52 protein-coding genes and 1 pseudogene (1 of these 53 cut by a window edge) are annotated in these 56805 nt (G+C 71.2%); 27 read left to right on the forward strand and 26 right to left on the reverse strand.

Annotation, left to right across the window (positions count from 1 at the left end):
- Positions 1–691 precede the first annotated feature (691 nt).
- Both AB0F72_RS24650 and AB0F72_RS24655 read left to right on the forward strand, forming a co-directional pair.
- A complete protein-coding gene (locus AB0F72_RS24650; protein ID WP_360435483.1) occupies positions 692–2569 on the forward strand; it encodes an ABC transporter ATP-binding protein in 1878 nt (625 codons plus the stop codon).
- A 502-nt stretch (positions 2570–3071) separates the two neighbouring features.
- Positions 3072–4340: a hypothetical protein gene (locus AB0F72_RS24655; RefSeq protein WP_360435485.1), complete on the forward strand. Its 1269-nt coding sequence runs from the start codon at positions 3072–3074 to the stop codon at positions 4338–4340.
- A 12-nt stretch (positions 4341–4352) separates the two neighbouring features.
- On the opposite strand, the gene AB0F72_RS24660 is transcribed toward AB0F72_RS24655, so the two are convergent.
- Entirely contained in the window at positions 4353–5357 is a 1005-nt protein-coding gene (locus AB0F72_RS24660; protein ID WP_360435587.1) for an alcohol dehydrogenase catalytic domain-containing protein, read from the reverse strand.
- A gap of 79 nt (positions 5358–5436) precedes the next feature.
- On the opposite strand from AB0F72_RS24660, the gene AB0F72_RS24665 reads away from it, so the two are divergent.
- From AB0F72_RS24665 to AB0F72_RS24685, 5 genes are read left to right on the forward strand one after another with little or no spacing between them, the layout of a single operon-like run.
- The gene (locus AB0F72_RS24665; RefSeq protein WP_360435487.1) at positions 5437–6564 is read left to right on the forward strand and encodes a hypothetical protein; all 1128 of its coding nucleotides are present in this window, start codon (positions 5437–5439) and stop codon (positions 6562–6564) included.
- A 4-nt stretch (positions 6565–6568) separates the two neighbouring features.
- Positions 6569–7333, forward strand: coding sequence for an SDR family oxidoreductase (locus tag AB0F72_RS24670; protein WP_360435489.1), 765 nt, complete (start codon positions 6569–6571; stop codon positions 7331–7333).
- Between the two features lie 29 nt (positions 7334–7362).
- On the forward strand, positions 7363–8475 hold the full coding sequence (locus AB0F72_RS24675; RefSeq protein WP_360435589.1) for a sulfotransferase: 1113 nt from the start codon (positions 7363–7365) through the stop codon (positions 8473–8475).
- A gap of 9 nt (positions 8476–8484) precedes the next feature.
- Positions 8485–9852 carry an AAA family ATPase gene (locus tag AB0F72_RS24680; protein WP_360435491.1) on the forward strand — a complete coding sequence of 456 codons (1368 nt, stop codon included), beginning with the start codon at positions 8485–8487 and terminating at the stop codon, positions 9850–9852.
- Entirely contained in the window at positions 9849–10613 is a 765-nt protein-coding gene (locus tag AB0F72_RS24685; protein ID WP_360435493.1) for a hypothetical protein, read from the forward strand. The genes AB0F72_RS24680 and AB0F72_RS24685 overlap by 4 nt, the downstream gene beginning before the upstream one ends.
- On the opposite strand, the gene AB0F72_RS24690 is transcribed toward AB0F72_RS24685, so the two are convergent.
- From AB0F72_RS24690 to AB0F72_RS24700, 3 genes and pseudogenes are all read right to left on the reverse strand, one after another.
- Positions 10600–11463: a TIGR03619 family F420-dependent LLM class oxidoreductase gene (locus AB0F72_RS24690; protein ID WP_360435495.1), complete on the reverse strand. Its 864-nt coding sequence runs from the start codon at positions 11461–11463 to the stop codon at positions 10600–10602. The genes AB0F72_RS24685 and AB0F72_RS24690 overlap by 14 nt on opposite strands.
- Positions 11460–11861: pseudogene (locus tag AB0F72_RS24695) on the reverse strand (acyl-CoA dehydrogenase family protein); the annotation flags it as partial. The pseudogene AB0F72_RS24695 and the gene AB0F72_RS24690, both read right to left, overlap by 4 nt.
- Positions 11862–12055: 194 nt before the next feature.
- Positions 12056–13171 carry an acyl-CoA dehydrogenase family protein gene (locus AB0F72_RS24700; RefSeq protein WP_360435496.1) on the reverse strand — a complete coding sequence of 372 codons (1116 nt, stop codon included), beginning with the start codon at positions 13169–13171 and terminating at the stop codon, positions 12056–12058.
- Between the two features lie 70 nt (positions 13172–13241).
- Between AB0F72_RS24700 and AB0F72_RS24705 the strand changes: the two genes are divergently transcribed.
- Positions 13242–14363 (forward strand): acetyl-CoA C-acyltransferase, encoded by a 1122-nt coding sequence (locus AB0F72_RS24705; protein WP_360435498.1) that lies wholly within the window; start codon positions 13242–13244, stop codon positions 14361–14363.
- Positions 14364–15098: 735 nt separating this feature from the next.
- Here the strand turns inward: AB0F72_RS24705 and AB0F72_RS24710 are convergent.
- Genes AB0F72_RS24710 through AB0F72_RS24725 form a run of 4 tightly spaced genes read right to left on the reverse strand, consistent with a single transcriptional unit; the run spans position 15099 to position 18374 of the window.
- The gene (locus AB0F72_RS24710; protein WP_360435500.1) at positions 15099–16139 is read right to left on the reverse strand and encodes a nitronate monooxygenase; all 1041 of its coding nucleotides are present in this window, start codon (positions 16137–16139) and stop codon (positions 15099–15101) included.
- Positions 16136–16822, reverse strand: a complete 687-nt coding sequence (locus tag AB0F72_RS24715; protein WP_360435502.1) for a CoA-transferase — start codon at positions 16820–16822, stop codon at positions 16136–16138. The genes AB0F72_RS24710 and AB0F72_RS24715 overlap by 4 nt, the downstream gene beginning before the upstream one ends.
- Positions 16819–17640, reverse strand: coding sequence for a CoA-transferase (locus tag AB0F72_RS24720; RefSeq protein WP_360435504.1), 822 nt, complete (start codon positions 17638–17640; stop codon positions 16819–16821). Before AB0F72_RS24720 ends, AB0F72_RS24715 begins: the two co-directional genes overlap by 4 nt.
- Positions 17637–18374 carry an enoyl-CoA hydratase family protein gene (locus AB0F72_RS24725; protein WP_360435506.1) on the reverse strand — a complete coding sequence of 246 codons (738 nt, stop codon included), beginning with the start codon at positions 18372–18374 and terminating at the stop codon, positions 17637–17639. Before AB0F72_RS24725 ends, AB0F72_RS24720 begins: the two co-directional genes overlap by 4 nt.
- Before the next feature lie 49 nt (positions 18375–18423).
- Here AB0F72_RS24725 and AB0F72_RS24730 point away from each other — a divergent pair, with 49 nt between their 5' ends.
- The 3 genes from AB0F72_RS24730 to AB0F72_RS24740 are packed head-to-tail and all read left to right on the forward strand — an operon-like array spanning position 18424 to position 21815.
- On the forward strand, positions 18424–19155 hold the full coding sequence (locus AB0F72_RS24730) for an SDR family oxidoreductase (protein ID WP_360435508.1): 732 nt from the start codon (positions 18424–18426) through the stop codon (positions 19153–19155).
- Between the two features lie 25 nt (positions 19156–19180).
- Entirely contained in the window at positions 19181–20689 is a 1509-nt protein-coding gene (locus AB0F72_RS24735) for an aldehyde dehydrogenase family protein (protein WP_360435510.1), read from the forward strand.
- A 43-nt stretch (positions 20690–20732) separates the two neighbouring features.
- A complete protein-coding gene (locus tag AB0F72_RS24740; protein ID WP_360435512.1) occupies positions 20733–21815 on the forward strand; it encodes an MBL fold metallo-hydrolase in 1083 nt (360 codons plus the stop codon).
- On the opposite strand, the gene AB0F72_RS24745 is transcribed toward AB0F72_RS24740, so the two are convergent.
- Genes AB0F72_RS24745 through AB0F72_RS24760 form a run of 4 tightly spaced genes read right to left on the reverse strand, consistent with a single transcriptional unit; the run spans position 21746 to position 24462 of the window.
- A complete protein-coding gene (locus AB0F72_RS24745; protein WP_360435514.1) occupies positions 21746–22339 on the reverse strand; it encodes a TetR/AcrR family transcriptional regulator in 594 nt (197 codons plus the stop codon). The two genes, AB0F72_RS24740 and AB0F72_RS24745, sit on opposite strands and share 70 nt — an antisense overlap.
- A gap of 11 nt (positions 22340–22350) precedes the next feature.
- Positions 22351–22782 (reverse strand): pyridoxamine 5'-phosphate oxidase family protein, encoded by a 432-nt coding sequence (locus AB0F72_RS24750; protein WP_360435591.1) that lies wholly within the window; start codon positions 22780–22782, stop codon positions 22351–22353.
- A 20-nt stretch (positions 22783–22802) separates the two neighbouring features.
- Positions 22803–23708 carry an SDR family NAD(P)-dependent oxidoreductase gene (locus AB0F72_RS24755; protein ID WP_360435516.1) on the reverse strand — a complete coding sequence of 302 codons (906 nt, stop codon included), beginning with the start codon at positions 23706–23708 and terminating at the stop codon, positions 22803–22805.
- A 1-nt stretch (position 23709) separates the two neighbouring features.
- Positions 23710–24462 (reverse strand): glucose 1-dehydrogenase, encoded by a 753-nt coding sequence (locus AB0F72_RS24760; protein WP_360435518.1) that lies wholly within the window; start codon positions 24460–24462, stop codon positions 23710–23712.
- A 153-nt stretch (positions 24463–24615) separates the two neighbouring features.
- On the opposite strand from AB0F72_RS24760, the gene AB0F72_RS24765 reads away from it, so the two are divergent.
- Both AB0F72_RS24765 and AB0F72_RS24770 read left to right on the forward strand, forming a co-directional pair.
- Positions 24616–24954 carry a type II toxin-antitoxin system RelE/ParE family toxin gene (locus AB0F72_RS24765; RefSeq protein WP_360435520.1) on the forward strand — a complete coding sequence of 113 codons (339 nt, stop codon included), beginning with the start codon at positions 24616–24618 and terminating at the stop codon, positions 24952–24954.
- Positions 24951–25265 (forward strand): helix-turn-helix transcriptional regulator, encoded by a 315-nt coding sequence (locus AB0F72_RS24770; RefSeq protein ID WP_360435522.1) that lies wholly within the window; start codon positions 24951–24953, stop codon positions 25263–25265. The genes AB0F72_RS24765 and AB0F72_RS24770 overlap by 4 nt, the downstream gene beginning before the upstream one ends.
- A gap of 18 nt (positions 25266–25283) precedes the next feature.
- On the opposite strand, the gene AB0F72_RS24775 is transcribed toward AB0F72_RS24770, so the two are convergent.
- Entirely contained in the window at positions 25284–25871 is a 588-nt protein-coding gene (locus tag AB0F72_RS24775; protein ID WP_360435524.1) for a TetR/AcrR family transcriptional regulator, read from the reverse strand.
- Between the two features lie 90 nt (positions 25872–25961).
- On the opposite strand from AB0F72_RS24775, the gene AB0F72_RS24780 reads away from it, so the two are divergent.
- The 4 genes from AB0F72_RS24780 to AB0F72_RS24795 all read left to right on the forward strand — a co-directional run bounded on the left by AB0F72_RS24780 (position 25962) and on the right by AB0F72_RS24795 (position 31360).
- On the forward strand, positions 25962–27044 hold the full coding sequence (locus AB0F72_RS24780) for an alcohol dehydrogenase catalytic domain-containing protein (protein ID WP_360435526.1): 1083 nt from the start codon (positions 25962–25964) through the stop codon (positions 27042–27044).
- 33 nt (positions 27045–27077) lie between these two features.
- Positions 27078–28109 (forward strand): LLM class F420-dependent oxidoreductase, encoded by a 1032-nt coding sequence (locus AB0F72_RS24785; RefSeq protein WP_360435528.1) that lies wholly within the window; start codon positions 27078–27080, stop codon positions 28107–28109.
- Positions 28110–28244: 135 nt separating this feature from the next.
- Positions 28245–29039 carry a hypothetical protein gene (locus AB0F72_RS24790; protein ID WP_360435529.1) on the forward strand — a complete coding sequence of 265 codons (795 nt, stop codon included), beginning with the start codon at positions 28245–28247 and terminating at the stop codon, positions 29037–29039.
- 164 nt (positions 29040–29203) lie between these two features.
- Positions 29204–31360 (forward strand): hypothetical protein, encoded by a 2157-nt coding sequence (locus tag AB0F72_RS24795; RefSeq protein WP_360435531.1) that lies wholly within the window; start codon positions 29204–29206, stop codon positions 31358–31360.
- Between the two features lie 1074 nt (positions 31361–32434).
- Here the strand turns inward: AB0F72_RS24795 and AB0F72_RS24800 are convergent.
- Positions 32435–32812 (reverse strand): hypothetical protein, encoded by a 378-nt coding sequence (locus tag AB0F72_RS24800; protein ID WP_360435533.1) that lies wholly within the window; start codon positions 32810–32812, stop codon positions 32435–32437.
- 206 nt (positions 32813–33018) lie between these two features.
- Between AB0F72_RS24800 and AB0F72_RS24805 the strand changes: the two genes are divergently transcribed.
- Both AB0F72_RS24805 and AB0F72_RS24810 read left to right on the forward strand, forming a co-directional pair.
- On the forward strand, positions 33019–34035 hold the full coding sequence (locus AB0F72_RS24805) for a 3,4-dioxygenase subunit beta (protein ID WP_360435535.1): 1017 nt from the start codon (positions 33019–33021) through the stop codon (positions 34033–34035).
- A 123-nt stretch (positions 34036–34158) separates the two neighbouring features.
- A complete protein-coding gene (locus tag AB0F72_RS24810; RefSeq protein ID WP_360435536.1) occupies positions 34159–35484 on the forward strand; it encodes an SGNH/GDSL hydrolase family protein in 1326 nt (441 codons plus the stop codon).
- On the opposite strand, the gene AB0F72_RS24815 is transcribed toward AB0F72_RS24810, so the two are convergent.
- Positions 35481–35978: a VOC family protein gene (locus AB0F72_RS24815; protein ID WP_360435538.1), complete on the reverse strand. Its 498-nt coding sequence runs from the start codon at positions 35976–35978 to the stop codon at positions 35481–35483. The two genes, AB0F72_RS24810 and AB0F72_RS24815, sit on opposite strands and share 4 nt — an antisense overlap.
- A gap of 159 nt (positions 35979–36137) precedes the next feature.
- Between AB0F72_RS24815 and AB0F72_RS24820 the strand changes: the two genes are divergently transcribed.
- Positions 36138–38573, forward strand: coding sequence for a glycosyl transferase (locus AB0F72_RS24820; RefSeq protein WP_360435540.1), 2436 nt, complete (start codon positions 36138–36140; stop codon positions 38571–38573).
- A gap of 1 nt (position 38574) precedes the next feature.
- Here AB0F72_RS24820 and AB0F72_RS24825 read toward each other — a convergent pair whose 3' ends face one another.
- The 6 genes from AB0F72_RS24825 to AB0F72_RS24850 form a co-directional block, all read right to left on the reverse strand.
- A complete protein-coding gene (locus tag AB0F72_RS24825) occupies positions 38575–39399 on the reverse strand; it encodes a fumarylacetoacetate hydrolase family protein (protein WP_360435542.1) in 825 nt (274 codons plus the stop codon).
- 11 nt (positions 39400–39410) lie between these two features.
- On the reverse strand, positions 39411–40409 hold the full coding sequence (locus AB0F72_RS24830) for an aldo/keto reductase (protein WP_360435544.1): 999 nt from the start codon (positions 40407–40409) through the stop codon (positions 39411–39413).
- Between the two features lie 154 nt (positions 40410–40563).
- Positions 40564–41520: a TIGR03885 family FMN-dependent LLM class oxidoreductase gene (locus AB0F72_RS24835; RefSeq protein ID WP_360435593.1), complete on the reverse strand. Its 957-nt coding sequence runs from the start codon at positions 41518–41520 to the stop codon at positions 40564–40566.
- Between the two features lie 31 nt (positions 41521–41551).
- The gene (locus AB0F72_RS24840) at positions 41552–42760 is read right to left on the reverse strand and encodes a monooxygenase (RefSeq protein WP_360435545.1); all 1209 of its coding nucleotides are present in this window, start codon (positions 42758–42760) and stop codon (positions 41552–41554) included.
- Positions 42761–42909: 149 nt separating this feature from the next.
- Positions 42910–43383, reverse strand: coding sequence for a hypothetical protein (locus tag AB0F72_RS24845; RefSeq protein ID WP_360435547.1), 474 nt, complete (start codon positions 43381–43383; stop codon positions 42910–42912).
- Positions 43380–43721, reverse strand: a complete 342-nt coding sequence (locus tag AB0F72_RS24850) for a PadR family transcriptional regulator (protein WP_360435549.1) — start codon at positions 43719–43721, stop codon at positions 43380–43382. The genes AB0F72_RS24845 and AB0F72_RS24850 overlap by 4 nt, the downstream gene beginning before the upstream one ends.
- A 149-nt stretch (positions 43722–43870) precedes the next feature.
- On the opposite strand from AB0F72_RS24850, the gene AB0F72_RS24855 reads away from it, so the two are divergent.
- Positions 43871–45295 carry a hypothetical protein gene (locus AB0F72_RS24855; protein WP_360435551.1) on the forward strand — a complete coding sequence of 475 codons (1425 nt, stop codon included), beginning with the start codon at positions 43871–43873 and terminating at the stop codon, positions 45293–45295.
- A gap of 73 nt (positions 45296–45368) precedes the next feature.
- On the opposite strand, the gene AB0F72_RS24860 is transcribed toward AB0F72_RS24855, so the two are convergent.
- A complete protein-coding gene (locus AB0F72_RS24860; protein ID WP_360435553.1) occupies positions 45369–46121 on the reverse strand; it encodes an SGNH/GDSL hydrolase family protein in 753 nt (250 codons plus the stop codon).
- Between the two features lie 95 nt (positions 46122–46216).
- On the opposite strand from AB0F72_RS24860, the gene AB0F72_RS24865 reads away from it, so the two are divergent.
- Together AB0F72_RS24865 and AB0F72_RS24870 are read left to right on the forward strand one after the other, a co-directional pair.
- A complete protein-coding gene (locus tag AB0F72_RS24865; RefSeq protein WP_014442313.1) occupies positions 46217–46564 on the forward strand; it encodes a hypothetical protein in 348 nt (115 codons plus the stop codon).
- A gap of 122 nt (positions 46565–46686) precedes the next feature.
- Positions 46687–47379: a DivIVA domain-containing protein gene (locus AB0F72_RS24870; protein ID WP_360435555.1), complete on the forward strand. Its 693-nt coding sequence runs from the start codon at positions 46687–46689 to the stop codon at positions 47377–47379.
- A 40-nt stretch (positions 47380–47419) separates the two neighbouring features.
- Here the strand turns inward: AB0F72_RS24870 and AB0F72_RS24875 are convergent, their stop codons facing one another.
- Positions 47420–49120, reverse strand: a complete 1701-nt coding sequence (locus tag AB0F72_RS24875; RefSeq protein WP_360435556.1) for an acyl-CoA dehydrogenase family protein — start codon at positions 49118–49120, stop codon at positions 47420–47422.
- A gap of 32 nt (positions 49121–49152) precedes the next feature.
- Entirely contained in the window at positions 49153–49698 is a 546-nt protein-coding gene (locus tag AB0F72_RS24880) for a PadR family transcriptional regulator (RefSeq protein ID WP_360435558.1), read from the reverse strand.
- A 91-nt stretch (positions 49699–49789) separates the two neighbouring features.
- On the opposite strand from AB0F72_RS24880, the gene AB0F72_RS24885 reads away from it, so the two are divergent.
- Entirely contained in the window at positions 49790–51316 is a 1527-nt protein-coding gene (locus AB0F72_RS24885) for an FAD-binding oxidoreductase (protein ID WP_360435560.1), read from the forward strand.
- A 19-nt stretch (positions 51317–51335) separates the two neighbouring features.
- A complete protein-coding gene (locus tag AB0F72_RS24890; RefSeq protein ID WP_360435562.1) occupies positions 51336–52157 on the forward strand; it encodes a PfkB family carbohydrate kinase in 822 nt (273 codons plus the stop codon).
- A 74-nt stretch (positions 52158–52231) separates the two neighbouring features.
- On the opposite strand, the gene AB0F72_RS24895 is transcribed toward AB0F72_RS24890, so the two are convergent.
- A complete protein-coding gene (locus tag AB0F72_RS24895) occupies positions 52232–52651 on the reverse strand; it encodes a nitroreductase family deazaflavin-dependent oxidoreductase (protein ID WP_360435564.1) in 420 nt (139 codons plus the stop codon).
- A gap of 158 nt (positions 52652–52809) precedes the next feature.
- Here AB0F72_RS24895 and AB0F72_RS24900 point away from each other — a divergent pair, with 158 nt between their 5' ends.
- Both AB0F72_RS24900 and AB0F72_RS24905 read left to right on the forward strand, forming a co-directional pair.
- Positions 52810–54390, forward strand: a complete 1581-nt coding sequence (locus AB0F72_RS24900) for an ABC transporter ATP-binding protein (protein ID WP_360435594.1) — start codon at positions 52810–52812, stop codon at positions 54388–54390.
- Positions 54387–56111, forward strand: coding sequence for an ABC transporter ATP-binding protein (locus AB0F72_RS24905; RefSeq protein ID WP_360435566.1), 1725 nt, complete (start codon positions 54387–54389; stop codon positions 56109–56111). Before AB0F72_RS24900 ends, AB0F72_RS24905 begins: the two co-directional genes overlap by 4 nt.
- 582 nt (positions 56112–56693) lie before the next feature.
- Here AB0F72_RS24905 and AB0F72_RS24910 read toward each other — a convergent pair.
- Positions 56694–56805 carry the final stretch of a permease prefix domain 1-containing protein gene (locus tag AB0F72_RS24910; protein WP_360435568.1) on the reverse strand. It continues 884 nt past the right edge of the window, so 112 of the gene's 996 nt are visible here — the last part of the coding sequence; its start codon lies beyond the right edge, outside the window — the gene reads right to left on this strand; it ends in the stop codon at positions 56694–56696.

Here is a 56805-nt window from a genome sequence, read left to right on the forward strand (position 1 = left end):
AAAATGCAACCGGACCAAAGTAGCACAGGATTCCGGTGGCCATCCAGGCCCCTGCACCCGCCTGCGACGACCCGCTGAACCAGTCGACCCGTCACAGGCGGGACTATCAGGGAGAGCGCGAGGCTCGAGGGAGATCAGAGAAATATCGGAGCCGCGCCCTGCACGATCACGAAAAAATATCGGGTTCGTCCGGTGACGGTAGCACGAATCTGATTTTCCGCCGGTGACGTGCGTCATTTGCACGCATGGATTCCGGTGTCCGTCCACACGTTTTCCCGAAATCGCACCGGCCCGATGCCGCACGGCCACCCGCCGCTCACCCGAGGCCCCGCCCCGCCTCCACGGCGTGCAGCCCCGCTCGCCGGCATGCGCGCTCCGGCGTGTGGAGTTCGGGTGCGCTCCGCACCTCAGTTCGCCACGCAAGCGGTGATGTGGCCGTGCGTGTGACATCCGGGTCAGCACTGGGGGCGGCGGGCGGTTCGGGGTGCCGGGCGGGTGGGTGCGCCGGGGCTGGCGGGCGGGTGCGCCGGGGCCGGCGGCGGGGTGCGCCGGCGGAAGGGGCGTCAGTGCCGGGTGTGTGGGGGACGGAGTGGTTTTTCGGGGACGGTTCTGCGCGTACCGAATCGCCGGTGGGAAATCGCTTGACCTGAACCCTGCGTTAAGTGGGAGGTTCTGTCCAAGGAGGACAGACATGAGCATGGAGATGGCGGCGTGGAACTCGATGTACCACGCCACGCACCGGCCGGACGACCGGCGACCGTTTTCGCGAGCGACACTGCGGCGGATCGCGGGATTCGCGCGACCGCACCGACGCGCGCTGGCCGGATTCCTTTTAGTGAGCGTGGTGACGGCGGTGCTCGCCGTTGCCACTCCGGTGCTTGCCGGGCGGGTGGTGAACGCGATCGTGGACGGCGAGAACGTCGATCTCGTCATCATTCTGGCGGTGGCGATCGGCGTGTGCGCGCTCACCGAATCGGGGCTGGGGCTGGTGCAGCGGTGGCTTTCCGCGGGCATCGGTGAGGGGCTGATCTTCGACCTGCGCACGGCGGTTTTCGATCACGTGCAGAAGATGCCGGTGGCGTTCTTCACCCGGACGCGCACGGGCGCGCTGGTGAGCCGGCTCAACAACGACGTGCTCGGGGCGCAGCGGGCGTTCAGTGACACGCTTTCCGGAGTGGTCGGCAATCTCGTCGGGCTGATTCTGACGCTGATCGTGATGCTCGGCATCTCCTGGCAGATCACGCTGCTGGCGCTGGCGCTGCTGCCGGTCTTCGTGTTGCCGGCCCGGCGGATGGGGCGGCGGCTCGCCGGATTGGAACGGGAGGCCGCCGAGCACAACGCGGCCATGAACACGCAGATGACCGAGCGTTTCTCGGCGCCCGGCGCGACGCTGGTGAAACTGTACGGGCGGCCGGGCGCCGAGTCCGCGGAATTCGCCGCGCGGGCGCACCGGGTTCGCGACATCGGGGTGCGCACGGCGATGGCGCAGTGGGTGTTCCTGACCGCGCTGGTCTCGGTGTCCGGGGTGGCGATCGCGCTGGTCTACGGCCTGGGCGGCTTCTACGCGCTGCGCGGCCAGCTGGAGCCCGGCGCGGTGGTGGCGCTGGCGATCCTGCTGACCAGGCTTTATGCGCCGCTCACCTCGCTCGCGAGCGCGCGGGTCGAGATGATGAGCGCGCTGGTCAGCTTCGAGCGGGTGTTCGAGGTGCTGGACCTGAAGCCGCTGATCGAGGAGAAGCCGGACGCCCGATCAGTTCCGGACGGGCCGGTGGCGGTGGAGTTCGACAACGTGCGGTTCGCGTACCCGTCCGCCGACAAGGTCTCGCTCGCCTCGCTGGAGGAGGTGGCGACGCTGGACACCCGCGGTGGGGTGGAGGTTCTGCACGAGGTGTCGTTCCGGGCCGAGCCGGGTCAGATGGTCGCGCTGGTCGGCTCGTCCGGCGCCGGGAAGTCCACGATGGCGTCGCTGCTGCCCCGCCTCTACGACGCCGGTTCCGGTGCGGTCCGGCTGGGCGGTGTGGACGTCAAGGATCTGACCGCGGCGTCGCTCCGCGAGACGCTCGGCATGGTCACCCAGGACGGTCACCTGTTCCACGAGTCGGTGCGGGCCAATCTGTTGCTGGCCCGCCCGGACGCGACCGAGGACGAACTGTGGGACTCGCTGCGCCGGGCCCGCATCGCCGACCTGGTGCGGTCGCTGCCGGACGGCCTGGACACGGTGATCGGCGAGCGCGGCTACCGGCTCTCCGGCGGCGAGCGTCAGCGTCTCACCATCGCGCGGCTGCTGCTGGCGAAACCCCGCGTGGTGGTGCTGGACGAGGCGACCGCGCACCTCGATTCGACGTCGGAGCTGGCGGTGCAGGAGGCGCTCGGCGAGGCCCTCGACGGCCGGACCGCGGTGGTGATCGCCCACCGGTTGTCCACGGTCCGCGCCGCCGACCAGATCCTGGTGATCGAAGACGGCCGGGTGCTCGAGCGAGGCACGCACACCGAGCTGCTGGCCGCCGGCGGTCGCTACGAGGAATTGCACCGGACCCAATTCAGCGAATCCCCGTCGGTACGGACCTGATCAACCGTCACGACAGGAGCTTTCTGATCACGGCGATCAGTTCGACGAGTGTCGTGAATGCTCGCCGCCACGGACGCCCTGAACAGTTGTCATCCTCGGATCGGGGCATATTCACCGTCCTTCTCCCTCGGAGGAGACAACAGCGGTGTCACGGGGGTGCGCTTGCGGTTAGTGTCCATGTCAGCTCCGGAATTCCAGGGATGGATCGAGGGGTCACGGGTGGTGGTCGCGTCGCGAGCGACCACCACCCTCTTTCTGCCGCGTCGCACGCCCGGCGGGCAGCGCCCAGTGTGAACGCGATCCTCATATTCACGGACCCGGTGCCGCCGGCGGCGGACTGGGAGTCCGTCCCCTTTCCTGCCTCGCCGGCGGCGCGAGACTTCGCGGCACGCGCCGCCGCCTGCGCTTTTCCCGATACCGCCCGCACACCGTGCCGAATAGCGTTCACCTATTCGAGCTACTGAATGGGACATCATGGCCGGGCATCGGCCAAGCTGGGCCGATGTCGACGATCGAAGCCGCGGAACTGCGTGAATCTCTCGACCCGTCCGGGGTGCGTACCGTCGCGGACCTCGCTCGCCAGCTGGTCCTCCTGCGGCTCACCACACCGCGTGCCAGCGTCGCGGACGACCCGCTGACGCTGCGCGAGCTGTCCGACATCACCGGCGTGCCGCGCAGCACCCTGGGCAACGCCGAGTCGGGCCGGATCCTGCCGCGCGCCCAGGTGGTCTACAAGTTCGCCGCGGGCTGCCAGGAGCGCCGCAGCCGGCTCGACCGGTGGGTCGACGCGCGGAACCGCGTGGCCCGGCAACGACGGCGGGAGCCGGACCATCCCGCCATCACCGCGATCGCGGAACGGATCGCCGAACCGGAGGACGCCGGCCCGGTGCAGGTCGCGGTCCGCTTCCTGCGGGCCCGGGGGATGCCGGTCACGGTGGCGGACTTCGACAAGGCCCTGGACGCGATGCCGGCCGATCGGTGCGCCGAGCACCTCACCGCGATGCCGCCGGAAGCGGCTGCCGAGTGCCTGCACGCGATGGCCGCGCCGCGCGCCACCGCCTGCCTGGAGCTGCTGGAGACGACTGTCGCCGCCGCGATGCTGTGCGACGAGGACCCGGCGATGGCAGCCGAGCATCTGCAGCTTCTGCCGGTGTCCGCCACGCGGCAGGTGTTGCCGGTGATGCCGATCCCGGCCGTCGCGCAACGGCTGCAGCTGATGCCCCGGCACGCGGCGGAGACCCTGGTGGCCACGATGCCGGCGGACTGGACGGTCGCCCTGATCGCCGACGACGCGGTGCCGGTCTTCCTGGCCGCCGATCTGTTCTTCACGGTCGGCCATCGGCGCAGTCTCGGTCTGGCCGGCACGCTGCGGACCACCCGGCTCGCGGGCCTGCTGGCGGCGATGAACCCGGACGGCGCGGCCGGCATCCTCGCGTCGCTCCCGGAGCCCCGGCGGTGGAGTGTCCTGGCCGCGATGTCCGAGGTCCGCGCCGCCCGGATCCTGCCGCACCTGTCCGACGAGCACTTCGCCCTGCTGCTGTCCGGCGTGTCCGCAGGCGAGGCCGCGGGGCTGCTCGCGGAGACGCCGCCGAGCTGGGCGGCCGGGGTGCTCGCCCGGCTCTCCCGGGACGAGCGGTCGGCGATCCTCGCCGCGGTGCCGGAGCAGCGCCGGAACTCCATCGAGGCGAACATCAACCCGGCGCTGCGGGAGCTGCCGCCGTACGGTCCGCTGACCCCGGCGTGGCGGCTGCGCAGCGCCCGCGCTGATTGACAGGGCGGCCGGTCAGGAGAGGGTGATCACGGCTCGGCCGGTGAGCGCGCCGGCGGCCAGGCGGTCGTACGCCGTGTCGATCTCCTCGAACCCGAACTCCTCGACCTCGTTACGGATCAGACCGGCCCGGGCCAGCGCGATCACCTCCCGGGCGTCGGCGATCGTGGAGCCCTGGAAGGTGAAGACCTCGCCGTCGCGGGGCAGGTTGCCGAACCACGGGCGGCGCAACGTGCCGCCGGCCGAGCCGATCAGGCCGTAGGCGCCGCCGGGACGGACGGCCGCCACGCCCGCGGCGATCGTCTCGTCGGTGCCGGCGAAGTCGAGGACGGCGTCCGCGGCGAGCCGGGGCGCCGACTCCTCGGCCGCGTGGGCGCCGACCGACGTCGCGTAGGCGCGCCGGGCCGGCAGCGGGTCGACAGCGATCACCGAGGCCGCGGTGAGCGCCCGCAGAAACTGCACGGCGAACGCGCCCAGGCCGCCGGCCCCGATCACCACGACGGTTCCGCCCGCGCTGATCCGGGGCAGCGCCCGGCGGACGGCGTGGTACGCGGTGGCGCCCGCGTCGGTCAGCGGCCCGGCCGTGCGCGGGTCGAGGTCGCCGAGCTTCAGGAGGTCACGGCGACCGGAGACGAGCACGAACGACGCCAGGCCGCCGTCGCGCCCGTATCCCCGGCCGGTCCGCCCGGACGCGCAGTCGCTGTCCCGGCCGCGCACGCAGAAGTCGCAGGTGCCGCACGATGTGGGGGAGACCAGCGCGACCGCCTCGCCGACCGCGACCCCCGTCGCGCCGGTGCCCAGCGCGGCGACCCACCCGGCCGTCTCGTGTCCGAGAGTGAACGGCATCTGCCAGCCCATCGTCGCGCCGGCGGCCTGCGGGATCTGGCGCATCGTCAGGTCGGAGCGGCACAGGCCGCAGCCGGCCACCCTGATCAGAATCTGCCCGGGACCGGGCGAGGGGGCCGGGACGGTGGTCGTTCGCGGGGGTTCGCCCCAGCCGGTCATCCGATAGGCGCGCATCGAGTCCACCTGGAACACGTTATCGCAAGATGAGCTGGGCACATTGCCATAAGTTAGAACGAGTTCTAGTGTCGGACTCGTGTTGACGAAGCCATTGGCGGACGCGATCCGCACCGCCGAGCAGATCATCACCAGCGCGCCGCACGTGAGCGGCGAGCGGGACCTCGCCGAGGGCTACGACTACCTGGCCGGCAGCATCCGGGGCGCGCTGCAGATGGCCTGGGCCTACGAGCGCGATCACCCCTATTTCGTCCGGTCGACGGGCCCCTACACGAAAATGGGCCTCGACAATCCGGACACCCTCTATTTCCACGCCTGGCTGCGGGACGACGCCGAATACGTCGTCACCGGCGTCCGCGGGACCACCGCCGACCTCAGTTTCCAGATCCTCGACGGCGACTATTCACCTGTCGACGTGCCGGGCAGCCTGGCCGCGTTCGACGACCGGGAGCTGGAGATCGGAGCCGACGGCGGGTACACGTTGCGGCTCCGCCCGGCGCCGGGAGCGGCGATGCTGGTGGTCCGCGAGGTGTTCAGCGACTGGGCCACCGAGCGGCCCGGCACGCTGCGCATCGCGCGCGCTGATCGGATCGGCTCGGCGCCGCCGCCGGTCACCCTCGACCGGGTCACCAAGAGGTACGGGGTAGCCGGCAAGATCCTGATCAGCCGGTTGCGGACGTTCCTCGCCTTCGCCGAGCGCTTCTACCTCGGGCTGCCGGTCAACACGCTCACCGCACCGCGGTCCACTCCGGGCGGGCTCTCCACGCAGTTCTCGTCGGTGGGCCATTACGACCTGGACGACTCGCAGGCCATGGTCGTCACCGTTCCCGCCTCGGACGCGCCCTATCAGGGAATCCAGCTGGGCAGCATGTGGTACGTGTCGCTGGACTACGTCAATCACCAGACCAGCCTCACCCGGGACCAGGCGCGGATCGACCCGGACGGCATGATGCGGTTCGTCATCAGCGAACGCGATCCGGGTGTCGCGAACTGGCTGGAACGGACCGGGCACCGGCGCGGATACGTGCAACTGCGATGGCAGCGGCTGTCCCGTCCGCTGACCGCCGCGGACGGGCCCCGCGTCGACGTCGTCGCCGTCGACGACCTCGCCGAACAGCTGCCCCACCACGAGCCGATCAGCGCCGAACAGTGGCGGGCGCGGATCGCCGCCCGGCAGGCCGCCACCGCCGAGCGCATGCTGGGGTGACGCCGTGCTCGCCGGGAAAGTCGTGGTGGTCGCCGGAGTCGGCCCGGGACTGGGCCAGGAGATCGCCGTCCGAGCCGCCCGGCACGGCGCTGATCTGGTGCTGGCCGCCCGGACCGCGTCGTTCCTGAGCGAGGTGGCCGCGAAGGCCGGCGGGAAGGCGCTCGTGGCCACGGTCGATCTCGCCGACGAGGCGGCCACGGAGCGGCTGGCCGCCGCGGCGCTCGACGAGTTCGGACGGGTCGACGTGCTGGTGCACAACGCGTTCTCGATGCCGCCGATGCGCGGCCTCACCACGGTGGACCTGCCGGACCTGTCCGCGTCGTTCGACGCCAACGTGGTGGCGGCGCTGCGCACGATCCGCGCGTTCACCCCGTCCCTCGTCGAGTCGGGCGGCTCGATCGTGGTCGTCAACTCGGCGGTGCTGCGACACTCCCGGAAGCCGTTCGGGCCGTACAAGATCGCGAAGGCGGCGCTGCTCGCCGCCACCCAGAATCTGGCGTCCGAGCTCGGGCCGTCGGGAGTGCGGGTCAACTCGGTGGCGCCCGGCTGGATCTGGGCGGACACGTTGCGGGCCTGGTTCTCCTACCTGGCCGCGCAGCGGGACGTGCCGGCCCAGCAGATCTACGACGAGACGGCAGCGACGATCGATCTGCGGCGGCTGCCGGAACCCGGCGAGGTCGCGGACGCCGTTCTCTTCCTCGCGTCGGATCTGGCCCGGGGCATCACCGGGCAGTGCCTCGATGTGAACTGCGGGGAGTTCCACCATTGACTGACACCGACCGGACCGACGTCGGCACCATGGCCGACCTGCATGCGTCAGCGACCCGGATGACCGGGCTCGACGACTTCGGCGAGCCGTCCTACCGGGAAGGCTTGGGGACGCTGCTCTCCGCGTACCGGGAAGAAGCGGCCCTGACCCCCGCCGGGAGCAAGCAGACCCGGCGGCTGTTGCGCGGCGCCCTGGTCTCCCGGCTGTTGAGTGAGGCGGCGTGGCGGCAATATCCGGCGCCGGCCCCGGTGCGGCGGCCGATCTTCGTGACCGGCCTGCCGCGCACCGGGACCACCGCGCTGCACCGGCTCCTCGCCGCGGATCCGGCGCACCAGGGCCTGGAACTGTGGCTCACCGAAGTGCCGCAGCCGCGTCCGCCCCGCGATTCCTGGGAGGCGCACCCGGTCTATGCGATGCTGCGCGACGCCTATCGCGACCATGCCGAATTCGACGGCGTGCACCATCTCGGGCCGGACCAGGTGGAGGAATGCTGGCGGCTGCTCTGCCAATCGATGAAATCGGTGTCGTTCGAGTGCACGGCGCACATTCCGTCGTATTCCTCCTGGCTGGCCGCCACCGACTGGACCGACGCCTATCGCCGCCATCGCCGCAATCTGGAACTGATCGGCGTGCACGACCCGGACCGGCGCTGGGTGCTGAAGAACCCGAGCCACCTGTTCGCGCTGGACGCGCTGCTCGCCGTCTATCCGGACGCGACGATCATCCAGACCCATCGCGACCCGCGCAGCGTGATCGCCTCGGTGTGCAGCCTGAACGCGGTCGCCTCCACCGGCTGGTCGACGGTCTTCTCCGGCCGCGTCCTCGGAACGGACCAGCTCGCCCTCTGGTCCCGCGGCCTGCACCGTTTCGCCGAGTCCCGGAAACGCCACGACCCGTCCCATTTCATCGACGTCCGCTACGAGGATTTCGTCAGCGCTCCTCTGGAAACCGTCGACGCGATCTACGCGCGCCTCGGCCTGGCCCCGGGCGCCGCGGCCCGGGCGGCCATGGCCGCCGTCAATGCGGAGAGCTTGCGGGGTACGCGCCGACCCGCGCACGTCTACGACCTGGAAACCTACGGCCTGACCCCGGCCGAGGTGGACCGTGCGTTCGACGGCGGCGCGGAGAGGCGGGCTGGATAGGCTGTCGGCGTGTACGTCAAACAGATCCGGCTGGAGAACGTGCGAGGGTTCCACGGCGCGCGGACGGTGTCGCTCGACCTCACCCGCCCGGACGGCTCGCTGGCGGGCTGGACCGTGCTGGCCGGCCGGAACGGTTCGGGCAAGACCACGCTGCTGCGGGCGGTCGCGCTCGCCATCGGCGGTCCCAACGTCGCTAGAACTCTGTCACCCGACTTCGCCGGCTGGATCTCGATAGGCGAACGCGAAGGCATCGTGGACCTGGCGCTGACTCCGGCTCCCGGAGCGGACCGCATGCGCGGCCCGGAGACCTGGGATTTCCGGGTCGGACTAGGCTGGCGCCACTTTCCGGCGGAAGCGACGGATCTCGGACCGGTATCACGACAGCCGATGCTGTTCAGCCACACCACGATGGCCGAGTCACCGGTGCCGGATCCCGAGTACGGGCCGTGGAACGAGAACCCGGACGGCTGGCTCTGCGCGGCCTACGGTCCTTTCCGGCGGCTGGCCGGACGGGCCGGGGACGCGCAGCACTCCGGGCTGGTCCATGGCCCCGCGGCTCGGATGGCGAACCTGTTCCACGAGGACGCGGCGCTCACCGAAGGCGTGACCTGGCTGATCGGCCAGCATCTGCGGGCACTGGAGAACCGGCCCGGCGCCCGGAAGCTCAAGGACATCGCGTTGTCCGTCCTCGGCGATGGTCTTCTTCCGGACGGATACCGTGTTCAGGACGTCGATTCGGAAGGACTCTGGGTCGAACGGGGTGCCCATCGGTTCCCGCTGCGGGAGATGAGCGACGGTTATCGAACCATCGCCGCACTCGTCGTGGATCTCCTGAAGCAGTTTCACGACGCCTACGGCAGGCTGGACGCCGCGGTGACTGACGGTGTCGCGGTCATCAACGCCCCGGGTGTCGTCATCATCGACGAGGTGGATGCCCATCTGCATGTGTCGTGGCAGAAACGGATCGGTGGGTGGCTCAAGCGGCATTTCCCGCGGACTCAGTTCATCGTGACGACGCACAGTCCGTACATCTGCCAGGCCGCCGATCCCAACGGGCTGATTCGTCTGCCCGGCCCCGACGAGGACGCCCCGCCCCGGATCGTCGAGCAGGACCTCTACGAGCGGATCGTCTACGGCAGCGGCGACGACGCGGTGATGTCCGAGTTGTTCGGGCTGGACACGCCCTACTCGGAACAGGCGGTCCGGCTGCGGCGTGAACTGGTCGGCCTGGAGACGGACGTCATCACGGGTCGCGCGGACGAACAAGCCGTCCATCGATACGAGGAGCTGCGCGATCTGCTCACCAGCTCACCCGCCGCGCGCGTCGACGAGCTCGCGGCCCGGCTGGTGGCGGATGCGGAGCAGCCCCGGCCGTGATCCCGATCAGCCGGCTGCCGCTCCCCGCGGAACTCGACCAGCGCATGACGCCTCTGACCGAGCAGATCAGGGTTACCGAAGAGGGCGATCGCGCGAAGAAGGCGCGTGCCCTGTGGCGCCGGCCAGCCACCCGAGCCACGGTCGGCGAGCCGCTGCGGGGCCTGCTGCGGCGGATGGCGCCCGGCGTTGAGCGTTGCATGTACTGCGGTGACAACCTCGGCACCGACATCGACCATTACGAGCCGCTGGCGCGTGATCCGCTGCGCACCTTCGACTGGCTCAACCATCTCCTGGCCTGCTCGCACTGCAACAGTCACCACAAGCGTGACCTTTTCCCGGTGGATGAGCGGGGCCTCCCGATGCTGATCGATCCGACGGCGGAGGATCCGTTCGACCACCTGTTGCTGTCGCTCTCGGTGGGCGAGTACGCGGCGCTGTCCGAGAAGGGCCGCCTGACCATCGAGGTGTGCGGCCTGAACCGCGCCGACCTGGCGAGAGGGCGGCAGCAGGCGTACCGGGTCGTGACACTGTGTCTGCGCGAGTGGGGGCGGGAACTGCGCGATCGCGGCCCGTGCCGCCCGGAAGCGCTGGTGCGCACCATCCGGGAGCAGCCGTTCGCGGACGTCTGCCAGGCGATGCTGCGGCAGGTCGAGATGCCCGGCGCGGAGACCGTCTTCGCCGATCTGCCGGACGTCGCTGCGGTTCTCCGGGATCCGCAGGTGCGGGACACCCTGACGCTGAAGGTGGTCACACCTTACTGATCACCTCGTCGGCGAAGCGGCGCAGCGCGTCCTGCTTCACGGCGAGCGGCGCGTCGAAGCCGGCCCGCACCCATGGCACCACTATCGCGTCGGTGACGCCGGCCGCGGCCTGCCGGCGGTAACCCTCCAGCCCGAACTGGTCGACACAGACGGCCTGGATCTCGAACGGCCTCTCCGCGACGCCGAACTCGGCCCGCAGCTCGGCGAGCCGGGCGATCACCGGGCTCAGCTCGGACAGGCGCATCATCGCCGACGACCAGCCGTCGCCGACCCGGGCGGCACGGCGCAGCGCCGGCTCGGTGTGCCCACCCACGTAGATCGGCACCGGCGCGCTCGGCGCCGGGCTCATCCGCAGCTTCTCGAACGAGAAGTGCTTTCCGTGGTACGAGACCATGCCGCCGCCGAGGATGAGTTTCAGCACGTCGATCGCCTCGTCGGCACGGGCGCCCCGATTCCGGAACGGCGCGCCGCACCAGTGCGATTCCTCCGGCGACCAGCCGAGCCCGACGCCCAGCCCGAAACGGTTGCCGGTCAGGTTCGCCACCGATCCGACCTGCCGGGCCAGCAGCACCGGGTTGCGCGGGTCGAGTTTCAGCACCTGGGTGTAGAAGCGGATCCGGCTCGTCACGGCACCCATCGCCGCGGCGGCGATCAGCGGGTCGGCCCACGGCGTGTCGGCGTCCCAGAACCGGCGGCCGTCCGGCGTGTACGGATACGACCCCTCGGTGTGCTCGGAGAAGAAAATCGAGTCGGGCAGCGCGATCGACGAGAACCCGCACTCCTCGGCGGTGACGGCCAGCGCGGTCAGCTGGTCGAGCGGGCTCAGGGCGACGCCGAGCGTGAACTTCATGTCAGAACCGTCCCCAGGGTGAGCAGGTGCGCGGTCGCTCCGCCGAACCGGAACTCGTGCTGCTCGGCGGCGAGGAAGTACCGGTGCAGCGGGTAGTCGAGGTCGAGGCCGGTGCCGCCGTGCACGTGCACCGCGGTGTGCAGCACGCGGTGCCCGGCCTCGGCCGCCCAGAACGCGGCGGTGGCGATCTCGGCGGTCGCCGGCGGGTCGTTCGCCGAGCACCAGACGGCCTGCCAGAGCGCCACCCGGAGGGCTTCGACGTCGATGTACGCGTCGGCCAGCCGCTGCGAGACGGCCTGGAACGAGCCGATCGGCCGGCCGAACTGCACCCGCTCGCGGGCGTGCGCGGCGGTCATCTCGAGGGCCTTCTCGACGACGCCGAGCTGGTAGGCGGCCGAGCTGAGGGGGTCGCCGGGAATCGGGACGTCGGCGGCCTGACGACCGAGTTCGATCAGAATGGCGGTGCGCTCGATCACCCCGTATCCGGCCTCGTGGGCCTCCTTGAGAAGATCGCGGCCGGAGGTCGCGAGATCGTGGGCGAGTGCCGCGGCCTCGCGTGCCGAGTCGGGCAGCGTGAAGTCCATCGATGCTCCTATCGCCGGACCGGCAGGCCGAGGGCGGCCGCCGCGATGATGTCGCGCTGCACCTCGTTGGCGCCGCCGCCGAAAGTCAGGATCAAGGACGAGCGGTACATGCGCTCGACGCGCCCGGTCACCGCCTCATCGGGTACGGTCCCGGCCGCGCTCACCACCTCCAGGAGCAGGCGGTACGCCTCGATGGCGAGCTCGGTGCCGTAGACCTTGCCGGCCGACGCGTCGACCGGCGAGACCGTCCCGGACGCCACGCGCCAGTTGAAGAGCTTCAACACCTCGACCTTGGCGTGCACCCGGGCGAGGTGCAGCCGGACCCACTCTCTTTCGGTCACGCCGTTGGCCGTCGCCCAGGCCAGAACCTCCGACAGGGACCGTTGCAGCGGCGCCGCCGAGGTCAGCGCGACCCGCTCGTGGTTGAGCTGGTCGGTGATCAGCCGCCAGCCCTGGTTCTCGTCGCCGACCAGCGCCGATGCCGGCACCCGCACGTCCGAGTAGTAGGTCGCGCTGGTGGTCGGCCCGGCCACCGTCCGGACCGGCGTCCAGGAGAATCCGGGCGCGTCGGTTGGCACGATCAGAATCGACAGTCCTCGGTGGCGGGGCGCGTCCGGGTCGGTGCGGCAGGCGAGCCAGACGTAGTCGGCGTAACGGATCAGGCTGGTCCACATCTTCTGCCCGTTGATCACATAGGAGTCGCCGTCCCGGACCGCCCGGGTGCGCAGCGACGCCAGGTCGGTGCCAGCCTCGGGCTCGGAGTACCCGATCGAGAAGTGCACCTCACCGGCCGCGATCCGGGGCAGAAGATCCTCCTTCTGTACGGCCGTGCCGTGCCGCGCGATCGTCGGCGCGACCGTGTAGAGCGTCAGGAACGGCACCGGGACCCCGGCCAGCGCTGCCTCGTCCGTGAAGATCAGCTGCTCCATCCGGGACCGCCCGTCCAGCGCGAGCCAGCCGTCCCGGCCGAGCTGCCGGACCACTTCCCGATACGCGGCGCCGTCGCCGTACTCGCCCTCAGGGGCGTCGAGCGCCTGCCGCAGTGACTGCGTCATGAGATCGGCGAAGTAGGACCGCAACCGCAGGCGGAGCTTCTCCTGCTCCGGTGTGTATCCGACGTGCACGAGCCACCCCGCAACCGCTAGATTAGAACGCGTTCTACCAGTAGACCCAGCGAGTGGGGAGGCGTCAACAGTGGACGCGTTTCTGGTCGGGGCGGTGCGCAGCCCGGTCGGCCGGCGTGGCGGCATCCTCGCCTCCGTGCACCCCGCTGACCTGGCAGGATCAGTCATCACAGCGCTGCTGGAGCGGGCCGGCGCGGATCCGGCAGCGGTCGACGACGTGATCCTCGGGTGTGTCGACACGCTGGGCCCGCAGTCCGGGGACATCGCGCGGACGGCGTGGCTCGCGGCCGGGCTACCGGAACACGTTCCCGGTGTCACGGTGGACCGGCAGTGCGGGTCCGGGCAGCAGGCGGTGCACTTCGCGGCGCAGGCCGTCGCGAGCGGGAGCGCGGATCTGGTGGTGGCCGGCGGGGTACAGAGCATGAGCCGGGTGCCGATCGGCAGCGCGATGGGCGCGGAGGGTCCCTACCGGGGGTCGGCGGGCTGGGCGCAGCGTTACGGGCCGGGGGAGATCTCCCAGTTCCGCAGCGCGGACGAGATCGCCGCGAAGTGGGGTCTGAGCCGGGCGGAGCTGGAGGAGTTCGCGCTGGAAAGTCATCGGCGGGCGATCACGGCGATCGACAGCGGCCGGTTCACAGACGAAATCTCGGACATGCGGGAGGATGAGTGCCCTCGCCGGGACACGGATCGTGCACGGATGGCCGCGCTGGCGCCACTGCGCGAGGGTGGCGCCACCACGGCTGCCACGTCCAGTCAGATCGCTGATGGGGCGGCGGCGCTGCTCGTCGCCAGTGGGCGGGCGGTTCGTGAGCTCGGCCTGCGACCACGGGCCCGGATCAAGCATCTTTCCGCGCGGGGCGACGATCCGGTGCTGATGCTGACGGCGCCGATCGCGGCGACCGCGCACGCGCTCCGGCGGGCCGATTTGAACATATCGGACATATCACGATTTGAGGTTAACGAGGCGTTCGCCAGCGTCGCGCTCGCCTGGCTGCGGGAGACCGGCGCGGACCCGGGCACCGTCAACGCCAACGGCGGGGCGATCGCTCTCGGACACCCGCTCGGCGCGACAGGCGCTCGGCTGCTGGTCAGCATGCTGCACGAACTGGAGCGCTGCGAGGGCCGCTACGGCCTGGTCACGATGTGCGAGGGCGGCGGCCAGGCCAACGTGACGATCATCGAGCGTCTCTAACTCCCCACTCCCGACGCCGCGGCCTTCCGCGATCTTGGCGATCTGCGCATCCGACGGCGGCACGGGCGGTGCGCAACTCGCCAAGATCGGGTCGACTGGCGCTGCATTGCCGGCCGAGCCGTAGTCAGGACAGGTCAACGAGCCGTATTCCCTGCGCTGGCTACGGCTCGGGTAGGCGAGCCGTAGGGCGCGCATGCCTCCGGGCTTGGATTTCATGCGCTGGCTACGGCTCGCGGGTCCGAGCCGTAGGGCGCGCATGCCTCCGGGCTCGGATTTCATGCGCTGGCTACGGCTCGCGGGTCCGAGCCGTAGTGGGGACAGGTTATCGGGGCGTCATTTGCTGCCGGAGCTACGGCTCGGCTCCGCCGTGCGCGGATCTTGGTAAGTCAGGGGCCGCCGAGGGCTGCGACCGGTGCACCACCCGTGGGAAAGCCGCCCACCACGTGAAACGGTGCAGTCAACTATCAAGGTCACGTCCTGCGCGCGCCTCCGCGCCTCCGCGCCTCCGCGCCTCCGCGCCTCCGCGCCTCCGCGCCTCCGCGCCTCCGCGCCTCCGCGATCTTGGCCAATTGCGTATGGGGTGGGCATATGGGGTGGGCATCGCCAACTCGCCAAGATCGCAGAAGGCCGCGGCGTCGCAGAAGGCCGCGGCGTCGCGGAAGGGGAAAGGGCGCGGGGAGAGTGGGCGCGGGAAGAGAGGGCCTGGGCGCGGAGAGAGGGCGGGGAGACGGGTGGCTAGGGGAGACGGTTCAGTGTGGCCGCCGCCTCGGTCATGATCCGGGCGATCAGGGCGGCGCAGGACGGCAGGTCGTCGATCACTCCGGTCACCTGGCCGGCGGACATCACCCCGTACTCGGGGCGGCCTTCGACCATCGCCGTGCGCAACAGGACCGGCGTGCTCGCCGCCCGCAGGGTTTGCGCCCACCCCATCTCGCGCCCGTGCCGAGCGCTGCGTCCCGCTCTGATCAGTTCCGGCCAGCTGAGCCCGGCGAGGCGGCGGAACGCGACAGCGTGCCGGGTCGCGCGCAGCAGCGCGCTCACCCGCCCGGATTTTTCCAGCCCCCGGATGTACGGGGTGAGCAGCACCCGATGCGGCACCCCGTCCACCTCGGTGGTGACGACCGTGCCGGTCACGCCGGCGTCCAGGTAGAGCTGTTTCACCCGCAGGTCGACCGGGCTGTCCGTGGTGAGCAGGAACCGGGTGCCCATCGCGATGCCGGCCGCGCCGTAGGCGAGCGCCGCGACCAGCCCCCGACCGTCGAAGAAGCCGCCGGCCGCCACGACCGGGATGTCCACCGCGTCCACGACTTGCGGCAACAGCAGTGTGGTGGGCACCGGGCCGGTGTGGCCGCCGCCCTCGCCGCCCTGCACGAGCACCGCGTCGGCGCCCCACGCGGCCACCTTCTCGGCGTGGCGGCGGGCGCCGACCGAGGGCATGGTCAGCACCCCGTTGTCGGCGCAGCGCCGGATCAGCTCGCGGTCGGGGGCCAGCGCGAACGAGGCGAGCCGCACCTTTTCGCTGATCAGCACGTCGATCCGGTCTCTCGCGTCGGGGGCGTCCGACCGTACGTTGACCCCGAAGGGCGCATCGGTGCGTGACCGGATCTCCCGGATGGTGTCCCGCAGGGTCTCCAGGGTCATCGTCGCGGAAGCGACGATGCCGAAGCCGCCGGCGTTGCCGACCGCGGAGACCAGCCCGGCCCCGGCGACGTAACCCATCCCGGTCTGCACGATCGGGTGCCGGCAGCCGAGCAGGTCGGTGAGCGCGGTCCTCATCGGTCACGCAGGCCGTCGGCGTCGAGCCGGTCGCGGATCAGGGCGAGCTCCTCGGCCGTCGGCGACCGGGTCTCCGGCACCTGACCGGGAACGACAAGCGGAAAGCCGGTCGCGGCGACGACCTGATCGACCACGACGCCGGGGTGGACGGAGCGCAGCCGCATCGTGTGATCCGGCGTGGCGAAGTCGAGGACGGCCAGGTCGGTGACGACGACGCGGATCTCGTGCGCGCCGCGGTCCCAGCCGATGCCGGAGACCATGTCGACCTGCTCGACGAAGACCCGGGGGCTGTGCCGGGGCACCCAGTAGCTGGTGGTGTGACCGATCGTGTTGCCCGGTGCGCCGCGCACCCCGAGCAGCTGGCGTTTCGGCCGCTCCCAGTCGCCGATGCAGGAGATGTTGGAGTTGCCGTGCCGGTCCAGCTGGCCGGCGCCCATCATGACGTGCCGGGTGCCGGCCGCGACCATGGCGAAGACCTGCCGGTACGGCAGCCAGCCCTCGGCCGCGCCGTCCCGGATCAGGGTCGCCTCCCCGTCGGTGACCAGCAGGTCGGGGGCGAACGTGAGCTGGGCCAGGCGGGCGCCGAGCCGGGGGATGGTGCCGGCGAAGCTGGCCAGGATCGCGCCGTCGCCCCGCCAGGCCTCCGCGCAGGCTGTCACGCAGATCTCCGCACGGGTGATCATCGGCGGATCGCCTTCTGGTAGTCGCTCTCGTCCCCGTCGAGGTAGCGGGCCCGGAACGTGTCCCAGTCGGTCGTCGCGTACTCGCGCTGGAACTCCTCGTCCCGCCCGTAGTCGGGGACGCAGCTGGTGAAGTGCGCGCCGTGCGGGGTCTCGGCGACGGCGTCGATCATGGAACGGTTGGTGAGGAGGGTCTGCGGTGGCCCGGCGTCGATGAGATCGGTGGTGGTGACGATGCGCTCGCAGGTCAGGAAGCGGCGTTTCGCGGCCAGGCAGAAGAGGTCGTCGAAGTAGGGGTCGGGGCCGAGGTAACGCCCGTTGCCGTGGCTGTCCGCGAGATTGAGATGAATCACCGCGATATCGAGCGTCAAAGCGGGCATGGCGACAAGTGACTCGTCGCTGTAGGGTGACCGGATCGTCGTGAGCTGGGGGTTCACTCGCATCACGTCAGAGCCCAGCCCGGCGCGGATGGGCAGGAACGGCAGCCGATGGGCGGCCGCCAGCAAGCCCCAGTAGAGCATCCCTTCGTCGTATTCGACCAAGGCGACGGTTCCGTTCTGCCGGGCGTGGGCGAAGTGTGGTTCGAGCGGGATGCTGTCCAGCGAGACGAACCCGGTGACGATCCGGCGCGCACACCCGGCGGCCGTCAGCAGCCCGGCGTCCGGCCCGCCGTAGGTGACGATCGTCAGGTCCCGCCGGCCGGCCCGGACCAGCGCCCGCACCAGCGCCATCGGCTTGCGCCGGGACCCCCACCCGCCGATCCCGACGGTCATCCCGTCCCGGATCTCGGCCACGATCTCGGTCAGCGTCGCGACGCTCATCGGCCCTCCACGAACCGCTGCCGCGCCCGGTCACCGGCGCCGCCCAGGTTCAGCTCGAAGGTGAAGCCCTGCTCGAACCGGTAGGACCGCCGCACGTCCACCGGATCGATCCCGTTGAGCGAGGCCTTGGCCGCCCGGATGACGACCGGATCCTTCGCCGCGATCTCGGCGGCCACCCGCCGCGCCGCCGCGCGCAGCCCCACGCCCGGCACGACCTCCAGAACCGTCCCGAATCGCAGCAGGTCCCGCGCCGGAACCGTCCGGCAGGTGTAGACCATGGTCCGCATCAGCTGGTGCGGGACGAGCCGGGACAGATGGGTGGCCGCGCCGAGCGCGCCCCGATCGACCTCCGGCAGGCCGAACACCGCGTCGTCGGCGGCGATCACCAGATCGGCATTGCCGGCCAGACCGACCCCGCCGCCGAGGCAGAACCCGTGCACCGCCGCGATGACCGGAACCGGGCAGTCGTAGACGGCGGCGAACGCGGCAGCGCATCCCCGGTTCGCCGCCAGCAGCGCGTCGTGACCCTCGGTGCGCTGCATCTCCTTGATGTCGACGCCCGCGCAGAAGCCGCGTCCCTCGGCCGCCAGCACCACGACCCGGGTGTCCGAATCGGCGGCTGCCGCAGTGAGCGCGCCGGCGAGCGCCAGCCACCCGTCGGCCGGGACAGCATTGACCGGCGGGAAGTCGATGACCACCTCGGCCACCGCGCCGCGATCCAGCCGTACGCCCATGGCGGCGACTGTAACCTAGCGCTTGCTTGGGTGACTAGGATCGAAGCCCATGGACGCCTTGGACTTCACCGGCCGCTCGGTGGTCGTCACCGGCGGCACCCGCGGCCTCGGCGCCGCCATCGCCCGCGCCTTCCGTGCCGCCGGCGCGCGGGTCCTGGTCTGCGGCCGCAACCAGCCGGACGCGCCAGAGGACTTCTTCCGGGCCGACGTGCGCGACCCCTACCAGGCGGCCGCGTTCATCGCCGAGGCGGTGCGCCGGCACGGTCGGCTCGACGTGGTCGTCAACAACGCCGGCGGCGGCCCGCAGGTCTTCGCCGACGCGGCCTCGCCCCGGCTGCACGCCGCGGTCATCGATCTGAACCTGGTCGCGCCGCTGCACGTGGCGCAGGCGGCGAACGCGGCGATGCGCGGCCAGCCGGGCGGCGGGGTGATCCTGATGATCAGCAGTGTGAGCGGGATCCGTCCCTCGCCGGGGACCGCCGCCTACGGCGCCGCCAAAGCCGGTCTGCTCCATCTGGCCGCCTCGCTCGCGGTGGAGTGGGGCCCGAGGGTACGGGTGAACAGCCTCATCGTGGGTCCGGTCGGTGACGACGCCGCGGCCGCCGGCACGGTTCCCCTGGGCCGGGCCGCCACACCCGAGGACGTGGCCGGCGCCTGCCTGCTGCTGGCGTCGCCGCTGGCCGGTTACGTGAGCGGGGCCGCGCTCGCGGTGCACGGCGGCGGCGAGTGGCCGGCGTACCTGGCGGAGCTGCGGCCCGGGGCGTACATTCCCGAGAAGTAGAACGGGTTCTAGTTGGAGGTGCGCGGTGGTCCTCTCGATCAAGTCCAAGCGCGACGAGCTCGGCATCTCCACGGGTGAGTTGCTCATCGGCGGCGCCTGGCGCCCGGCCGCCGACGGGCGCACCTGGGTGCACCCGCATCCGGCCACCGGTGAGGAGGTCGGCGCGTTCGCGGTCGCCACCGCGGGCGACGTGGACGCCGCGGTGCGGGCGGCGCGCCGGGCTTTCGACGAGGGGCCGTGGCCGCGTACCCGGGCGAAGGAGCGCATCCGGGTGCTCCGCCGGATCGCCGACGCGATCCGCGCCGACGCCACCGCCCTGCAGGCGACGCAGTCCCTCGACAACGGAGTGCCGATCAGCTTCGGCGAGACCTACGCCATGTCGATCGAGTGTGTGGCCGACGTCTTCGAGCACCACGCCGGCTGGGTCGACAAGCTCGGCGGCGAGACGCTCCCCGGCTATCAGGGCGGCGACCACCTGGTGCTCACCCTGCGGGAGCCGGTCGGGGTGGTCGCCGCGATCATCCCGTGGAACGGCCCGCTGCTGCTGGCCGCGCAGAAACTCGCCCCGGCCCTGGCGACCGGCTGCACCGTGGTGCTCAAGCCGAGTGAGTACGCGACGTTCGCCGCCCTGCGCCTGGCCCGGATCGTCGAGGCGGCCGGGCTGCCGGAGGGTGTGCTCAACGTGGTGACCGGGCCCGGCGAGCCGACCGGCGACGCGCTGATCAACCACCCGCTCGTCGACAAGATCACGTTCACCGGCAGCCGGGCCGTCGGGCAGCGGGTGCTCGCCGCCGCGGCGACCGGGGTGAAACGGACCAGCCTGGAGCTCGGCGGCAAGAGCCCGTCGCTGGTCTTCGCGGACGCCGACGTCTACGCGGCCGCCGCCACCACGATGGGCACGGTGACATTGGGCCTCTCCGGTCAGGCGTGCGTGGCGCACACCCGCGCGCTGGTCCACCGCGATGTCTACGACGACTTCCTGGCGGTCGCCGAGGGGATGGCCGCGCTCGTCAACTACGGCGACCCGTTCCACCCGGAGACCACGGCCTCTCCACTGATCAACGAGCGGCAGATGAACCGGGTCCTCGGCTACATCGAGCGGGGAAAGGCCGAGGGCGCCCGGCTCGTGGTCGGCGGCGGGCGGCCGGACGGCGAGCTGGCGGCCGGCAACTTCGTGATGCCGACGGTCTTCGCCGACGTCAGCAACGACGCCACGATCGCCCGGGAGGAGATCTTCGGTCCGGTGCTGGCGGTGGTGCCGTTCACCGACGAGGAGGAGGCGGTGCGCCTGGCGAACGACACGACGTACGGGCTGGCCGCCACGGTCTGGACCAGTGACGTGAAGCGGGCGATGCGGCTGGTCAAGGCAGTGCGCGCCGGAACCGTCGGGGTCAACGGGTACCAGCTGGAGCCGCACGTGGCCTTCGGCGGCTTCGGGCAGTCCGGGCTGGGCCGGGAGGGTGGCCGCACGTCGATCGAGGCGTACACCGAGCTCAAGACCGTGCTGATCCCGACGACCGACGAGATGATGTAACCTCACGTTCCTAGACGACAGTCGTCTAGGAAGGTGGGTTGACGTGGAGAAGCTGCCCGGTGGGCTCGTGTCGGTGGCCGTCCCGATCCCGGACAACCCGCTGCGCTACACGCTGTCGTACCTGATCCCCGGCGACCACGGCCTGGTCGTCGTCGACCCGGGCTGGGACAGCGACGCGGGCTGGGACGCCCTCGTCGCCGGGCTGGAATTCGCCGGCGCCACCCCCGCCGATGTGACAGGTGTGGTGCTCACCCACGTCCACCCGGACCATCACGGGCTGACCGCCCGGCTGCGGGACGCGTCCGGCGCCTGGGTGGCCATGCACCCCGCCGAGCAGGCGTCGATGCTGCGCAACCGGGAGACCGCGCCGAGCCGCGCCCTCGGCGGCTGGATGCGCGCCCTGAACGTGCCGGAGGCCGAGGCCGGCGTGCTGCTCAGCACGTTCGGCAGCGAGGCGGACAGGCACTTCGCCGGGTTCGCCGACGCCGACGTGCTGCTCGAGGACGGCGACACGGTCCCGCTGCCCGGCCGCACCCTCCGGGCGATCTGGACGCCCGGCCACACCCCGGGCCACCTCTGCCTGCTGGAGCCGGACGCGCAGCTGCTGCTCACCGGCGACCACGTGCTGCCGCGGATCAGTCCCAACATCGGTCTGACGCTCAGCGGGTCCGACCCGCTGGGGCAGTACCTGGACTCGCTCGCCAAGGTGTCGGCCTACGACGACTGCGAGGCGCTGCCCGGCCACGAGCACCGGTTCCGGGGGATCGCTGACCGCTGTGCCGCGCTGACCGCGCACCACCACGAGCGGTGCGAGGAGATCGTGGCGACGGTGCGGCGGCTCGGCGCGCCGACGATCTGGGCGGTGGCCGCGGCGCTGACCTGGTCCCGGCCGTGGGAGCGGATCGGGCCGATGAAGGTCGGCGCGGTGGCGGAGACCGCGGCGCACGTGGAGCTGCTGGTGTCCGCCGGGCGGCTGAGCCGGTCAGCGGACGGTCACGTCACCGAGCTGAGCCCTCAGACCACCGATGTCAGCCCTCAGGTCACCGATGTCAGCCCTCAGGTCACTGATCTCAGCACGAAGTCGACGAGCTCCTCGGCGTACCTGTCGGCGCCGGCCGCCACCTGATCGCGCAGCCGGGCCGGCGCGACGAGGGCGTGGTTGAGCGCGCCCCCGCTGATCGTGTCGAGCAGCAGGGTCACGCTGGTGTCCGGGCCGAGCTGGCCGCGCTCGATGCCGCGCCGCACGATCGCGCGCGCCGCCGTGGCCTGCGACTGCAGGAAGCGGTCCAGGTGCTCCTGACCGGCCGGGACGCTCGCCGCCTCGACGGTCAGCCGCAGCAGCGCGCCCCCGTCCTCGCCGAGGAACGCGTTCAGCACCTGGCGGGCCAGCGCCACCAGGTCGTCGCGGACCGACCCGGTGTCGATGTCCTTCACCCCGGACAGCCGGCCGGCCAGGGCCGCGACCAGCAGCGCCTCCTTGTTCGGCCAACGCAGATAGATCGACGCCTTGCCGACGCCGGCGCGCCGGGCCACCGCGTCCACCGAGAAGCCCGACCAGCCGTGCGCGCCGAACAGCTCGGCGGCGGCCCGGGTGATCCGCTCGTCGACCTCGGGGTCGCGCGGCCGCCCGGCCTGGGTTCCAGCAGACATCGGAGATCAGATTAGTCGAGCAGCTTGCGGTGGTCCCAGCTGACGACCCGGCGCGGCTCCACGACGTAGGCGGCACGCTTGCGGGCCGCGTGCGCGACGTACGCGTCGAGCGCGTCCCGCGGCACATCCGGCATCCGGGCCGCGATCAGCTTGCCCACCTCGGTCACCCCGGCCAGGTCGTCGATCCGGCGCACCACCCCGGCCACCTGCACGCCGCGCAGCTCGAAGTAGTCCTCGCCGTCCTCCACCAGATATGTCACCCGCTGATCGCGGGCCAGGTTCAGCGCTTTCTGCGACGACCGGTAGGTCCAGAAGGCGATCTCGCCGCCGCCGGCCAGCCCGAAGAACATCGTCACGAGGTGCGGGGTTCCGTCCGGATTGATCGTGGCGAGCTGCATCTTCCGCGCGGACGACAGAAGCCCGGTCACCTCGTCGTCGCTCATCGTCACCGTCTCGCGCTGCTTCACCGGGACTCCTCACCGAAGGTCGTATCGGCCAACGGTAATGTCTCAGCGCACACGAAGCCCGGTTCCGGCGGGTCCGCCGTGAAGACCGTGCTGAGCGCGGCGTCCAGCTCGTGCGCCGTCCAGTCGCCGGTCGCGGCGTGAAAACTGGCCCGCACGGTCGGCGGCCCGAGCACCGCGACCACGTCGCCGTGCACCACGAACACCTCGCCGGTGATCCGCTCACCGGCCGGACCGGCCAGGTGCAGCACCAGCGGGGTCACGTGCTGCGGGTCGAGCGGGTCGGGACCGCCCGGCGGCGGGCCCATCAGGTCGCTCGTCATCGCGGTGCGTGCGCGGGGGCAGATGACGTTCGCCCGCACGCCGTAGCGGGCGCACCCCCGCGCGGTGGCCAGCGTGAGAGCGACGATCCCGCCCTTGGCAGCCGCGTAGTTGGCCTGCCCCGCCGAGCCGAGAAGAAAGGCTTCCGATGCGGTGTTGACGATTCGAGCGTACGCGGGAAGCCCGTCCTTCTTGGATTTGTCCCTCCAGTACGCGGTGGCGAGCCGGGTCGTCACGAAGTGCCCGCGCAGGTGCACCCGGATCACCGTGTCCCACTCCTGCTCGCTCATCGCGAAGACCATCCGGTCGCGGAGCACTCCGGCGTTGTTGACCAGCACGTCCAGCCCGCCGAACCGCTCGACGGCGGTCGTCACGAGGGCCTCGGCGGTCGACCACTCGGCGACGTCGCCGGGACAGGCCACCGCCTCGCCCGCGGCGTCCCGGATCCGCTGCACGGTCTCGTCCAGCGCCGCTCCCGGCAGGTCGTTGAGCACGACCCGGTAGCCCGCGGCCGCCAGCGCTGTCGCCTCGGCCGCACCGAGCCCCTGGCCGGCGCCCGTCACGATGGCTGTCCTGGTGGTCATCTCAGTAACCCGGCCCGCTCAGCAACCCGCCGTCCGCCAGGAACTCGGCGCCGGTCGTGTAGGAGGAGTCGTCCGACGCGAGGAACGCGACCAGCCGGGAGATCTCCACCGGCTCGGCGAAGCGGGCGATCGGCAGCGCCTTGAGGAACCCGCTGCCGTCCACACCGGCCATGGTCTGCGCGGCAGCCAGCGCCATCGACGTCATCACGCCGCCCGGGTGCACCGAGTTGACCCGGATGCCGAACGGCCCGAGCTCCTGCGCGGCCGACCGGGTCAGCCCGCGCACACCGAACTTGCTGGCGCTGTACGCGGCCAGCCCGGCCGCCCCGGCGATCCCCTCGATCGACGAGATGTTGACGATCGAGCCGCCACCGGCGGCACGCATCACCGGGACGACCTGCCGGATGCCGAGCCAGGAGCCGACCAGGTTCACGTCGAGGACGTGCCGGAACTCCTCCGGGTCCATCTCGGCGACCGGCGCGTGCCGCAGGATCCCGGCGTTGTTCACCAGCACGTCGACCCCGCCGTACGCGCTGGTCGCGGCGTCGACCGCAGCCGCCCAGTCATCGGCGCTCGTCACGTCGTGCCGCACGAACACGCCACCGACCTCCTCGGCGACCCGCCGCCCCTTCTCCTCCAGCACGTCACCGATCACGACGCGCGCGCCCTCGGCGGTGAAGTGCCGGGCATGCGCCTTCCCCATGCCCCGGGCCCCACCGGTGATCAGCGCGACCTTGCCGTCGAGCCGCCCCATCGCGCCTCCCGCGGGTGAGAACCAAACGCTTGCTTGGTTCCTCACCCTAGCCCGGCAGTCAAGGCGCGATTGTTTAGTCCGAGCTATAGTCGTGTCCATGCCGGAAGGTTCGCCGCGCCGCTGGTCGATCAAGACCACCGGGGACGTCCGCGAGTGGTGCGAGCGCTGCGCCAGTCGGATCCCGAGGCCTACCGATCAGTGAACGTCGCCCTCGACATGCTCGCTGAGACGGGGCCCGGTCTTGGGCGTCCGTTGGTCGACACCTTGCAGCGGTCGAGTATCGGCAACCTCAAGGAGTTGCGGCCTCGATCCGGCCGCGACGTCGCGATTCGCATATTGTTCGTGTTCGACCCATGGTCACAAGCGGTGTTGCTGGTGGCCGGGAACAAGGCCGGTGCCTGGGCCCGGTGGTATAAGACAGCGATTCCGCTCGCCGAAGCGGCATATGGCGGTTGGCTTGCTGTGGAGACGAAACGGAGGGAGAACTCATGAGCGAGTTCCATGACTGGGATGACCTCCGTGCGGAGCTGCACGACGGGAACGACGATGCTCTGGCGGTCGAACGGGCTCGGACCGAGGCGTGGGTCAGCGCGTTTCACCTGGCCGAGGAGCGTAAGCGGCTCGGCTTGACGCAGCGCCAGGTCGCCGAACTTATGGGTGTCTCCCCGGGGCGGGTCAGTCAGATCGAGAACGGCGACCTCGACGTCAACGAGGTGGCCACGCTGAGCCGATACGCGCGGGCGCTGGGCGCCCGGATGCGGATCATCTTCGACTACGGCAACGACCTGCGGCAGATCGCCTGAGGCGGCGCCGGCCGGCGGTCAGCGGGCGGTGATGCCGTCGAACAACAGGCGGAGCAGGCCGTCGACGATCTGCTCGTCGGTCCAGGCGTTCTTGGACTGGGCCCACGACGTGGGGATCCAGAGGATGTCGCGGAGCAGCCGGTAGGTGAGGCGGGTGTCCAGGTCGGCTCGGAAGAGGCCGGTCTGCCTGCCGCGGTCCAGCTGGTCGATCCAGGTCTGCTCGATCTCCTTCATGGCGGTTCGCAGGTAGGCGAAGCGGGGCTGGGCGCTGAAGTACGTCCAGTCGTTCTGCAGCATGGTCAGCGCCGCCCGGTGCCGGCTCAGCGTGGCGGTGCTGGACCGCACGATCTGTTCGATTGCGGTGCGCGGGTCCGGCTCGGTGGCCGCCGCGCGGTAGCCGGCCAGGACGTCGTCGAGGAATGCGCTGAGCAGCTCGTCGCCGATCGACTCCTTGGAGTCGAAGTGGTGGTAGAGGCTGCCGGAGAGGATGCCCGCCGCGTCCGCGATCTCCCGGACGGTGGTGGCCCGGAAGCCCTTCTCGGCGAACAGGTCACCGGCGAGCTGGACCAGGTGCGTCCGCCGCTCGGAATTTCTCGGAGTCGTCACCGGGCCATTATGCGTGCCACCCAAACGCTTGCTTGGTGCACCTCGCATGACTAGCGTAGAACGCGTTCTAATTTTCGAGGGGGTGCCGGGATGCGCGCGGCGGTTCTGCACACGATCGGGGACGAGAAACTCGACATCCGGGACGACGTGGCGGTCCTCGGGCCCGGCCCCGGCGAGGTGCGCCTGCGGGTGCGCGCCTCCGGCGTCTGCCACTCCGACCTGTCCGCGCTGAACGGCGCGCTGCCACAACCGGTGCCGGCGGTGCTCGGCCACGAGGCGGCCGGCGACGTCATCGAGGTGGGCGACGGGGTGGACGACCTGACGCCCGGCGACCGGGTGGCGGTGAACTGGCTGCCCGCCTGCGGCACGTGTGCGCACTGCCGGCGTGGCGAGACCTATCTGTGCATGACGCACGTGATGGCCGGCTACGTGATGCCCCGCTTCACCGCCGGCGACCTGCCGATCTTCGGGATGGCCGGCTGCGGCGCGTTCGCCGAGGAGATGGTGGTGCCCCGGGCCGGCGCCGTGCGGATCGGCGACGACGTGCCCTACGAGGTGGCCGCCCTGATCGGCTGCGGTGTCACGACCGGCGTGGGCGCGGTGATCAACACGGCGCGGGTGCGGCCCGGCGACACGGTCGTGGTGATCGGGTGCGGGGGTGTCGGCATCGCCGCGGTGCAGGGCGCCCGGGTGGCCGGCGCGGCCGTGATCGTCGCGGTGGACACGGTGGCGGCCCGGCACGAGACGGCCCGGCGGTTCGGCGCCACCCACAGCTGCGATCCGGACCAGCTCGGCGACCTGTCCACCGAGGTCACCGGCGGCGAGGGGTTCGACTACGCGTTCGACGTGGTGGCCGTGCCGCAAACCCTGCGCACCGCGTGGACGGCCTGCCGCCGGGGCGGATCCGTGGTCGTGGTCGGTGCCGGGCGGGCCGACCAGTTCATCGAGTTCAGCCCGTTCGAGCTGCTCTTCGAGGGAAAGACGATCATTCCTTCGCTGTACGGGTCGGCGGACCCGCCCCGTGACTTCGGGCGGCTGCTGGCGCTGTGGCGAGCCGGCCGGCTCGACATCGAGGGCATGATCAGCCGGCGGATCCGGCTCGATCAGGTCGGTGACGCGCTGGCGTCGCTCGGCAGCGGCGAACTGATCCGCCAAGTGATCGTGCACGACTGATGCGCCGGGCTCACTGATGCGCCGGGATTCCTGATGCGACTGGGCATCCAGATCGGCTACAGCGGTCAGGGATTCGCCGACGCGGTCGACGAGGTCTGCGACTGCGAGGAGGCCGGGGCCGAGCTGGTCGTGGTTCCCGAGGCGTACAGCTTCGACGCGGTCAGTCAGCTGGGCTTCCTCGCGGCCCGGACACGGCGGATGGGGCTCGCCTCCGGGGTGATGCAGCTCTTCACGCGCACCCCGACGCTCACGGCGATGACCGCGGCCGGCATCGACTATGTCTCCGGCGGCCGGTTCGCGCTCGGACTCGGCGCGTCAGGTCCACAGGTGATCGAGGGGTTCCACGGGGTGCGGTATAACGCTCCGATAGCCCGTACCAGGGAGGCTGTGGAAATCTGTCGCAGGGTGTGGCGGCGCGAGACGCTGGTCTTCGAGGGCGACCACTACCGGGTGCCGCTGCCGGGGGAGTACGGGAAGCCGCTCAAGCTGATCAACCGGCCGGTGCGGTCACGGATCCCGGTGCTGCTGGCCGCGATGGGACCGCGCAACGTGGCGCTGGCCGCGGAGATCGCCGAGGGGTGGCAGGCGCTCTTCTTCGATCCGCGCGCCGCCCGCCGGGTGTTCGGCGACGCGCTCGCCGACGGACTCGCGAGGCGTGATCCCGCGCTGGGTCCGCTGGACGTCTCGGTGCCCGTACCCTTTGCTCTCGCGGAAGCGACACCCGCGCTGCTCAGCGCGCATCGGGCGCAGCTCGCGCTCTACCTCGGCGGGATGGGCGCCCGGGGGCGCAACTTCTCCAACGATCTGATCAAACGGTACGGGTACCCGCGCGAGGCCTCGCTGATCCAGGATTTGTTCCTGAGCGGACGGAAGGCGGAGGCCGCGGCCGCGGTGCCGGACGATCTCGTCGCGGCCACGTCGCTGGTGGGGTGCCCGGACGACGTGCGGCGCCGCCTCGACGAGCTGGAAGCCGCCGGGGTGACGACGCTGCTGGTGTCGCCACTGGCCGCCACCCGGGCCGAGCGGGTGAAGGACGTCGCGGCGCTGCGCTCCCTCCTGGCTTAGAAGAAACCCCCGTCGATCATGTCCGACGCCGTCTTCCACCAGGGCGTCGAGCCGATCGTGTCGGTTCCCTGTGCGCCCGCCATGAGCCTGCGGATTCTCCGGAATGCCGGGAAACGCCCGCTTAGGGTGAGCCCCATGAGAATTCCGAAGAACCTGACGAAACGGGTTGCCGTGGCCGCGTCGCTCGCCGCCGGTCTCGCCGCGCCGGTGGCCGTGCCGATGGTGAGCCCCGCGGCTGCCGCGCCGGCGCCGTCCGTCGCGGTGCCGCCACCGCCGGAGCCGGTGGTGGCGCAACTCGCCGAGGCGCTGCTGACCGAGAAGGATCTGGGAAAGGGGTGGGCGGCCTTCGACGGGGAGCTGATGGACGACGCGCTGCCGGGGATGCTGGAGCCGGGCATGAAGGGTGGGGATCCGTGCACGGTTCCGGAGTCGCCGCCGCTCAAGGACGTGGTCGAGCCGCCGAAGGGCAAGCCCGATCCGGCCGGCCCGTCGCCGGTGAAGGGGAAGCCGCCGGTCGGCGGCCGGTCCGGGGACGAGGTGAGCCTTGAGTACGCGGCCTTCCTCAAGGACGCCGAAGGATCGATGCTCCTCGAGACCATCGCGGGCACCGGCAGCAAGCGGGCTCGCACACTCGTCGAGGACACCCGGGAGATGCTGAAGCGCTGTCCCACGATCCGGACCACGTCGCTGACGATGACGATGTCGCCGCTGACGAAGTTCCCGAAGCTGGGTGACGACTCGCAGGCGATCGACTTCGTGGCCACGGTGAAGGACGGTGCGGTGGAGATCGCCGTACCCGGCAAGATGTCCGTCGTCGCGGTCGACGAGGTCTATCTGACCGTGACACTGGTCGGCGCGGAGGAGCCCGAGCGCGGCGACCTGAAGAAGTTCACGAAGCGCGCCCTGCACAAGATCGACAAGGTCCTCTGAAATATTGAGATGCTCCGTGGTGATCGCTTCCGTAGGCTCTGGAGCAGAGGCCTAGCCCGGGCATACTTCGCCACTCACTTTTAATGAAAAAGCCCGGGCACTCTCCTCATTGTCGGCGTCGCATCGCGGCGCCGATTTCAATTCTGTGGCGAGCGGGGGTGCACATGGATGCGCTGGAACGTATCGGATTCGACCGCCTGGGACTGGTCGTGACGCCGAGGTGTGTCGCCACGCCCGCCGTGTCCGCGCCGCTGCTCGCCGAGTTCGCGCACGCCGGCGTGCGGTTCGCCAACCCGGAGGAGATCACCGACGGCCTGGCCGGGCCGCACCGCGAGCTGATCGCGCACATCCGGGCCAAGCGCGGCGACAAGGGTACGTACGCGCCGCTGTTCCGTGGTTTCCCGGAGCGGCTGCCGCAGTACGACGACGCGGCGTTCCGGTTCGTGATGGCGCGGGTCCGCCTTCTCACCGGCGACGACGACTGGGAGCGGGCTCTGGACTTCAGCCGTTTCGACTGGTGGCCGGCCTCCTCGATCCCGCAGGACGAGGCCCGTTCCGCCGCCGACCGGCGCGCGCAGGCGATGCTGCCCCGCGACAGCCGGATCGAGTGGATCACCGTGCGCCTGGTCGGCCGGCCGGAGCTGGAGGAGCGGCTGACCGCCTGGATGCGGGACTGCTTCACCAGCGCGGCGTCGCTGCGCGAGGACGTGCGCAGCGACCTCGGCGTGCTGGTGAACCTGCTCGGGGTGGACGGCATCGAGATCGCCGACGTCCGGTTCCGGGAGAACCGCACGCTGCTGTTCGAGCTGCTCTGGACGCTTGACCGCCGGCGCCTGCCGTACACCGGCGCCACGCCGGACGACCTGCTGCGCCTGTTCGCGGCGCTGACCGGTGGCGACATCAGCCTCGCCGGGCCGATCAGGTTCCCGCGCCTGTCCCGCGCCGACCGCCGCATCGTGATCAACATGCTTGAGGCGAGCGACCGGCTCGGCGACGTCTTCCGCCGGCGCGGCCTGTGGCTGGCGATCGACCGGGGCCTGCACGTCGGCGAGTTCCGCGCGCCTCGGGTGCGTGACACGTTCGCGCTGCTGCGGGAGACCCGCCACGACTACACGGCGTTCCCGTCCCGGTTCGAGCGGACGCTCGCCCGCGACCACACCGCCGCGGTGCGCCTCGCCGCTGCCGAGGCGCCCGGCCTGCTCGGCCGGGGCCTGCGCCGGCTGGCCGCCCTCGCGGGCGGCGACGACGAGCGGGCCGCGCTGGTCGGCGCGATCGCCGAGGCCGGCGAGCGGATCCCGCTGCGGGTGCTGCTGGCTGCCCGGGCACAGCTCGCTGACAACGGCCGCACGTACCCCCGCGTGGTCTTCGGCAAGGACGGCTCGTCGCTGCCGATCGTGCGGGAGCCGGGCCACCTCGCCGTGCCGAAGGACTTCCGCGCGGCGCTGCTGGCCGCGATCGACAGCGCGGTGGACGCGCGGATCGCGGCGAAGGGTGACTGGTCCGCCGAGACCGTCTGGATCGAGCCGGGCCTGGACCGCCTGCTGCTGCCGGACCAGCTGCGTGCCACCGCGCAGGGCCTGATCCAGGTGGAACGCGGCAGCCGGCTGCCGGTCGGTGACGCCGCGGTGGTGCGGCTGTTCGTGCACTGGCGTGAGGCCGGCGAGCGCAGCGACCTCGACCTGTCGTGCGTGGCGCTGGACGAGCGGTTCCGGATCGTCGACCAGGTCTCCTGGACGAACCTCGGCAACGGGGTGATGACGCACTCCGGCGACCTCACGTCGGCGGAGAACGGCGCCGAGGAGTTCCTCGACATCGACCTGGCCAAGGCGATCAAAATAGGTCGCAAGCGGGGATGGCGCTACCTGGTGCCGGTGATCTTCCGCTATGCCGGGCCGACGTTCGAGGCGCTCGCCGAGGCGTACACCGGATGGATGCTGCGCACCGACGCGACGAGCCGCAACCGGGTGTTCGACCCGGCCACGGTGGCGAACGCGTTCCCGCTGACCGGGCGTAAGCGGTATGCCGTGCCGATGCTGCTCGACCTGGAGAGCGGCGAGGTCCTCTATGTCGACGTCTACCTGAACGCGCCGCCGCGCGCCCGGGTGGAGAAGGACAGCCAGGACGTGGCGCTGCTGGTGGCGGCGGTCGCGGCCCGCCGCCGGACGAAGGTGAACATCGCGGCGCTGGCGCTGACCCATGTGTTCTCCCGCGGCGCGACGCTTGTCGACGACCCGGCAAAGGCGACGATCACTTTCGGTACGGGGGAGGGCCGCACCTATGACGTGCTGCGCCCCGAGAAGCTGCTCGCCGACCTCCTCTGAGCCACGGCGGTTTCCGGGCATTCAACCTAGATTCCTAGGACGCCGGGAGCTGCGGAGGCCGCGGTCATGCCCGGCGCACCGGAGCGGCGGTCCCGCCCTGAGCGGGGTCCCACCTTTGAGCCGGGAACGGCAGCCACGCGGGTGAGCCGGTGCGCGTAGTCAGGGCCCGTCATCGGGCAATGCCACTCAACTTAAGTTGGTCACCCGGATCGCCCCGTCGCCCGCTGGGTGAAGGAGTCGCCGGGTCTACGTCCGGGCGGCTCATCGAACCCAGCCCGCGTCACGATGGGTGACTGTCTACGGGGAGCGCTACGGGGTGTGCGGCATTCTGCGGGGCCTCCCACGTCTGCGGCTTTCCGCGAAGTGCCGTCTCTATCCCGGATGCCGCTCGCTGAGTGGCGGCCACCGCGCCGAACGGTGCCGCGTGCCCGAATTCCACACGCTCCGTGCGGACGTCGGCCCATCGTGGGGAGTTTCGGCGCTTCGCGGGCCTCGCTTGGTGGTAGATCGTGGAGCGCCGAAGGTCGGCTGGCGCTCAGCGTTGCCCTGCCAGCGTGTGAGAGCACTGCTAGCCAGCTGGCCGGGATGAGCTGGCTCCCGGTGCTGTCCAGAGGGTGCTTCAGCAGCACTGACCACCAGCCGGACCAGCCGGCTCCCCGTGCTGTCGGGCGTGTTGAGTTCGGGTCCGCTCCGCGCCCGAACTTCACACGCTGCGCGGGGCGCCGGCTGCGTGGGGAGTTGTGGTGCGGATTGGACCCGAACTTCACACGCTGCGCGGGGAGCCGGCTGCGTGGGGAGTTGTGGTGCGGATTGGACCCGAACTTCACACGCTGCGCGGGGCGCCGGCTGCGTGGGGAGTTGTGGTGCGGAGCGGGCCCGAACTTCACACGCTGCGCGGGGCGCCGGCTGCGTGGGGAGTTGTGGTGCGGAGCGGACCCGAACTTCACACGGTGTGGGGTTGCCTGGAGGAAAAGCGGTACCACGCCGGGGTGTACGGGATTCCACGGTGCTCTACGCGCACCTCGTGGGCAGCCGGCGCTCAACGCGTACGCAGGCCTGCTCTTCTGATCGTCGCTATTCGATCCAGACGACTTCGATGTGCGTGGGGTCGTCGTGGTCGGTGACGCAGCGGAACGTGGCGCCGGGGCGGACCACCGCGGCCTGCGCCGAGGTGAGCGCCTTGCGCACTGTCGCGTCGTAACCGGGTGAGCCGTCGTCGGGCTGCACGTGCAGGTCGACCTGGTAGACGTTGTCGTTGTCGAACGTCACGTTGGTGACCGTGACTGATCGGACCGTCGCGGTGCAGGGGCGGCCGGCCGTGATGTGCCCGTCGCCGATCTCGTCGGCGTCGATGAGGCGGCTCGTCAGCCAGGCGATGCCGCCGACGACGCCGAGGGTCAGGGCGAGGATGCTCATGGGCAGCAGCCAGCTCAGGTAACGCTGTCGCCTCATCCGGTCTCTCCCCGTTCGTGCCAGGTTCTTCGCAGCCTTTCACCCGCCGTCGCAGGCGTGTCCGGGGCTCGCAGGTCGGAGCGTAATGGGGTTTCCTGGAGGAAAGCTGCGCCCGCGCTCATGCCGGTCGGACACGGGCGGCACAGGACATTCATAGGCTCCGCTGTTTGCATGGTGCCAAGCAATCGGCACATTGCGGAGGAAACGTGAGTTCAACGTATCAGGGGCGCCGCCTTCCGAATCCGGACGAGGAGGTGTTCGACCAGGGGCTCGGCTTCGACCTCGGCACTCTGCTGGGCCGCCGGCAGGTCCTGCGCGCGTTCGGCGTCGGCGCGGCCGCCCTCGGGCTCGCGGCGTGCGGCACCGAGTCGTCGGATTCCGCCTCGCCGGCGTCGTCGTCGAGCGCCTCGGCCGGGGAGATCCCGGACGAGACCGCCGGTCCGTATCCCGGCGACGGGTCGAACGGGCCGGACGTGCTGGAGCAGAGCGGGGTCGTCCGCAGCGACATCCGCTCCAGCTTCGGTGATTCCACGACTACGGCGGAGGGCGTACCGATGACCCTCGAACTGCAGGTCAAGGACCTGGCCAACGGCGGTGCGGCGTTCGCCGGGGCGGCCGTCTACGTGTGGCACTGTGACCGGGCCGGCGGGTACTCGATGTACTCCGACGGCCTCACCGAGGAGAACTACCTGCGCGGCGTGCAGATCGCCGACGACTCCGGGAAGGTCACGTTCACCAGCATCTTCCCGGCCTGCTACACCGGCCGGTGGCCGCACGTCCACTTCGAGGTCTACCCGAGCCAGGCGGACATCACCGACTCGGCGAAGGCGATCGCGACCTCGCAGGTGGCGCTGCCGAAGGACACCTGCGAGACGGTCTACCAGCAGGCCGGGTACGAGGCGTCGGTCACGAACCTGGCGCAGGTCACGCTGGACAGCGACAACGTGTTCGGCGACGACAGCGGCGCGAGCCAGCTGGGTACCGTGACCGGCGACGTGAGCAGCGGTTACGCGGTGTTCCTGTCGGTGGGCGTGGACACCCGGACGACGCCTGTCGCGGGCGCGGCTCCGGCCGGTGGCGGCGGGCCGGACGGTGGCGGGCCGGATGGTGGCGGGACTCCGCCGTCGGGGGCTCCGGGTGGTGGCGGCCCGGGTGGCACGCCGCCGTCCGGGGCTCCGGGCGGTGCGGGGACGCCGCCGAGCGGTGCGCCGCCGGCGGTCTGACCGTCCGTTTCCGACCATCGCAGCGCCGCGCGGAGCCGACTCCGCGCGGCGCTGACGTATTGACAATTGTCGCTGAAAACGATCCTCTGACGAGTGGTCATCCACGTCTTGGAGGTGGGTTCGATGCGGCGGCTCAGCACCCTGCTCGTTGCGGCGGTGGTCACGACGGCGGCCTTCACCGGCCCGGCGGACGCCGGCGGTGGCGGTGGCGGGGCGGGCGGTGGCGGCTCAGCCTGGGTGGGCACCTGGAGCACAGCGGTGACCGGTGCCGCGCTGCCGCCGCAGCCCGCGACGGTCTTCCAGGATCAGACGCTGCGGCAGATCGTGCACGTCAGCACCGCCGGCAGCGAGCTGCGGGTCCGGCTGTCGAACGAGTACGGCACCGAGCCGCTCGTGGTCGGCGAGGCCCGGGTGGCCCGTCGTCCGGCCGGGGCCACCGGCTCGGAGATCGTGCCCGGCTCCGACCGCCCGCTGCGGTTCGGCGGCCGGGGATCGATCTCGATCCCGCCCGGCGCGCCGGCGCTCAGCGACACGGTGCGGCTCTCCGTTCCGGCGCTCTCCGACCTGGTGATCAGCATCTATCTGCCCGGCCGCACACCCGCGTCGACGGTGCACGGCTCGGCGTTCCAGCGCAACTTCGTCGCGGCCGGCAACGTCACCCGGGCGGCCGCGCTCAGCGGGGCGACCGAGACGACGTCCTGGCACTTCCTGTCCGGGGTGAGCGTGACAGGTCCGGCCCGGTCCGGCGCCGTGGTGGCGTTCGGCGACTCGATCACCGACGGCGCGATCACCACCGTCGACGCCAATCACCGCTGGCCGGACTTCCTGGCGCGCCGGCTGCAGGCCGACCGGTCGTCGCGACACCTCGGCGTGCTGAACAAGGGCATCGGCGGCAACCGGATCCTGCACGACGGCAACACGCTGCCGGACACGCCGTTCGCCGGGATCGGCCCGCTTTTCGGTGACAGCGCGCTGAGCCGGTTCGATCGAGACGTGGCCGCGCAGCCGGGCGTCCGGTACGTGGTGGTGCTGCTCGGGATCAACGACATCGGCCAGCCCGGCTCGACGTCGCCGGTCTCCGAGACGGTGAGCGTCGAGGAGTTGATCGGCGGGTACCGGCAGATGATCGCCCGGGCGCACGAGCGCGGCCTGCTGATCTACGGCGCGACGCTGACGCCGTTCGCGGACACCACGATTCCCGGGTACTACAGCGCCGCCAACGAGGCGAAGCGCCAGGCGGTGAACGCGTGGATCCGGTCCAGCGGGGAGTGGGACGCGGTGATCGACTTCGACCGGGCGGTGCGGGATCCGGCTCAGCCGCTGCGCATGCTGCCGGCGTACGACAGCGGCGATCACCTGCACCCGAACGACGCCGGGATGCAGGCGATGGCCGAGGCGATCCCGCTGCGGCTCTTCACCCGCAGCGCCGCCGCCGTGCCCGCCTTCTAGAGGACCTTCGTGCCGTACATCTCGCCGAGGGGGTCCGCGATCAGCTCGATGCGGGCCCCGTCGGGGTCCTGGAAGTAGACCGAGACGCCGCTGTGGACGGCGTGCTCCACCCCGGCCTCGGCGAGCCGGGCGACGAGGGTGTCCCAGCGGGCCGGGTCGACCGAGATGGCCATGTGGTGCAGGCCGCCGAGGACCTCCGCGTACGGGCCGAGGCCGAGCCCGGGCAGGTCGAAGAAGGCCAGCAGGTTGCCGTTGCCGATGTCGAAGAAGAAGTGTGACGAGCCGGGGTAGTCGCGGTTCTCGATCAGCTCGGTGAGCGGGAAGCCGAGCAGATCCTGGTAGAACCGGACGGTGCGCTCGACGTCACCGCTGATCAGCGCGGTGTGGTGCAGCCCGCGGGCGGTGGAGGCGGGCCGGTCGGCCGCCGGGCGCAGGTAGGCGTCGCGGATGCGGTGGCGATCCGCTTCGAGCTTCGCGAGGTCGGTGTCGCTCATGGGTACGAGCTTGCCCTGCCCGGGCCGGTGGGCGGAAGGTTTCCCGCGGGTCCGTGACCGTTATCGATGCGACGCGTTCTCCGGAGGGTTACAGCACGGTAAAATGACCCGGCTGGGAGCGCTCCCACAGCTCCCATCCTGACTCCGCAGGAGGACCTGTTGCGTTACGGGCACTTCGACGACGACCAGCGCGAATACGTGATCGACCGGCCGGACACCCCATTGCCGTGGATCAATTACCTCGGCACCGATGCCTACTTCGGCATCATTTCCAACACCGCCGGTGGGTACTCGTTCTATCGCGACGCCAAACTGCGCCGGCTCACCCGGTACCGGTACAACAACGCTCCACTGGACGTCGGCGGACGCTACGTCTACGTCCGTGACGACGAGACCGGCGACTACTGGTCACCCTCCTGGCAGCCCACCCCGGAGCGGGAACTGACCGGGTACGAGTGCCGGCACGGCCTGTCCTACACGAAGATCGCCTCAAGCCGGGGCGGGATCCGCGCCGAGACCCTCTACTTCGCGCCGCTGGGGGAGACCCTCGAGGTGTGGCGGGTCCGGGTGACGAACGACCGGGACACCACGGCCGAGCTGTCCCTCTTCTCGTCGGTGGAGTTCTGCCTCTGGGACGCCCAGGACGACGCCACGAACTTCCAGCGCAACTACTCGATCGGCCAGGTCGAGGTGGCCGGCGGCGTGATCTATCACAAGACCGAGTACCGGGAGCGGCGCGACCACTTCGCCTACTTCGCCTGTTCCGAGGAGATCGCCGGATTCGACACGTCGCGGGACTCGTTCCTCGGCGCCTACCGGGGATACGACCGTCCGGCGGCCGTCGAGAACGGCGCGGCCGGCGACTCGATCGCGCACGGCTGGCAGCCGATCGGCAGCCACCATGTCCGGCTCACCCTCGCGCCCGGCGAGACCCGCGAAGTGAACTTCGTGCTGGGCTACGCGGAGAACCCGAAGGACGCCAAGTTCGACCCGCCCGGCTCGCAGACACTGAACAAGACCTCGGTCACGCCGGTGATCGAGCGGTGGCTGCGGCCGGAGACGGTCGATCGGGGATTCGCCGATCTGCGCGCGTACTGGGACGACCTGCTGGAGAAGATTCAGGTGCGGACCCCGGACGGCGACACCGACCGGATGGTGAACATCTGGAACGCGTACCAATGTCTGGTCACCTTCAACATGAGCCGGTCCGCCTCGCTCTACGAGTCCGGCATCGGCCGCGGCATGGGGTTCCGCGACTCCAACCAGGACCTGCTCGGTTTCGTGCACATGGTCCCGGAGCGCGCCCGGCAGCGGATCCTGGACATCGCGGCGACCCAGAAGGAGACCGGCGGGGCCTACCACCAGTACCAGCCGCTCACCAAGCGCGGCAACAACGACATCGGCGAGGGCTTCAACGACGACCCGCTGTGGCTGGTCCTCGGCGTCGGCGCGTACCTGAAGGAGACCGGCGACACGGCTTTCCTCGATCAGCCGGTGCCGTTCGACAACGCGCCGGGCAGCGAGGTGCCGCTCTTCGAGCACCTGCGCCGGTCGTTGCAGTACACCCTGGACCGGCTCGGCCCGCACGGGCTGCCGCTGATCGGCCGGGCCGACTGGAACGACTGCCTCAACCTGAACTGCTTCTCCGACACCCCGGGCGAGCCGTTCCAGACCACCGAGAACGCACACGGCGGGGTCGCCGAGTCGGTGTTCATCGGCGGGCTGTTCGTGCTCGCCGCGAAGGAGATGGCCGGGATCGCGGCCCTGCACGGCACGGACGGCGAGAAGTACCGGGCGGCCGCCGAGAAGATGGCCGGCACTGTCGCCGAGCACGGCTGGGACGGCGCCTGGTTCCGCCGGGCGTACGACTTCCACGGCAACGTGATCGGCTCGGGCGAGAACGACGAGGGGCAGATCTTCATCGAGCCGCAGGGCATCTGTGTGCTCGGCGGGGTCGGCCTGGACGACGGCCTGGCGGTGAAGGCCCTGGACAGCGTGGCGGAACGGCTCGCCACGCCGCACGGGATCGTGCTGCAGCAGCCCGCGTACTCGGGCTATCGCATCGAGCTCGGTGAGATCTCGTCGTATCCGCCCGGATACAAGGAGAACGCCGGCATCTTCTGCCACACCAACCCGTGGATCATGATCGCCGAGGCGATGACCGGCAACGGCGACCGCGCGTTCGACTACTACCGGCGGCTCAACCCGTCGGCGCGCGAGGCGATCAGCGAGGTACACCGCTGCGAGCCGTACGTCTACGCCCAGATGATCGCCGGAAAGGACGCGCCGACGCACGGCGAGGCCAAGAACTCCTGGCTCTCCGGCACCGCCGCCTGGAACTTCGTGGCGATCACCCAGTGGATCCTCGGCATCCGGCCCGAGTTCACCGGTCTGCGGGTCGACCCCGTGCTGCCCACCGGCTGGACGGGTTTCGAGGTGAGCCGCAGGTTCCGCGGGGCGACGTACCAGATCGCGGTCCCGGAGAACGGCCGCGTCACCCACCTGGAGATCGACGGCGCCCGCGTCGAGGGGAACCTCATCCCGCTGGCCGAGCCGGGCGCCGTCGTCCGGGTGACCGCCCGCACCGGCGGCTAGCTCACCCCTTCACCACGCTGCGCTGCCTGCCGAGGCCGGCGATCTCGATCTCCACGACGTCGCCGGCCTTCAGGTAGGGGAACCGCCCGGAGAGCGCCACCCCCTCCGGCGTGCCGGTGTTGATCAGATCGCCGGGTTCCAGCACGGTGAAATGCGACAGGTGCCAGATCAGGAACGCCACGTCGAAGATCATGTCGGCGGTGCTGGAGTCCTGCCGCGGCTCGTTGTTCACCCACGAGCGCAGGCGCAGCGGGAAGGTGAGCTCGTCCGGGGTGACCAGCCACGGCCCGAGCGGGTTGAACGTCTCGCAGGACTTGCCCTTCGACCACTGGCCGCCGGAGCGCTGCAGCTGGTAATCCCGCTCGGAGATGTCGTTGGACACCACGTACCCGGCGATGTGCTCCAGCGCCTGCTCGGGCGAGTCCAGGTACCGGGCGGTACGGCCGATCACGATGCCGAGCTCGGCCTCCCAGTCGGTGCGGGCCGAGCCGGGCGGCAGCAGGACGTCGTCCTCCGGCCCGATCACGGTGTTCGGCGCCTTGTAGAAGACGATCGGCTCGGCCGGCGGCGTCCCGCCGGACTCCGTGACGTGCGCGGCGTAGTTCTGGCCGATGCCGAGGACCGCACCGGGACGGGCGATGGGGGCGCCGATCCGGCTGCTGTCCACGAACGCCGGCGGCAGGTCCGCCGGGTCGCCGCGGAACCCGCCGGAGGCGAGGAACGCGGCGTCGATGTCGGGGGTCACTCCGGAGAGGTCGAACAGGGTTCCGCCGGCGCTGAGCACCGGCCGTTCGTGGCCGGGTGGGCCGACCCGTAGATATCGCAAGGCAGCTCCGATCAGGGGACGGGGATTTCCGGGTCCAACAGCCAGGCATCGGACAGATCGCGCCACAGGGCGGCGGGGATCGGCAGCCGCGCCATCGCCACCGCATCCGAGGCCTCCGCCGCCGAACGCATCCCGACCAGCACCGCGGCGACCGCCGGATGCGCGAGCGGGAACTGCAGGGCGGCCGCGCGCAGCGGCACGCCGTGCCGGTTGCAGAGCCGGGCCATCGCCCGGGCGCGGGCCACCACCCGCGACGACGCGGGCCGGTAGTCGTATGTCGTCGTCTGCCAGGGATCCGCGAGCACCCCGGAGTTGTAGACACCGCCGACGATCACCGAGATGCCGCGGCGCCGGCACTCCGGCAGCAGATCGGCGAGACCGGACTGGTCGAGCAGCGAATAGCGGCCCGCCAGCAGGACGCTGTCGAGAAGCCCGGTGCGGGCGAGATCGGTCAGCATCGCGGACTGGTTCATGCCTGCCGAGATCGCTCCGACGGCGCCCTCCCGGCGCAGCTCGGCGAGCTCCGGAAGCGCGCTCGTCACCGCCTCGGCATAGTGGTCATCCGGATCGTGCAGGTGAAGAACATCGGTCCGGTCCAGGCCGAGCCTTTCCAGGCTTTCCCGGTACGAGGAACGGATCCCCTCGCGAGAGAAGTCGAACGCGACGCCCGGCCCGGCCGTCTCGGCCCACATGCCGGTGACCTCACGGGGCTCCGGGACGGACGATCCTGCGGTGATCCGCCGTCCCGCCTTGGTCGCGATGGTGTACTTGGCCCGCTCCCGTTTGCGCAGGGCGGCGCCGGCCCGCCGTTCGGAGAGACCGGCGCCGTACAGCGGCGCGGTGTCGAAGAATCGCACACCGAGCCGCCACGCTTCGTCGATTGCCGCGACCGCCGCCTCGTCGCCGACCGGGGCGAAGAGCCCGCCGATCGGGGCCAGACCCATGCCGAGCCGGGTGACCGTGACGCCGGTGCCGCCGAGTTCCACATTCTCGAACGGGTCCACCCGCATTGTTTAACGGTGATCGATGTCCGGGTCAACCATTTCGGGCCGTTTTCCCGACGCAGAGTGCGCGCTCCATTGCTCAGGGTCGCCAGAAATCGGGTCGCCGGGAGCAGGATCGCCGGGTTCAGCGCAGCCGGCTTCTTCAGCGCAGCCGGGTTGGTCAGCGCAGCCGGGGGAGCACCTTCGCGCCGAAGGCCTCCACGAACGGACCGAGATCCTGCCCGACGTGGTGCAGGTAGATGCGCTCGAAGCCGAGCTTCGCGTACCCGCGGAGCCACTCGACGTGCCGCTCCAGATCCGCCGAGATGTTCACGACCTGGCGCACCTGGTCGACCGTCACCCCGGCCGACACCACGTCGAACTCCTCGGCGGTGGCCATGTCCCAGCAGACCGGCGGCGTGAAGATGTTGCTGCGCCACTGGTCGTGGGCGATCTCCTCGGCCTCCGCCTCGGACGGCGCCCAGGACAGGTGCACCTGCAGGCAGATCGGGCCGCGGCCGCCCGCATCCCGGTACGCGGAGATCATCTCCCGGAGCCGCTCCTCCGGGGCGTTGACAGTGACCAGGCCGTCTGCCCACTCGGCGGACCGCCGGGCCGTCTCCACGCTCACCGCCGCGCCGATCAGCGGCGGCGGCGTCTCCGGGCGGGTCCACACCCGGGCCCGGTCGACGGTGATCAGGCCGTCCCGGGACACCTCCTCCCCGGCCAGCAGGTCCCGGATGACGTCCACGCACTCCCGCAGCCGGGCGTCGCGGACCTCCTTGCGCGGCCAGGCGTCACCGGTGATGTGCTCGTTGCTGAACTCGCCGCTGCCGAGCGCGGCCCAGAACCGCCCCGGATACATCGAGCCGAGCGTGCCGATCGCCTGCGCGATCATCGCCGGATGGTAGCGCTGCCCCGGCGCGTTCACCACGCCGAACGACAGGTTGGTGGCCTGCAACGCGGCGCCAAGCCAGGACCAGGCGAAACCGGACTGCCCCTGGCGGGCGCTCCATGGGGAGAAATGGTCGGAGCACATCGCCGCGTCGAAGCCGGCGCGCTCAGCGGCGATCACCGCCTGCAGGAGGTCACCGGGCGGAATCTGCTCGTGGGAGGCGTGGATGCCGTACTCGGTCATGGTTTTCATGTACCCACTCCGGCGGCGGATCCTAACCCGGCGCCATCACCATGATGCCGAGGCACATCTCGTCGCTCGTCCCCTCGCCCCACACCACGTAGCGCGGCGGCAGCGTCGTGAGCTGCGGCAGCCGCGTGCGCAGCCGCGCGTCGTGGGTGCAGGTCACCCGGGCCACGTCACCCCGGGCGACCGTCATCGGCTGCTTCAGGGGTACGAGGGCCTGGTTGTCGAAGTCGTAGGCGGGAACGTCGAGGACGGTCCGCGCCCTCGGGGTGCCCGGATTCAACTCGATCTTGATCGACCGGCCGAGCAGGTGCATGTGTCCCGCCGCCAGGTAGATCGTGCCGGCCTGCCCGATCGGCTGGTCGCAGTGCTGGGTGTTGCCGGCCTTGGGCGCCGCCCCGCCGTTGCACCACTGGTTGAGCATCCGGACCGTCTCGGCCGATTCCGCGCCGAACCGTTTCGCCACGTCGGCGATCGCGGTCTCCCGGTCACAGAGCGGGCCGCCGGCGCCGGGCTCGCACGGCAGCTCGATCGGCGCCTGCGCCAGCGCCGTCTCCAGCGGCGTGAGCCCCGCGTCACCGCCGGCCAGCCGCATCCGCATGCCGGACTGATCGCTGCCGGTCGTGTTCAGCAGGTTGTAGTGCACCTGCATGATCAATTTGCTGCCCGGCGGCATCGCGAATCCGAACCCGTCCGGCATCAGCGTCTCCCCGGCGCCGGGCGCCCAGTGCGCCACCCACGCGGTCTGTCCCCGCACCCCGGAGTCGCCGAAGCAGGTCCAGCCCTCGCGGCCGTCCGCCGCGTCCACCTCCGCCGCCTCCCCGGCCTGCTTCGGGTCGACCCGGTAGAAGATCGCGTGGTGCACGATCGCCGCGTTCTGCGGCAGGAAGCGGCTACCGGTCAGATAGGCGGTCTCGGTCAGCTGCGGGTCGACCAGGAAGCACCGGTACTCGTCGGTGCCGCCGTTCGGCGCGGCCGGGGTGTACGGCGTGGCCAGCCCGACGTCGACGAACCGCTCACCCTGCCGCAGCGGCGCCGGCGGCGGCGCGGCTGCGCCGGCGCTGTGCCCCGCGTGCGATCCGGGGCCGGACGCGGCGCCCGGCTCGGTCGCCGGTGTGGCGGCGGATTCCGCCGGTGGCGCGGCGGCGGGCTCCGTGGCCGGGCCGGAGCCGCACGCCGCCGTGGCGAGCAGCAGGGCGGCCGCTGCGGCGGCGAGCGCGGGACGGATGGATCTCATGACGGGCCTCCCCGGGCCGAGTGCGAGACCCGTCAATTCTCCCGATCGCGGCGGCGCCGGCGTGTCCGTTCCCCGGGCGCTGCGGCGTATCCGTTTCCCCGGGCGCTGCGGCGGATCCGTGACAAGTCCGGAGACGGGCCGCCGAACGATCATCTCACGGAGGCGGTCTCGACCGGCCTGGGCGCTTCGGCCGGCGGTGGCGGCCCGCTGTCGCCGCGGCCCAGGAAGAGGGCGACCACGGCGCAGAGCAGCAGGACGAGCAGGGCCAGCGACCCGGCCAGCACCCAGACCCAGGTGTTCCCCTTCCGGGTCGCCGCCGGCCGGGCAGCGGCATGGCCCGGGGCTGGATAGCCGGTGGCCGGGCTGCCGTGAGCGGCGAAGCCGGGGGCCGGGATGCTGCCGGTGGGTGTGTCGGCGGCCGCGGCGATGGCCTCCGGGTCGCCGAGGCGCTCCAGGACCGTACGCAAATGGGTCTCGGAATCGTCGGAGCTCTCGGCGCGCTCGATGGCGATGTGCTCCCGCAGGTCGCGCAGCAGCTCCTCCCGGCGGTCCGGCCGCAGGCCGGCGGCGGCACGCTCCACCCGTGCGAGATAGTCGGCGACGAGGTTGTCGGTCTGGGTCATGGCTGCTCCGTTCCGAGGATGCGATCGACGCCGGTGCGGAAGCTGACCCACTCGGTGCGGAAGTGGGCGAGGGCGGCCTCGCCGTCGGGGGTGAGGGTGTAGTAGCGCCGCGGCGGGCCGGCCGGAGCCTCACGCCAGGTGGTGGCGATCCGGCCGGCCCGCCGCAGGCGGGAGAGCAACGGGTACATCGTGCCCTCGCTCGTGGTCATGCCCAGCCCGGCGCTGAGCTGCCGCACCAGCTCGACGCCGTAGAGCTCGCGCTGGTCGAGCAGGGCGAGCACACAGAACTCGATGGTGCCCCGGCGCAGGGCGGTGGTCAGTGCCGCATCGTCACTCACGTCCACAAGGTACCTTGCGCTGCAAGGGTTCGTCGAGCCGTTTTCTTTTCGGCGGCGTGATCGGTAAGGTCTGCGTGCGCATTTACGGCCATTACCGAAGCGCAATTTAAGCCGCCCATAATCAAAAATTAAAACGACGAGGAAAAGACATGCGAACGTACGGTCGCGGCCGCCGGCTGATCGCGGGGGCGATCGCCCTGCTGGCGTTGGGAGCGTGCTCGACGAGTGGCCCGCAGGCGTCCGGCGCGGTCTCCCCGGACACCTCGGCCGACCCGGCTACGGCCGCTGTGAGCAGCGCGAACGCGTCGCCAGGCGGCTCCGTCGCGCCGGGCGCGAGTGCCGCCGCGAGCGCCGCCGCCGGCGCGCCAGCCGGCACCGGCCCGTCGGCGCGTCCCGGCGCCTCCGCCGCCGCGACGTCCGGGAAATGCGCACGCCCGGCCGGGCGCGCGCCGAAAGCGAAGGTGACCGAGGTGAAACTGCCGAAAGCGGTCGTCGGATACGGTGCCGAAGGTGACACCGACAAATTGCCGATGGCGTTGGCGGCCCGCCCGGACGGCACCTCGTGGATCGCCTGGACGGGCACCAACGGCAAGGTCAACCTCGGCCGGCTCGGCTGCGACGACAAGCTGACCGGCACACCCACCAGCTTCACCGGCATCGACCTGCAGGACGTGGCCGCCGACGCCACCGGCGGCGTCCTGCTGCTGACCCGCAAGGGCGCCTGCGGTGACGGGCCGCTCTGCGGTGGCGAGTCCAGCCCGTGCAACACCATGCACATGGTCCGGTTCGACAACTCCGGCAAACTGGTCTGGGAGCGGCAGGTCACCAACCTGACCGGCGGACGGCAGGGGTACGACGACGGCGCCCGCTTCATCTGGTGGTACCAGCACCACGGCCGGCTCGCGACCGACGGCAAGAACTGGGCGGCCTACTTCGGCGTCGCGATCACCGTGCGCAACGGCGACTGCGTCGACGTGCACCAGGGCGACCGGATGCAGGTGGTGAACGCGAACGGCAAGCTGGTCAGCGGGCACACTGACGCGTTCGAGGTCGGGTGCAGCCACGCGTGGACGTCACGGATCGTCTGGGATCCACGGGCGAAGAAGTTCGTGACGGTCTGCGCCACCGACAACGAGTGCCGGATCGCACAGCCGGACCCGTACCGGACCGTCGCGGCCGGGACGTGCGACGGCAGCCTGTTCAACGGTGACGTGGTGCTCGCGGCGACCAAGGGGTACTGGGCGGCGTGGAGCCAGGGCGGCTCGGTGCGGCTGGAGAAGTTCACCACCGGCACGTCGACGAGCACGATCCGGCCGGGGGTGTCGGCGGCGCACCCGCATCTGGTCGCCTACGGCAGCGGGCGGATGCTGCTGGCCTGGCAGTCGGGGTCGTCGACGGCGGTGCGGGCGTTCGACTCCGGTAGCGGCAAGGCGCTCGGCGGCACGGTGCGTGTCGCGGTCAAGGATCACGCTTACCAGGCCTTCAAGGGGTACGCCGACGGCAGCGTCGCGTACCCGGCCGCCGGCAGCTCGAGCACCACTGTGAAGATCGCCCGAATCCTCCCCATGACATGACACCCCGCGGCCCGCAGCCGCCGCGCCGCGCCGCGCCGCGCCGCGCCGCGCGGCGCGGCGGGCTGGGCCGGGGCTAGGCGGGGAAAGGGGTCCAGTTGACGTATTTGCCGGTTCGGTTGTCGCCTGAGGACTGGCCGCGCAGGCGGCGGTTGATCCAGGGGAGAACGTGCTCGCGGTAGTACCGCATCTCGGCCGCGAGGCTCTTCGTGCCGGCCGGGTCCGGCGCCACCACGTGGGCCTCGGTCGGGAAGCCCAGCGCGTCGAGCACCACGCTTGCCACCCGCCGGTGGCCGTTGGCGTTGAGGTGGAGGCGGTCCACCGACCAGTAGTGCGGCTTCTGGATCTCCTCGTCGTGGAACATGTCCACGAACGTGAGGTCGTACTGCTGCGCGAACTCGGCCACCGCCGTCGTCAGCGCCTCGCCCTTGGGCCGCATCCGGCTGCCGAACGGCAGGTGACCGGACGGGTCCGCGCCGCTGAGCAGCAGCACCCGCACCCCGGCGTCGAGGCAGCGCCGCACCGCCTGCTCGGTCAGGTGGACGAGGCGTTTCAGGTCGCCGCCCGGGCGCATCATGTCGTTGCCGCCGCCGTTGAGCGACAGCAGCGTCGGCAGCGGGGACAGCGACAGGGCCGCGTCCAGTTGCTGGGTGACGATCGGCTCCAGCAGCCGGCCACGGATGGCCAGGTTCGCGTACGAAATCGGTTTGCCCTCGCCCGCCGCGATGCCGGCGGCGACGAGATCGGCCCAGCCCCGCTCGCTGCCGTCGGGCAGCGTGTCGCCCAGCCCCTCGGTGAAGCTGTCGCCGATCGCGACGTACCTTGTCATTTACCGTTCTCCTACAGTTGTTGATCAGCTCTGACGCTACCCGGCGGGGGACCCGGGGTGATCGGCCAGGACCTGCCCTGGCAAGCTTGGCGGCCGTGGAAGCACTCCGGTTGGTTCTTCTCTTCATTCACCTCGTCGGCTTCGCGCTGCTGCTCGGCGGCGCCGTGGCGCAGCTGGTCTCCGGCACGTACCGGATCAGCAAGCCGGTGCTCTGGGGCGCGATCATCCAGCTGGTCAGCGGCCTGGGACTCGCGGCGCCGCTGCGGGGCGGCGGCGACAACGAGCCGGACCCGATCAAGCTCGGCGTCAAGCTGCTGATCGCGGTCCTCATCTTCATCATGGTCTTCATCCCGCGGAAGCGGGAGCAGGTCAACAAGGGTCACTTCATGGGCATCATCACACTGACAGTGGTGAATGCGGCGGTTGCCGTCTTCTGGCGCTGAGCGCACACGGGAGGGCAACTGCGGCCGGCGGCGCGTACGCTCGATCGCGCAGCCGGCGACCTCGCGTGATCACGTAAGATTTCGGGCCGCACGACCGCAACTGATGGGAGCCAAGGAGCACGATGCCGCTCACTCCAGCTGATATTCACAATGTCGCCTTCAAGAAGCCGCCGATCGGCAAGCGGGGCTACGACGAGGAGGAGGTTGACGCGTTCCTGGACGAGGTGGAGCAGGAGCTGATCCGCCTGCTCGAGGAGAACGGCGCACTGCGTGACCAGGCTCAGCGTGGCGGCGGCGCCCCACCCAGCGCGGCCTCGACGATGGTGCTCAACAACGAGTTCGCCGAGCTGGCCGCCCAGCTGGAGCGTCTGCAGGAGGCGCGGGCCCGCGCCGAGCAGAACGCGCGCAGCGTGCAGTCGCAGCTGGAGCGCGCCCGCGCCGAGGCGTCCAGCCAGAGCCAGGCGCTGGTTCCGGCCGGTGACGATGATCGCAATTCGCGGGTGCTGATGATGGCGCAGCGCACCGCCGACGAGCACATGCGCGACGCGCAGCGCGAGTCCGACACGCTGCTGACGAACGCGCAGAACAAGGCCGAGCAGCTGATGAGCGACGCTCAGCTGAAGGCCAGCACGATCGAGAGCGACGCCCGGCGCAACCACGCCGAGGCGATGGACGGGATCGCGGAGAAGCGGTCCGCCCTGCTCGACGAGATCGACCGGCTGGCTCAGCTCGCCCAGAGCTACCAGGAAGCGCTGACCAACCACGTCCAGCAGCAGCTGATGGACCTGACCAGCGCGCCGGACGGCCAGGTCTGAGAGTGTGCCCGGGGCCGTCGAGCCCCGGGCACGTCTTTTTTTACGGATTCATGTCGTACGCGCCGACGAGCGCGACGACCTGCTCCCACACCCGGTCGGTGCGGCCGGGGTCGGTGACCGGGCGGAGCACCCGGGACAGCGCCCAGGCCGCCTGCTCCTCGGTGGTCGCCGACTTGCCGTGCAGCTCGGTCGCGTACCCGGAGAAGTCCCGGACCAGGATCCCGAAGATCTCGTCGATGATGTCGGCGCCGGCCTCGGTGAGGCCGGCCTGCTCGAGGATCAGCTGGCCGTAGACGACGAGCGCGAAGAGCTGTCCCACGGCGAGCAGGAAGTCCAGATCGCCCTGCTGCTCCTGGTCCGGCGCGTGCCGGCGCAGCAGGTCGCAGAGGCCGTCGGCCTGCTGCCGGAACCTGGCCACGTTGGGGATCTCCGCGTACGCGTCGTAGACCTCCCGCCAGTCGTGGAACTGGATCTGCGCGAGGCCGCGCGCCGGGCCCTGACGGAACAGGAACTCGTCGTCGGCCGCGTCCAGCCGGGTCGGCACGGGTGCGAACGAGGCCGGGTTGAACAGGTAGTTCGGCATGAACTTGAGGATCAGCGCGAGGTTCACGTGGACCGTACCCTCGAGTTTGGGAAGTCCCCGGATGTCCTTGGCGGCCTTGTCGAAATAGGTGTCCGCCTCGAAGCCCTTCGCGGCGATCACGTCCCAGAGCAGGTCGATGACCTTCTCGCCCTCGGTGGTGACCTTCATCTTGGTCATCGGGTTGAAGAGCAGGTAACGGCGGTCGTCGGGGCCGGCCGAGCGGAAGTAGTCGACGGACCGGTCGGCGAAGAGCTTCATCGCGACGAGCCGGGCGTACGCGTCGGTCAGCTCCCGGCGCACGTGCGGGAACGCGGTGACCGGCTTGCCGTACAGGATCCGCTGGTGTGCGTGGGTGACCGCCTCGTACATGGCGTGTTCGCTGATCCCGATCGCGGCCGTGCACAGGTTGAACTTGCCGACGTTGACAGTGTTGAGCGCGGCGTCGAACGCGGCCTTGCCGGTGTGCAGCACGTCCTGCGGCCGCACCGGGTAGTCCGCCAGCCGGAACTCGCTCACGAACATCTGCGAGTTCACCACGTTCTTGACCAGGTGATAGTCCGGGTGGCGGCTGTCCGCGGCGAAGAACACGTACCCGTCCGGGCCGTCGACGTCGGCCCGGCGGCCGAAGACCGAGACCAGCCCGGCGACGTTGCCGTTGCCGATGTAGTACTTGCTGCCGCTGGCCCGGAACCCGCCGTCACCGTCCGGGGTGAGGATCATGTCGGTGGCGTAGATGTCCGCGCCGTGGCTGCGCTCGGAGAGCCCGAACGCCATCACGTGTCCGTCGCGGAGCAGCTCGGCCGCGCGCTGGCGGGCGTCGGCGTTGGCGCTCTGCCAGACCGGGCCGAGACCGAGAACGGTCACCTGCCAGGTGTACCAGTAGTTGAGGCCGTAGAAGCCGAGGATCTCGCTGAGCGCCACGTTGCGGGCGGTGTCCCAGCGGGTGCCGGCGCCGTCCGCGCTCGGTGTCAGAAACGTCGCGAAGAGGCCCTCCTTACCGGCGAACTCCAGGAAGTCCGCGTACCAGGCGCGATCGATGTACGTGTCGAGCAGCGCCTTCTTGCCGCGCTCCTCGAAGAAGCCGATCGTGGCGCGCAGCAGGCGCCGGGTCTCCGGGTCGAAGTGGGCCGGGTCATAGGTATGCGGGTTGAACAGCACTGTTTCCCTTTCTGAAGATGCCGCAGGGCGATCTAGAGCTGACGCAGCGTGTCGAGGACGTCGTCGAGCCAGTCGAGCAGCATCCGCTCGTAGGCGATCCCGCCCCGCAGCACCACATGTTGCAGTCGTTGCCCGGTGTCGAGCTCGGTCTCGTCCGGGAAGTCGCGTTTCTCCCCGGTCAGGTACCGGTTCAGGGTCGCCTCGTGCTCCGCCCGGTACCGCACGACCTCGGTGATCAGCGCGGTCCGGCCGGCCTCGTCGTCGAACGCCGCCCCGCGGATCTTGACGGCGAGCTCGTGCCGCACCGCCTCCGGTTGGACCGGCTCGCGAAGCCAGCCGACAAGCGTCTCGCGCCCGAGCGGGGTGACCGAGTAAGCCCGCTTGTCGGGCCGCCCGTCCTGCCCGATCTCCTGTGAGTCGACCCATCCGTCCGACTCCATCCGCTTGAGGACGCGATAGATCTGCTGATGAGTGGCGGTCCAGAACCGCCCGATCGACCGCTCGAACCGCCGGGCCAGCTCATAGCCGGACCCGGGCTGTTCGAGCAGCGAGACGAGAATCGCGTGTTCCAATGCCACGGTCCCATCCTGCTATGCAATTCGTTGCATAACAAGCGCCGTGCAACACGAAATGCCTGGGGTATTTAGTGGCATATGGCACCATATGGCGATGCTGTCACGCCGAGCAGTTCTCGGGGCCGGGGCCGCTGCCCTCACCGGATCCGCCATCGCCTCGGCCCGGCCCGCCTCCGCCGGACCCGGCTCGGCCGGACCCGCCGAGGCCGGTTCCGCACCGGCCCGCCCTCGCGCGAGACCCGCGACCGGCCGCCGGGGCACACCGAACTGGACGGCGCTCGCCGCCTCCCTCGACGGCACTGTCGACCTGCCCGGCACCGCCGGATACGACAGCGCCCGGCAACTGGCCGACCCCCGGTTCGATCACATCCGGCCGCCGGCCGTGGCCCGCTGCGCGCACGCCGCCGACGTCGCCGAGGTGATCCGTTTCGCCCGCCGGGAACACGTCCCGGTGGTGACCCGGGGCGGCGGGCACTCGTACGTCGGCGCGTCCACGGCCACCGCCGGGGTCGTGCTGGACCTGCGGAGCCTCGCCGGCATCCGGTACGACTGGGGCAGCCAGACCGCCTCGATCGGCGGCGGCGCGCGGCTCATCGACGTCTACAACCGGCTCGGCGCGGCGGGCCGGGCGATCCCGTCCGGATCGTGCGGGTCGGTCGGGATCAGCGGGATCACGCTGGGCGGCGGGATCGGCATGGCGTCCGCCAAGTACGGGCTGACCTGCGACTCCGTGACCGCGGCGGAGGTGGTGACCGCGGACGGCAGCCGCCGCACCGTGGACGCCGACCGGGACCGGGATCTGTTCTGGGCGCTGCGCGGTGGCGGCGGCAGCCAGTTCGGGGTGGTCACCGGCTGGCGGATGCGAACCCACCGGTCCACGTCCGTCGGGTCGTTCGTCCTGACGTATCCGTGGCGGGACGCGGCCCGTGTCGTCGCCGGCTGGCAGGCGCGCCTCGCCGCCGCGCCGGACGAGACGTGGTCGACCTGCCAGCTCGCCTCCGACGCGCGAGGGCGGCTGAGCGTACGCATCTCGGGGGTCGTCCTGGAGGGCGACCCGGCCGCTGAGGCCGCGGAGATCGCCCGGGCCGCCGGGATCGATCCCGCCGACGCGAAGCTGGAGCGGCGCCCGCACCTGGACGTGGTGCACGACCGGGCCGGGTGCGCGGACCGCGAAGGGTGCGCCGAGCGGTCCATCCAGCTGGCCGGCAGCGAGATCTTTCGAACCGTCCTGCCGGGGCCGGCGATCGCGGCCCTGCTCGCCGCCGTGGAGCGCCGGGCTCGCGAGCGCAAGCCGGGCATCGCCAAGTTCAAGCGGCTGACCGGGGCGCCTTCTCGGGTGGCGCCGGAGGCCACCGCGTTCCCCTGGCGGGACGCGCACACGATGCTGCAGTGGCTGGTGCTGCCCGCGGACAGCGGGAGCAGCAGCGAAAGCGACGGTTACGCCTGGATCGAATCCGGTCACCGGGCGATGAGCCGGTGGTCCGCCGGACGATACGTCAACTATCTGGAACCGAGCCCGGCGAGCCTGCCCCGCTACTACGGCGCGAACTTCTCCCGGCTCCGCTGGATCCGTGCGACGGTCGACCCGCAGGCGCTCTTCCGGTCGCCGTACGCGCTGTGAGATCCGTACCCTCTATCCGATGCAGCGTGTTCTCATCGCCGGCCCGGTCTCCTGGAACCTGATGATCCACGTGGCGAGCCTGCCGCGCCCGGAGCCGCACACGATCTTCGCCGAGTGGCATCACGAAGCGCTCGGTGGCACCTCGGCGGGGAAGGCGCTGAACCTGGCCCGGCTCGGCGTTCCGGTGACGCTGGCGACAGTGCTCGGCGACGACGAGGCCGGCCGTCGCATCAGGACGGCCCTGGCGGGCATCGACCTGCTGGTCACCGCGAGCACGAACGGCTCTGAGCGGCACACCAACCTGATGGACCGGAACGGTCAGCGATTGTCGATCCATCTGAACCTGCCGTCGCCCGCCGGATCGATCACCGTGCCGCCGCTGGCGGACGTGGACGTGGTCGTGGCCGACCTGGCCGATTTCAGTCGCCCGGTCCTGCGGGCGGCCCGCGAGGCGGGTACCGAGATCTGGTGCGACCTGCAGGACTGGGACGGTGTGAGCGAGTTCCACCGCGAGTTCGCTGACACCGCCGACGTGATCTTCGCAAGCGGCGACCGGCTGCCCGACCCGGTGGTCTTCATGCACGAGCGGATCGACGCCGGCGCACGTCTGGTGGTCTGCACGTTCGGCGCGGAGGGCGCGATGGCGCTGACACCCGGCCACGATCCGGTGCACGTCCCGGCCGAGCGCGTCGACGAGATCGTGGACACCAACGGCGCCGGGGACGCGTTCTTCGCCGGTGTCCTGGCCGGGCATCTGCGCGGCGCCGGGCTGGACGAATCCCTGCGTCTCGGCGCGTCAGCGGGCGCCGCGGCGGTGCGCTCCCGCGAGCTCGCCGGCTGAGATCTTGGCGAGTCGCCCCCGCACAGTGCGACCCGCACAGTGCGAGGCCAACTCGCCAAGATCGCCGGCGAACCTCAGGCGCGTTCCAGGACGACGACGGGGATCTCGCGGGAGGTCTTCGTCTGGTACTCGTCGTAGTCGGGCCAGACCTCGGTCATCTTCGCCCACATCTCCGGCTTCTCGTCCGGGGTCGCCACCCGGGCGGTGGCCGGGAAGCGCTCGCCCTTGATCTGGACCTCGACCGAGGGGTCGGCCGCCAGGTTCACGAACCAGGCGGGCGGCGCGTCGGTGCCGCCCTTCGACGCCACCACCAGGTACGCGTCGCCGTGCTCGCGGAAGATCAGTGCGTGCGAACGCTCCTCGCCGGACTTACGTCCCTTGGTGAAGAGGATCAGGATCGTGGTGCCGTTGCGCCAGTAAAACCCGTCCTCCCCGTCGGTCTCCAGGTACCGCGCGACATGCGGCGCGCCGTGCAGATCGATCGCAGAAGTCATGCTCCCGACCCTACCCACGCTGCGACGCGACCCACACAAAATGGGGTGACAGGCCCCACGGGCCGTGTAGCAGCATCATCGTCGTGGATGTGCGCGGACCGGGACGATACCTCTGGTGGCTGGCGAGACAGTGCCGGAGGCGGGTCGCCCTCGGCGCGATGCTGGGGTCCGTCTGGTTCGTCACGCTGGCGCTCACGCCGTACCTCATCTCGCAAGCGGTGGATCGCGGCCTCGCGCCGCGCAACCTGAGCGCGCTGATCTCCTGGGTCGCGGCGGTCCTGATCCTGGGGCTGACCACGGCGGGGCTCGGCATCCTGCGGCACCGCACGATGACCAAGCTGCGGCTGCAGGCCGCGCTGCTCACCGCGGATCTGGTGCTGGCGCACGCGACCAGGCTCGGATCCGCGTTGCCGCGCCGGGTCACCGCGGGCGAGGTGGTCACGATCGGCATCTCCGACGTGTGGACGATCGGCCGGGCGATGAACGTCGGCGGTGTCGGGGTGGCCGCGACAGTGGCGTTCCTGACCGTGGCCACGCTGCTCTTCGGCACGTCACCGACGCTGGCCGTGGTGGTGCTCGTCGGGATGCCGGCGCTCGTGGTGATCGTCGGCCCGCTGCTCGGGCGCACCCAGCGGGCCGGGGCGCGGTACCGCCACGCGCAGGGCGAGCTCACCGCTCGGCTCGTCGACGTCCTCGGTGGCCTGCGGATCCTCAACGGCCTCGGTGGAAAGGACACCCATCTCGACCGCTACCAGCGGGAGTCGGCGCGGGTCCGGGATCTGGGATACCGGGTGGGCCGGCCGGCCGGGTGGATCGGCGCCCTCGGTGACGGCCTTCCGCTGATCTTCCTCGGGGTGGTGACCTGGCTGGCCGCGCGGCTCACGGCCGCGGGTTCGCTCACCGTCGGTGAGCTGATTGCCGTGTACGGCTACACGGCGATGCTGGCCGTGCCGGTGAACGTGCTGATCTTCTGCGGCTTCGACATCACGCACGGGCTGGTGGCCGCGCGGCGCGTCACCGAGTTCCTGCGGCTGCCCGTGGACGACCGGGCCGGCGCGCCGCTGACCGCCGCCGACGTGTTGCACGATCCGGAGTCCGGCGTGTCCGCCGAGCCCGGGCGGTTCACCGCGCTGGTGGCCGACCGGCCGTCCGACGCCATCGCCGTGATCGACCGCCTGGGCCGGTACGTCCCCACCGGCGCGACCTGCGGCGACCGCCGCCTCGACGAGTTCGCGTTGCCGTCGGTGCGCTCCCGTGTCCTGGTCGCCGAGAACGACGCGAGCCTCTTCGCCGGCTCGCTGCGGTCGGTGGTGGCCGGCCCGTCCGAGCCGGACGAGGCGCGGGTCCGGGCCGCGGTCGCCGCGGCGGCCGCCACCGACATCGCCGGCGACCTCGGCCGGGAGGTGGAGTGGGACGGGCGCAACCTCTCCGGCGGCCAGCGCCAGCGGCTGCGGCTGGCCCGCGCGCTGCACGCCGACCCGGAGATGCTGCTCGCGGTCGAGCCCACGTCGGCGGTCGACGCGCACACCGAGGCGGCGATCGCGGAACGGCTCACCGCCGCCCGAACCGGCCGGGGGACGCTGCTCGTGACCACCTCACCGGTGCTGCTCGACCGCGCCGACCGGGTGCACTACCTGGTCGCCGGGCGGGTCGCGGCCAGCGGCACGCATCAGGAGCTGCTGGCCGGCTCACCGGGGTACCGGGCGCTTGTCACGCGAGCCTCCGGGGAGGCGCTGTGAGCACGTCGTTGCCGATCGCGGGTAACCGCGAGGTGGGCCGGGCCGCGCTGCGCCTGCTCGTCGCCGACCGGGCCGCGGTCGCCGCGATGATCTCGTTCAGCTCGCTGGCGGCCCTCGCCGGGCTCGGCGCGCCGTGGCTGCTCGGCCGGGTGATCGACACGGTCTCCGCGGGCGGCGGCGGTGCGGCGGTGGACCGGCTCGCCCTCGGCGTGCTGGTCTGCGCGGTCCTGCAGACGCTGCTGGCCCGGGTCGCGCTCGGCATCGGCTACCGGTTCGGGGAACGCACGGCGGCCCGGATCCGGGAGGGCTTCCTGCGGCGGGCGCTCGCCCTGCCCGCGTCCGTCGTCGAGCGGGTGCCCTCCGGAGACCTGGCCGCCCGCGGCAGCACCGACGTCGACGCGGTCGCCACCACGCTGCGCGACGTCCTGCCGAAGGTGTTCATCGGCTTCGTCCAGGTGGTCTTCATCCTGGTCGCGGTGCTGGCGATCGACCCGCTGCTGGGGCTCTCCGGTCTGCTCGGGCTCTCCGGCATCTGGTTCTGCGTGCGGTGGTACCTGCGCCGGGCCCGGGACGCGTACCTCGCCGAGGGCGCGGCGAACTCCCGGCTGGCCGAGGAGCTGTCGGCCACCACCTCGGGCGCGCGGACCGTCGAGGCGTTCGGCCTGGAACGCCACCGCCTCGCCGCCGGCGCCGCCGCGATCACCGAGACCCGGCGCACCCGGCTCGCCACGCTCGCCCTGCGCACGGTCTTCTTCCCGCTGGTCGAGGCGTCGTACGTGATGCCGACCGTGCTGGCGCTGCTGCTCGGCGGCCTGTTCTACATCGACGGCCGGACCACCCTGGGCACCGTGGCGGCCACCGTGCTCTACCTGCGGCAGCTGATCAACCCGCTGGACACGATCCTGCTCTGGGTCGAACAGTTGCAGAGCAGCATCGCGTCGTTCGCCCGGATCGAGGGACTCGGGTCGATCCCCGCCGACCGGACCTACGCCGAGGTGTCGCCCCGCGACGACCGGATCGAGGTCCGTGGCGTGCGGTACTCCTACGAGAACGGCCGGGACGTGCTGCACGACGTCGACCTGACCGTGCGGCCCGGCGAGCGGCTCGCGGTCGTCGGCCTCTCCGGCGCCGGCAAATCCACCCTCGGCCGCCTGCTGGCCGGGGTGGACCGGCCGTCCGCCGGTTCCGTGACGGTCGGCGGGGTGCCGATCGCCGATCTGCCTCCCGACCAGCTCCGCCGCCAGGTCGTCCTGGTCACCCAGGAACACCACGTCTTCCGTGAGTCGCTGCGCGCCAACCTGATGGTCGACGCCTCCGACTTCGCATTGCGGCGGGCGCTTGCCACCGTCGGCGCGGACTGGGCCGACGACCTCGACCGCGATCTCGGGGAGTACCCGCTCGACGGCGCGCAGGCGCAGCAGCTGGCCCTGGCCCGGGTGCTGCTGGCCGACCCGCACACGGTGATCCTGGACGAGGCCACCGCGCTGCTCGACCCGACCGCCGCACGCACCGCCGAGCGCGCCCTCGCGGCAGTGCTGCACGAACGCACGGTGATCGCGATCGCCCACCGCCTGCAGACCGCCCACGACGCCGACCGGGTGGCGGTGATGGACGACGGCCGGATCATCGAGCTCGGCACCCACGACGACCTGGTCGCGGCCGGCGGCCCGTACGCGGAGTTGTGGCGCTCCTGGCACCACACCCCGTCGGTGCACGGCTGACCGGCTCAGGTAGATCGTGGAAACGTCGATCGGAATTGGCGCGCCGGAGCACTGTGTCGACGGTCAAGGCGAAGTGTTTCCGCTAGTAGCCGGCACGAGCTACGGCCGGGCGACGCCAGCCGTAGGCCAGAGCGGTTATCCGGGCTTGATCACATGCTTGAGCTACGGCCGGGTGGCGCCGGCCGTAGGCCGGAGCGGTTACCCGGGCTTGATCACATGCCTGAGCTACGGCCGGGGCGGCGGGTTCCAAGATCGGCGAGGCGGGAGGTGCAGGTGCCAGGTGCGAGGTGCCATGTGCGAGGTGCCATGTGCGAGATGCCAGCCGCAGGACGCCAGCGCGGGGGGCGGGGCACGCGAGGGCGCGGGGGCCCAGGCGGCGCGGGCCCGGGCACGGGGGGCGCGCGGGGCCCGCGGGGCGCGCGGGGCAGGCGGGGCAGGCGGGGCGCGCGGGGCACGCGGGGCAGCCGGGGCAGGCGGGGCGTCAGGGGCTCAGGGTCTTTCGCGCCGCCGGCCGCTGATCGCGTGCGCACGGCAAAGCGCCCGCCCCCCAACCAGGGGGACGGGCGCTTCACCGGCGCGGGATCAGATCGGGTTGGTGTACTCGGCTCCGGTGCCCGGGACCCGGGTGGGGAGGCCCCGGCGGCTGCGCTCCGCGCGGATCGCCACGTCGATCACGTCGTACGCGGAGCCGACG

The sequence above is a fragment of the Actinoplanes sp. NPDC023936 genome (genome assembly GCF_040639325.1).
In the GTDB taxonomy this organism is placed as follows: domain Bacteria; phylum Actinomycetota; class Actinomycetes; order Mycobacteriales; family Micromonosporaceae; genus Actinoplanes.

Coding starts and splice junctions, on each gene's coding strand:
- AB0F72_RS24720 (WP_360435504.1), bottom strand. CDS start 17,640: ATGAGCGTCGCGACGCTGACCGAGATCGTGGCCGAGATCCGGGACGGG.
- AB0F72_RS24715 (WP_360435502.1), bottom strand. CDS start 16,822: ATGATCACCCGTGCGGAGATCTGCGTGACAGCCTGCGCGGAGGCCTGG.
- AB0F72_RS24655 (WP_360435485.1), top strand. CDS start 3,072: ATGTCGACGATCGAAGCCGCGGAACTGCGTGAATCTCTCGACCCGTCC.
- AB0F72_RS24770 (WP_360435522.1), top strand. CDS start 24,951: ATGAGCGAGTTCCATGACTGGGATGACCTCCGTGCGGAGCTGCACGAC.
- AB0F72_RS24895 (WP_360435564.1), bottom strand. CDS start 52,651: ATGACTTCTGCGATCGATCTGCACGGCGCGCCGCATGTCGCGCGGTAC.
- AB0F72_RS24900 (WP_360435594.1), top strand. CDS start 52,810: ATGCTGGGGTCCGTCTGGTTCGTCACGCTGGCGCTCACGCCGTACCTC.
- AB0F72_RS24815 (WP_360435538.1), bottom strand. CDS start 35,978: ATGAGCGACACCGACCTCGCGAAGCTCGAAGCGGATCGCCACCGCATC.
- AB0F72_RS24710 (WP_360435500.1), bottom strand. CDS start 16,139: ATGAGGACCGCGCTCACCGACCTGCTCGGCTGCCGGCACCCGATCGTG.
- AB0F72_RS24795 (WP_360435531.1), top strand. CDS start 29,204: ATGGATGCGCTGGAACGTATCGGATTCGACCGCCTGGGACTGGTCGTG.
- AB0F72_RS24855 (WP_360435551.1), top strand. CDS start 43,871: ATGCGAACGTACGGTCGCGGCCGCCGGCTGATCGCGGGGGCGATCGCC.
- AB0F72_RS24755 (WP_360435516.1), bottom strand. CDS start 23,708: ATGACCACCAGGACAGCCATCGTGACGGGCGCCGGCCAGGGGCTCGGT.
- AB0F72_RS24690 (WP_360435495.1), bottom strand. CDS start 11,463: ATGAAGTTCACGCTCGGCGTCGCCCTGAGCCCGCTCGACCAGCTGACC.
- AB0F72_RS24650 (WP_360435483.1), top strand. CDS start 692: ATGAGCATGGAGATGGCGGCGTGGAACTCGATGTACCACGCCACGCAC.
- AB0F72_RS24800 (WP_360435533.1), bottom strand. CDS start 32,812: ATGAGGCGACAGCGTTACCTGAGCTGGCTGCTGCCCATGAGCATCCTC.
- AB0F72_RS24660 (WP_360435587.1), bottom strand. CDS start 5,357: ATGCGCGCCTATCGGATGACCGGCTGGGGCGAACCCCCGCGAACGACC.
- AB0F72_RS24860 (WP_360435553.1), bottom strand. CDS start 46,121: ATGACAAGGTACGTCGCGATCGGCGACAGCTTCACCGAGGGGCTGGGC.
- AB0F72_RS24830 (WP_360435544.1), bottom strand. CDS start 40,409: ATGCGGGTGGACCCGTTCGAGAATGTGGAACTCGGCGGCACCGGCGTC.
- AB0F72_RS24745 (WP_360435514.1), bottom strand. CDS start 22,339: ATGTCTGCTGGAACCCAGGCCGGGCGGCCGCGCGACCCCGAGGTCGAC.
- AB0F72_RS24835 (WP_360435593.1), bottom strand. CDS start 41,520: ATGACCGAGTACGGCATCCACGCCTCCCACGAGCAGATTCCGCCCGGT.
- AB0F72_RS24760 (WP_360435518.1), bottom strand. CDS start 24,462: ATGGGGCGGCTCGACGGCAAGGTCGCGCTGATCACCGGTGGGGCCCGG.
- AB0F72_RS24725 (WP_360435506.1), bottom strand. CDS start 18,374: ATGGGCGTACGGCTGGATCGCGGCGCGGTGGCCGAGGTGGTCATCGAC.
- AB0F72_RS24730 (WP_360435508.1), top strand. CDS start 18,424: ATGGACGCCTTGGACTTCACCGGCCGCTCGGTGGTCGTCACCGGCGGC.
- AB0F72_RS24675 (WP_360435589.1), top strand. CDS start 7,363: ATGGCCGACCTGCATGCGTCAGCGACCCGGATGACCGGGCTCGACGAC.
- AB0F72_RS24885 (WP_360435560.1), top strand. CDS start 49,790: ATGCTGTCACGCCGAGCAGTTCTCGGGGCCGGGGCCGCTGCCCTCACC.
- AB0F72_RS24790 (WP_360435529.1), top strand. CDS start 28,245: ATGAGAATTCCGAAGAACCTGACGAAACGGGTTGCCGTGGCCGCGTCG.
- AB0F72_RS24785 (WP_360435528.1), top strand. CDS start 27,078: ATGCGACTGGGCATCCAGATCGGCTACAGCGGTCAGGGATTCGCCGAC.
- AB0F72_RS24810 (WP_360435536.1), top strand. CDS start 34,159: ATGCGGCGGCTCAGCACCCTGCTCGTTGCGGCGGTGGTCACGACGGCG.
- AB0F72_RS24780 (WP_360435526.1), top strand. CDS start 25,962: ATGCGCGCGGCGGTTCTGCACACGATCGGGGACGAGAAACTCGACATC.
- AB0F72_RS24750 (WP_360435591.1), bottom strand. CDS start 22,782: ATGAGCGACGACGAGGTGACCGGGCTTCTGTCGTCCGCGCGGAAGATG.
- AB0F72_RS24845 (WP_360435547.1), bottom strand. CDS start 43,383: ATGACCCAGACCGACAACCTCGTCGCCGACTATCTCGCACGGGTGGAG.
- AB0F72_RS24890 (WP_360435562.1), top strand. CDS start 51,336: ATGCAGCGTGTTCTCATCGCCGGCCCGGTCTCCTGGAACCTGATGATC.
- AB0F72_RS24840 (WP_360435545.1), bottom strand. CDS start 42,760: ATGAGATCCATCCGTCCCGCGCTCGCCGCCGCAGCGGCCGCCCTGCTG.
- AB0F72_RS24870 (WP_360435555.1), top strand. CDS start 46,687: ATGCCGCTCACTCCAGCTGATATTCACAATGTCGCCTTCAAGAAGCCG.